Origin of the sequence: Streptomyces sp. NPDC002018 (genome assembly GCF_042890865.1) — a bacterium.
Lineage (GTDB): Bacteria > Actinomycetota > Actinomycetes > Streptomycetales > Streptomycetaceae > Streptomyces.
Window position 1 is genome coordinate 114,970 of record NZ_JBIASO010000020.1, and the last position, 47,861, is coordinate 162,830.

Consider the following 47,861-nt stretch of genomic DNA (forward strand, 5'->3'; position numbering starts at 1 on the left):
AGCTCGCTGGCCGCGAAGAAGTAGAACGACCAGCGGGTGTAGATCTCGACCTTCATCGGCTTGCTCTTGCCGTGCCACCAGCCTGTGAACCTGGACATCGCTTCCTTTCCCTCCACTTCCCCCGCCCCGGCGCCGGTCCCCGCCACCGGTCTCGGCGCCACGGCGCGTCAGCCTCTCGGCGTCAGCGTCCCGGCGCGTCAGCCTCTCGGCGTCAGCGCCTCACCGCCTCACCGCCTCAGCGTCGAGGTTCCCACCGGAACCACCGCCGGACAGCGGCTACGGCGAGCGCCGTCCAGACCAGGGCACCGATCGCGCCCCCCGCCAGGTCGTACCCCTCCGCACCGCCCAGCCACCCTGTCCTGATCAGGGTCATGACCCCGGTCCCCGGCAGCAGCGCGCACAGGGAGGCGACCCGGTCGGGCAGTGCCTCCAGCGGGATGAACAGCCCCGAGCCGAGGATCGTGACCATGAACAACGGCATCGTCGTGAGCTGGGCGCTCTCCACGGTACGGGTGAACGCGGAGGTCGCCGCGGCCAGCGCGGTGAACAGCGCCAGACCCGCCAGCAGTCCGACGACCAGCACCACCGGCTGCTGCGGTGCCCGTACCCCGAGGAAGGCGACCCCGGCCGCGATCATCAGCACGGACTGTACGAACGCCAGCGCCACCGCGGGCAGCGCGGTGCCCGCGAGGATCTCGCGGTCGGACGCCTCGATCGTACGGAGCCGCTTGAGCACCAGTTCCTCGCGCCGGGCCGTGTACGCGGAGGCGAGGTTCGAGTAGACGGCCATGAGCAGGACCATGCCGACACCACCGGACATCGCGGCCTCGACGGCGCTCATGCCGGTTGCGCCCAGATCGATCCCGCCGAGCGACGCCTTGGTGGTCCCGATCATGGCCACCGGCACGAAGAGCCCGGCGAACACCGCCGTCCTGTTCCTCCCGAGCAGCGTGAACTCGGCCCTGCCGAGCGCGCCCAGCCGCCCCGCGACCGTCGTCGTCCCCTCGTCCGCCCCCTTTGTCCCCACGTCCGTCCCCCTTTCCGTCGCCGTGCCCCTCGCCCCGGCCATCTCCCCGCCCCTCGCCCCGGCCATCTCCCCGCCCATCGCCTCGCCCGTCGCCCTGCCCGCCGCCGTCGTGTCCCCGTCCCCGTCCGCGTGCGCCGTCATCGCACCCCCACCCCCCGGTCCGCCGTCTCCGCGCTCCGCGCCGCGATGTCGAGAAACGCCTCTTCGAGAGAGGCGGACCGCGCGTCCAGCGCCTCCAGCTCCACGTCCGACTCCCGTGCCCAGCGCAGGAGTTCTTCCAGGTCCCGCTGGAGCCGCCGGGTCCGGATCTCCACCCGCCGTCCCTCCGCCGCGGCCTTCAGCGAGAGCGGCAGCCGCCCGGCGGGAACCTCGGCGGGCAGCAGGAAACGGATCCGGGCCGGCCGCGTCGAGGTCACTTCGGCCGGGGTCCCGGAGACCTGGATCCGGCCCCGGTGCATGATCGCCAGCCGGTCGGCGAGGGCCTCGGCCTCCTCCAGATAGTGCGTGGTCAGCAGCACGGTGGTGCCGCCGTCCCGGAGGCGTCGTACCAGCTCCCAGGTGTCGTGCCGCCCCTCGGCGTCCAGGCCCGTCGTCGGCTCGTCGAGGAAGAGCACCTCGGGCCGGCCGAGCAGCGCGAGCGCCAGATCGAGGCGCCTGCGCTCACCGCCGGAGAGCTGCTTGACCCGTACGCCGGACCGTTCCCCGAGCCCCACCAGCTCCAGCGCCTCACCGGTGGGCCGCGCCCCGCTCGTGCAGCCCGCGCACATCCGTACGGTCTCGGCGACCGTCAGATCGGAGGGGAAGCCGCCCTCCTGGAGCATCACCCCGACACGGGGGCGTACGGCGGAACGCCGCGTGTACGGATCGTTCCCCAGCACCCGCACCGTGCCGCCGCTGGGCCGGGCGAGCCCCTCCAGCACTTCGACGGTGGAGGTCTTGCCCGCGCCGTTCGTCCCGAGCAGCGCGAACAGCTCGCCCCGCGCCACGGAGAACGAGACGCCGTCCACCGCCGTGAAGCCGCCGGCGTAGCTACGTCGTAGCGTGTCCACCTCGATCACCGCCGGTTCTGTGCCGGGCGGTGCGGTCAGCGAAGACTCAGTCATGTCTTCAGGGTTCCGGGCTGCCGGGGCGGTCGGCAGTGCGCGCTGTCACCGCCGCCGATGACATATGTCATGGACCGTCCACCCGGAGGGCCGGGTGTCCGGACTTCCGGCGGTGGGGCGGGAGTTCAGGTGGGGCGGGAGTTCAGGTGGGGCGGGAGTTCAGTCCTTCCGCGTCCCGGGTGCGGCCGGGTCCTTGCGGGTGCCGGGTGCGGCGGGGCCGTCGACGATCTCCAGGACGGACATCATGCCCTTGTCCTCGTGATTGAGGATGTGGCAGTGCAGCACCGTCTTGCCGGTGTAGTCCTCGAAGCTGGTGCGGACGACGATGTTCCCGCGCGGCGGCACGTCCACCGTGTCCTGGTAGCCGTAGAACGTCTGGGGTCTGCCGTTCGTGCTCATCAACTGGAAGTCGTTCGTGTGCACATGGAATGTGTGCGTCTCGTCGCTGTTGTTCCGGACCGTCCACTCCTGGACGGTGTTCAACCGCCCGGTGAAGTCGATGCGGTTCGGGTCGAACTGCTTGCCGTTGATGTAGAACTGGGTGCCGGCCGCGTTCTCCGTGTAGGTGATCGTCCTCCGGGCGGCGATCTTGGCCTTGGCGAGGTCCCGGGCGGGCGCGAAGGCGCTGGGGGGCTGTGCCGGAGTCATGGCCTTCCCCCGCGAGACGACCGTGGCGAGGGTCGCCTCGGGGAACTGGTTGCCGGCGGTGCCCGTGTTGTACGGGAGCGTCTTCAGCGCGGTGGTGCCGGGCGGACCGCCCTCCACCAGTACGTCGTAGCGGGCCGCGGCCGGGATGACGATCGTGTCGACGGAGTAGGTCTTGGTGACGGGGTTCCCGTCCCGGGCGATCACCCGGAATCTGTGGCCCGGCAGCGCCACCTTGTAGAAGATGTTGGCGCCGATGTTGGCGATCCGCCAGAGCTGGGTCTCGCCCGGCCGGATGTGGATGGCGGGGTTGAGCTGTCCGTTGACCACCCGGGTGGTGGGGGCCCCGATGCTGAGATCCGCGGTCTTGATCTGGTCGTCCACCCACTGGAAGTCCTTGAGCGCGACGACCCGTTCGGTGATGTTCCGCAGCGCCTTCGGCAGATACCGCCGCAGTCCGTCCACGATGATGATCCCGGACATTCCACCCGCGGTCTGGGGAGCGGACAGGGTGTGCGGGTGCGGGTGGTACCAGTACGTTCCCGGCGCGAGATTGCGCGGGAACTGGTACGAGTAGTGGAACGTCTCCCCGGGTTCGATCATGACGAAGATGTTGTCCGAGTGTCCGCTGGGCGAGACGTGCAGACCGTGGACATGCAGGTTCGTCATCTTGTCGATCTTGTTCACCATCGCGAGCCGCAAATGGTCCCCGGGCTTGATGCGCAGGGTCGGCGGCATGTACTGCCCGTTGTAGGTCAGGGCCCACAGCTCTTTGCCCGCGAGCCGCACCTTTTTGCGCTCCACCACGATGCGCGTGCGCAGGGAGCCGTTCTTGCTGGCCACTTCAGGAGGGTTGCGGAGGGCGCCGGTCGGCCGGGCCGCGGTCAGCGGCGGTGACGGCGAAGCCATGACGGCGGGAGACACCGAGGACGACGACGCGTGGGCCGGACCTCGCTTCGGGTGTGTCCCGTCGGGGTGATCGGCGCAGCCCGAGAGCAGGGCGAGGGCGGTGAGGAGCGCCCCGACAAGGGACCGGCTCCCGCCGGGACGAGTCCGCATCATGTTCTCCGGTTCTCCGGTTCGACGCGACGCCGGAACAGGGGAATGGCCGGTGGAGTCCGGGCCGGGGCGGCATCGTCCGGTCATTCTGGCGCGGGGGATTCGCCGGGACGGCGAGCGACCCGCTGAGGGATTGGGGTGGTTTGTCCCTTGCGGGCCCTGGTGTGCCGCCGTTCATCGCACACCCTGATCATCGGCCTGACCCCGATCAGCGGCCTGGCCCCGGTCCGACTGCCCCCGGTCCGACTGTGCCTGGTCCGGCTGCCCCTGGTCCGACCCTCGGCCGCGTACCCCGTGCCCTGTCGGCCCCGCGCTCCGCAGGCTCCCGTGCCCCGCAGGCCCGCGCACACAGAAACGCCCGGCCGATGAAACCGGCCGGGCGACTGTACGTACTGATACACCGTGCTGCGAAGATCTCGGCCTCTTTTTTTCGGCCGGAACCTTCACTTCCGAGCGGACGACGAGATTCGAACTCGCGACCCTCACCTTGGCAAGGTGATGCTCTACCAACTGAGCCACGTCCGCACCGCACCGATCGCTCGGTGCGACCATCACCCTACCCGATCCACTGAGTGGACCGAAGAGCGATGCAGAGCGGGTGACAGGAATTGCACACTGCGCCTCCCCCTTGGAAAGGGGGCGTTCTGCTACTGAACTACACCCGCACGCTCGGCGAGGTTCCGGCCTTTCGGCCTTGCCCCTCGGCGTGGTCCAAACTCTAGCCGATCGGTGGGGGTGCTGTGCAACTCGGTGCGCCGTCGCGTGGCCCGGCCGGCCCCACGGGCCGTCAGTGGCTCAACTCGCCTCGCGGAACGCCTCGTAGACCCGCTTGGGGATCCTGCCTCGGGCGGGCACCTCCATCCTGTGGGACTGGGCCCAGGCGCGGACGGCCGCCGGATCGGGCGCGAGGGAGGTGTGCCGGTAGGTCGTGCGGATTTTGCCGTGCTTACTGGCGTTTGTCTGCTTTCGGCCTGCGGCCATGAACGGTGCCAGGGCCTTGCGCAGTTTCTTTGCATTGGCGGGATTGAGGTCGATCTCGTACGTCTTCCCGTCCAGGCCGAACGTGACCGTTTCCGACGCTTCTCCGCCATCGATGTCGTCGGAGAGCGTGACCACTACGCGCTGCGCCACGGATATCGGTCCTTTCTTGCGGCACCGCCCGGTCCCCGCCGTCCGGGAAAGACGGCTGACGTGCGGCGATACCGGCCTTCCGGCTGTTAACTGGGGACTTCTCGGGACTTCGGGGGCAATGCTGCTTTCCGCTGTATTCCTTTGTACAGCGGCAGGCGCCGCATTGTGAAGCCCAGCCAATTGCATCAGCGTGTCCCGTGCAATGGGGGGCCGTGGTTTTTCCCGGGATTTTCCCGGGCGTTGCCCGCGCGGGCGAAATCGCCCGGTGATCTGCCGAGCGGGTATCTACCCGCGTAGATTCTCGGGCCGGGTACGCTGAGGGAAGCTCGGGGGGTCTGGGGGATTCCCCGGGACCCGGGGATTCCCCGGGGAGAACACAGCAGCAGAACCAGCCGCACCACACCACCGGGAGTGCCAGTGGCACGCGTCGTAGTCGACGTCATGCTCAAGCCGGAGATCCTCGACCCGCAGGGACAGGCTGTGCAGCGCGCGCTGCCCCGTCTGGGCTTCGAGGGGATCGCCGATGTCCGCCAGGGAAAGCGCTTCGAGCTCGAGGTGGCGGGGCCGGTCGACGACGCCGCCCTCGCCCGTATCCATGAGATGGCCGAGACCTTTCTCGCCAACACCGTCATCGAGGACTTCGTCGTCAAGGTCGAGGAGACCGGGCGCGTCGTCGCCGGGACGGCCGGGGAGCAGAAGTGACCGCTCGTATCGGAGTCGTCACCTTCCCCGGCACCCTCGACGACCGCGACAGCCTCCGCGCCGTCCGTATCGCCGGGGCCGAGCCCGTCTCCCTCTGGCACCGTGACAAGGATCTCCACCAGGTCGACGCGGTCGTCCTGGCCGGCGGCTTCAGTTACGGCGACTATCTGCGGGCCGGGGCCATCTCCCGGTTCTCCCCGGTGATGGAGACGGTCATCGAGCAGGCGAAGGCCGGTCTGCCGGTCCTCGGAATCTGCAACGGCTTCCAGATCCTCACCGAGTCCCATCTGCTCCCCGGCGCGATGCTGCGCAACAACCATCTCCACTTCATCTGCCGCGACCAGAAACTGCGGGTGGAGAACGCGGGGACCGACTGGACCGCCGACTATTCCGCGGGCCAGGAAATCTCCGTACCCCTGAAGAACATCGACGGCCGGTACGTCGCCGACGAGCGCACGCTCGACGAGCTGGAGGCCGAGGGCCGGGTCGCCTTCCGCTATCTGGACGGCAACCCCAACGGCTCGCTCCGTGACATCGCCGGTGTCACCAACGCGGCGGGCAATGTCGTCGGCCTGATGCCGCACCCCGAGCACGCCGTGGAGCCGCTGATCGGTACGGGCCGTACCGACGGCCTGGGATTCTTCACCTCGATCCTGAAGAAGCTGGTAAGCGCCTGATGACCATCAAGACCCTCGACACGGTCAAGCACGCGACCGGAACGCCCGAGACCGAGCAGCCCTGGAAGGACCTCGGCCTCAAGGAGGACGAGTACGCCCGGATCCGCGAGATCCTCGGGCGCCGTCCCACCGGCGCCGAGCTGGCCATGTACTCCGTCATGTGGTCCGAGCACTGCTCGTACAAGAGCAGCAAGGTGCATCTCAAGCAGTTCGGCGAGAAGGCTCCCGCCAGTGACGCGATGCTCGTCGGCATCGGCGAGAACGCGGGCGTCGTCGATGTCGGCCAGGGGTACGCGGTCACCTTCAAGGTCGAGTCGCACAACCACCCGTCGTACATCGAGCCCTACCAGGGCGCGGCCACCGGTGTCGGCGGCATCGTCCGCGACATCCTCGCCATGGGCGCCCGGCCGGTCGCGGTCGTGGACCCGCTGCGCTTCGGTGCCGCCGACCACCCCGACACCAAGCGGGTACTGCCCGGTGTGGTCGCGGGCATCGGCGGTTACGGCAACTGCCTGGGTCTGCCGAACATCGGCGGCGAGGTCGTCTTCGACCCCTGCTACCAGGGAAACCCGCTGGTCAACGCCGGCTGTATCGGTGTGATGAAGCACGAGGACATCCATCTCGCGAAGGCGTCGGGCACCGGCAACAAGGTGATCCTCTACGGTGCCCGCACCGGCGGCGACGGGATCGGCGGGGTGTCGGTCCTGGCGAGCGAGACCTTCGAATCGACCGGACCGGCCAAGCGGCCCGCCGTCCAGGTCGGTGACCCGTTCCAGGAGAAGCTCCTCATCGAGTGCACCCTGGAGATCTTCCGCGAGAAGCTCGTGGCCGGGATCCAGGACCTCGGCGGCGCGGGCCTGTCCTGCGCGACGAGCGAGCTGGCGTCCGCGGGCTCCGGCGGGATGCGGGTCGAGCTGGACACCGTCCCGCTGCGTGACGCGACCCTCTCGCCCGAGGAGATCCTCATGAGCGAGTCGCAGGAGCGCATGTGCGCGGTGGTCGAGCCCGACAAGGTCGACCGCTTCATGGAGATCTGCGAGAAGTGGGACGTCATCGCCACCGTCATCGGTGAGGTCACCGAGGGCGAGCGCCTGGAGATCTTCTGGCACGGCGAGCAGATCGTGGACGTGCCCCCGCGCTCGGTGGCGCACGACGGCCCGGTCTACCACCGGCCGTACGCCCGTCCCGAGTGGCAGGACGCGCTCCAGGCGGACGACGCCAACAAGCTGCCGCGCCCGGCCACGTCGGCCGAGCTGAGGGACCAGGTCCTGAAGCTGGTCGCGTCGCCCAACCAGGCGTCGAAGGCGTGGATCACCGACCAGTACGACCGTTTCGTCCAGGGCAACACCGTGCTCGCGCAGCCCGAGGACGCCGGGATGGTCCGGATCGACGAGGAGTCGAATCTGGGCGTGGCGATGGCGACCGACGGCAACGGCCGGTACGCCAAGCTCGACCCGTACACGGGCGCGCAGCTCGCGCTGGCGGAGGCGTACCGCAATGTCGCGGCCTCCGGCGCCAAGCCGCTCGCCATCTCCGACTGCCTGAACTTCGGTTCGCCCGAGGACCCGGCCGTCATGTGGCAGTTCGCCGAGGCCACCCGTGGTCTGGCGGACGGCTGCCTCCAGCTCGGCACCCCGGTCACCGGCGGCAATGTCTCGCTCTACAACCAGACCGGTGAGACGGCGATCCACCCGACGCCGGTCGTGGCCGTGCTCGGCGTGATCGACGACGTCAACCGCCGTACGCCGATCGCGTTCGAGGAGGAGGGCCAGCTCCTCTATCTCCTCGGTGACACGCGCGAGGAGTTCGGCGGCTCGGCCTGGTCGCAGGTGGTGCACGACCATCTCGGCGGGCTGCCGCCGGCCGTGGACCTGGACCGGGAGAAGCTGCTCGGCGAGATCCTGATCTCGGCGTCCCGCGACGGAATGATCGACGCGGCGCACGATCTGAGCGACGGCGGTCTGATCCAGGCGGTCACCGAGTCCTGCCTGCGCGGCGGACACGGCGCCCGGCTGGTCGTGCCGGACGGGCTCGACGCGTTCACCTTCCTGTTCAGCGAGTCGGCGGGCCGCGCGGTCGTCGCCGTACCGCGCAGCGAGGAGCTCCGCTTCACCGACATGTGCGGCGCCCGGGGGCTGCCGGTGACCCGCATCGGTGTGGTGGACGGCGAGGAGATCGAGATCCAGGGCGAGTTCGGCATCACGCTGGGCGAACTCAGGACGGCCCACGAGGCCACGATCCCCGCTCTGCTGGCCTGACCGCCGCCCCCGCCCGGCTCAGTCTCGAGCCCCCGCTCTGCCTCAGCATCAAGCCCCCGTCCGGTGTCCGCCGGGCGGGGGCTTCGCCGTGGGCGCCGGGCGTCTGCCGGTGGCTTGTTTCCGTACTTGCCAAGCGATTACGTAATTACGTAACTTCTCCGTATGGATCTCGAAGAGCGGGTGGCCGCGCTGGAGCGGCGGCTCGCGGCGCTGGAAGGGGCGGACGGCGGGGACGGCGGGGTGCCGCCCGTGGGCGGAGGTGACTTCTGGGCGCTCCAGCGGCTGAAGGAGGACGTCGCGAAGGCCGGTTCGCCGAACGGCGGTGTGCTCTACACCGGCGCGGTGCGGCTGCCGACGGAGGAGCGGTACGAGTGGCAGTACGGCACGCTCACCGACGGGCTCCTCGACGCCGACTGGTCGGATTCGGCCGAGTCCTTCGCGGCGCTCGGTCACCCGGTACGGCTCCGGCTGCTGCGCGAGATCCTCGGCGGCCTGCGCACCGCCGCCGAACTGGCCGGGCTGGAGGACATCGGCACGACCGGCCAGATCTACCACCATCTGCGCCAGCTCACCGGGGCGGGCTGGCTGCACACGACCGGGCGCGGCCGCTACGAGGTCCCGGCGGCCCGGGTCGTACCGCTGCTGGTGATGCTGTCGGCCGCCCGGCCGTGACCCGGGCCCGGCCGTGAACCGGAGGGGCCGGGCCTGAATTGGGCCGGGCCTGAACCGGGCCGCCGGGGCCGATCCGTAACCGTCGAGGGGGAACGATGTCCGTCCGTAAGTACGTCATGATCTTCTACCGGCTGTCCTGGCTGGTCTTCGTCGCGCTCGTGCTCGTGGACGTGTTCGGCGGCCTGCGTCTTTCCTGGTGGCTGACCATGCTGCCGGCGGCTGTGGCCGTCGCCGTGGCTCTCGGGATGAGCCGGGCGGCCCGCGCCCACCTCGCGAACCGGCCCGCCGCGACGGAGGTGGCGCCACCGGTCGCGGGCCGCTGGTCCGCGCTCAACAGCCCGGCCGACAGCGTGCCCAGCCATGCCACCCACGCCTATGGCCAGACCTACGCGATCGACATCGTGGCGGAGGGCGGTCCCGGTGCCCGTCCCGCCTTCGCCCGGCTGTGGCCGGTCGTCCGCCGCAACCGCGACTTCCCGGCCTTCGGCGCACCTCTTCTCGCGGTGGCGGACGCGACCGTCGTCCATGCCTCGGACCGGCAGCGCGACCATCTCAGCCGCAACTCCCTGCCCGCCCTGGCCTATCTGATGCTGATCGAGAGCGCCGCGCGCGAGATCGGCGGGGCGGGCTGGATCACGGGCAACCGTCTCGTACTCGACCTCGGGAACGGTACGTACGCGCTCTACGCCCATCTTCAGCGCGGCTCGCTCCAGGTCCGCGCGGGCGACCGGGTACGGACCGGTCAGGTCCTGGCCCGCTGCGGAAACTCGGGCAATTCGACCGAGCCGCATGTGCACTTCCAGCTCATGGACCATCCGGATCCGGACGTGGCGCGAGGCATCCCGTTCCGCTGGGAGGGCGTCGGAGTCCCCGCGAACGGGGAGGAGTTCACGGTGGGAGAGGAGCCGACGGCCGCCTCGCCGGGCACCGCGGCACAGGTGCGCGACCACTGAACGGCGGGCCCCGGGGCAGGGTGGCCGGATGGCTGTCGGGGGGCCGGGGTGCTCGGTTAGCCTCGCTGCATGCCAACGGCCAAGAAGCGTCTGCGCAGTTATGACTCCGCCATGATCCGGACCGCCGTTCTGGCGCAGTTCGGGAACGTCCGTGAGGCGGTCGCGGGTCTCACGGAGGAACAGCTCGCCCTGCCCACCGCGCTCGGTGACTGGACCGTGCGCGAGCTGGCCGCGCATCTCACCCTGGCCGTCGAGTCCGTCTCGCGGACCGTCGAGGCGGCCACGCGGCAGCTCTCCGAACGGTCCGCGCCGGCCGCCGGCCCCGTGGTCCCGCTGCTCGAATGGCCGTTCGCCACCGCCGTCCTCGCCAAGGACATCAGCGAGGACGTCAAGGCGACAGCCGCTTCCGCGTCCCCCGACGAGTTGTTCGAGCGCACCGCCGACCGGATCGCCGCGCTGCTGCCCGGGGCTCCCGACGATCTGCTGCTCACGACTCGGCTCGGTGTGATGCGGCTCGGAGACTTCCTGGTCACCCGGACCGTCGAGCTGACCGTCCACACCGACGACCTCAACCGCGCGGTGGCCGGGCTGGCCGTCCCGTACGACCGGCAGGCCCTCGCCGCCTGCACCCGGCTGCTCGCCGACACCCTCGCCGTGAAGGCGCCCGGCGCGTCCACGGAGGTGCGGATCCCGCCGTACGCCGTGGTCCAGTGCGTGGAGGGTCCCCGCCACACCCGTGGCACGCCCCCCAATGTGGTGGAGACCGACCCCCTCACCTGGATCCGCCTCGCCACCGGCCGTACGACCTGGCGCGAGGAGCTGGACGCGGCGCACGTCAGCGCGAGCGGCGAGCGCGCGGATCTGGGTGATCTGCTTCCGCTCATGGGGTGACGGAGACGCCCGCCCCCGGCACGACGGAACCGTACGCGGGGGCTCCCCGTCCCACCGGTATGCGGAAACAGAAGATCACCCACGTCACTGCGATCACTTCGGTCACCACCGTCGCACTGTTCACGCTGGCCGCCTGCGGCACGGAGTCCGGCTCCGGGTCCTCGGCGGGCGCGGGTTCTGCGGACGGCGGTGGTTCCGTACGGACCGGACTCCCTCTCACCGATGTCCACTGGAGCGTCGACAGCCTGACCGTCGACGGCAGGAAGACCGCCGCGCCCGCGGGAGCGAGCGTGGAGATCGGCACCAAGGGCCGGGCCAGCGCGCGTACGGGCTGCAACACCATCGGCGCGGATGTCACCGTCGACGGCGACACCGTCACCGTGGGTGACAAGGAGTCGACGCTGATCGGCTGCCCCGAGGAGCTCCGGGCCTTCGAGAAGGCGCTCGACGGAGCCTTCTCCGGCAAGCTCAAGGCCACGGTCGGGGGCACGGAGAAGGACAGGCGGCTCACGCTCACCACCGCCGACGGCGACGCGATCACCCTGACCTCCGGAGCGCCGGTCCCGCTCGCCGGCACCAGGTGGACGGTCGACGCGCTGGTCGCCGGCGCCACCGCGACCTCCCTGCCCAAGGGCACCGAAGGCAAGGCGTATCTCACGTTCGGTAAGGACGGCTCCGTGGAGGGCAGCTTCGGCTGCAACACCTTCCGCGGCACCGCGAAGGTCGCCGGGGCCGACGCCGCGGCCGGGTCCCAGGCCGCCGCCACCGTCACCTTCGGCCGGCTCTCCTCCACCCGCAAGCTCTGTCCGGGGCCCGAGATGACCCTGGAACGCCAGGTGCAGAAGGTGCTGGAGGGCAAGGTCACATATGAGGTGCACCACCGTGCCCTGACGCTCAAGCGGGCCGATGGCCAGGGCCTGGACGCCATGGCGGCGGCCGCGGGCAAGTAGCGGGAGGGCGGATCGACGGGCGATCGCGGAGCCGGCCCGCATCCCCAATTCGGACCAGTGGTCGATCTCGCCTACACTCGGTGGCGTGCCTCGTGGTGATGGACGACTCAACCACGACCTGCTCCCCGGAGAGAAAGGCCCCCAGGACGCTTGTGGCGTCTTCGGAGTCTGGGCCCCGGGCGAAGAGGTCGCCAAGCTCACCTATTTCGGACTGTATGCCCTGCAGCACCGTGGACAGGAGTCCGCGGGCATCGCAGTGAGCAATGGTTCCCAAATCCTCGTTTTCAAGGACATGGGCCTGGTTTCCCAGGTCTTCGACGAAACCTCGCTCAGCTCCCTCCAGGGCCATATCGCGGTGGGCCATGCCCGCTACTCCACCACCGGAGCCTCGGTGTGGGAGAACGCGCAGCCGACGTTCCGGGCCACGGCCCACGGCTCGATCGCGCTCGGTCACAACGGCAATCTGGTCAATACCGCCCGGCTCGCCGAGATGGTCGCCGACCTGCCCAAGGAGAACGGCCGCTCGACCCGGGTCGCCGCCACCAACGACACCGATCTGGTCACGGCGCTGCTGGCCAGCCAGACGGACGACGACGGCAAGCCCCTCACGGTCGAGGAAGCCGCCGCCCGGATCCTCCCGGATGTCCGGGGCGCCTTCTCGTTCGTCTTCATGGACGAGCACACCCTCTACGCCGCCCGTGACCCGCAGGGCATCCGCCCGCTGGTCCTCGGCCGTCTCGAACGCGGCTGGGTGGTCGCCTCCGAGGGCGCCGCCCTCGACATCTGTGGTGCCTCGTACGTCCGTGAGATCGAGCCCGGCGAGCTGATCGCCATCGACGAGAACGGTCTGCGCACCCAGCGATTCGCGGAAGCGAAGCCCAAGGGCTGTGTCTTCGAGTATGTCTACCTGGCCCGTCCCGATACGGACATCGCCGGGCGCAACGTGTATCTGTCCCGAGTCGAAATGGGCCGGAAACTCGCCGAAGAATCTCCCGTCGAGGCCGATCTGGTCATAGCGACCCCCGAGTCGGGCACCCCGGCCGCCATCGGCTACGCGGAGGCCAGCGGCATTCCCTACGGCTCGGGCCTCGTCAAGAACGCCTATGTCGGCCGGACCTTCATCCAGCCGTCCCAGACCATCCGCCAGCTCGGTATCCGGCTCAAGCTGAATCCGCTCAAGGAGGTCATCCGGGGCAAGCGCCTGGTGGTCGTGGACGACTCGATCGTCCGCGGCAACACCCAGCGCGCCCTGGTCAAGATGCTCCGGGAGGCCGGTGCCGCCGAGGTCCACATCCGGATCTCGTCACCGCCGGTGAAGTGGCCGTGCTTCTTCGGCATCGACTTCGCGACCCGTGCCGAGCTGATAGCCAATGGCATGACGGTCGAGGAGATCGGGATCTCCATGGGCGCCGATTCACTGGCGTACATCTCGCTCGACGCGATGGTCGAGGCGACCACGATCGCCAAGCCGAACCTCTGCCGTGCCTGCTTCGACGGCGAGTATCCGATGGATCTGCCCGACCCCGAGCTGCTCGGCAAGCAGCTCCTGGAGACCGAGCTGGCGGCGGGCCCGGCCAACACGGCGGCCACGGACGCGCTCCGGCGCCCGTAATGCCCGTCTCGCGGTCCGTGACGCCGGCGCCGTGATCCCACCGCTCCCCGGCCCCGCCCGCACACCCACCTCCGACGACCGAATGCCGACAGGAAAGTATCCAGCCATGTCCGAGACGACCACTGGTGCCAGCTACGCCGCCGCGGGTGTCGACATCGAAGCCGGTGACCGCGCGGTCGAGCTCATGAAGGAGTGGGTGAAGAAGACCCGCCGCCCCGAGGTGCTCGGTGGCATCGGCGGCTTCGCCGGTCTCTTCGACGCCTCCGCCCTCAAGCGCTACGAGCGCCCGCTCCTCGCCTCCGCCACCGACGGGGTCGGTACGAAGGTCGACCTCGCCCGCAAGATGGGCGTGTACGACACGATCGGTCACGATCTGGTCGGCATGGTCGTGGACGACCTGGTCGTCTGCGGCGCGGAGCCGCTCTTCATGACCGACTACATCTGTGTCGGCAAGGTCCACCCCGAGCGGGTCGCCGCCATCGTCAAGGGCATCGCCGAAGGCTGTGTCCTGGCCGGCTGCGCACTGGTCGGCGGCGAGACCGCCGAGCACCCGGGGCTGCTGGGCGAGGACGACTTCGATGTCGCGGGCGCCGGTACGGGCGTGGTCGAGGCCGACCGGCTGCTCGGCGCGGATCGTATCCGTACGGGTGACGCGGTGATCGCCATGGCGTCGTCCGGTCTTCACTCCAACGGGTACTCACTGGTCCGTCATGTGGTCTTCGACCGGGCCGGCTGGTCGCTGGACCGCCGGATCGAGGAGTTCGGCCGCACGCTCGGCGAGGAGCTGCTGGAGCCCACCAAGATCTACTCGCTGGACTGTCTGGCACTCACCAGGACGACCGAGGTGCACGCGTTCAGTCACATCACCGGCGGCGGCCTGGCCGCCAATCTCGCCCGGGTGATCCCGGACGGGCTGCACGCCACGGTGGACCGCTCGACCTGGACCCCCGGCGCGGTCTTCGACCTGGTGGGAACGGCCGGCCAGGTGGAGCGCCCGGAGCTGGAGAAGACGCTGAACATGGGCGTCGGCATGATCGCCGTCGTCCCCGCGGAGTCGGCCGACGCCGCGCTCACCACGCTCGCCGACCGGGGTGTGGAGTCGTGGATCGCCGGTGAGATCACGGAGCGTGGCGATCACACCACGGGTGCGACGCTGACGGGCGACTACCGGAGCTGACCCGCCCGGACGCACGCGCGCGGACGCACGGAGCGCGACCGAGTCGGCGTGACCCGGTCGGACAGACGCACGGACGACTCAGCCGGATGCGTGCCGGATGCGTGCGTGGGCAGCACAGAACCCGGTCCAGGACTACGGCCCCGGACCGGGCCACTGAGGTACTGCTCTGGGTATACGGACGTCAAGCGCCGCGGCGCTGCGCCGAGGGTCCGGACTCGTCGTCCTCGTCCTCGTCGTCGTTGTACAGATCCGCGTACTGTGCGTACGGGTCGTCTTCCTCGTCGTCGTCCTCGAACGGCTCGCCGTTCGGCGGCTGACTCGAGGTCGACGCGCCCAGCTCGTTGGCCAGACGCGACAGGTCAGTCCCGCCGCTGTTGTACTTCAGCTGGCGGGCGACCTTCGTCTGCTTGGCCTTGGCCCGGCCGCGCCCCATGGCTCGACCCCCTCGGTGACGGGGCTCGACGGCCCCAGAGTCTTGACACGCGTTCATGAATCAGAACGAGCTCTCCGCGGAGAGACCCGTCCGTAGGGCTTCAACGGTACCTGCTCTCGCGGCCATACGGTACGCCGCCCGCATGACGCGCCCCGGCGCAGGACCAGCGAGGCGCCCCGTCCTCCCTGGTCAGCGTCGATTTTAACCTCTTCTGGAGGGGCGACCCGCCGACCGGCGTGAGTCTCGTCTCCCGGGCGCCCGGCCACCCCTCCCCCGACGGTCAGCGACGGCGCGCTTCCGCCATCCTGTGCTCGGCGATCCTGTCGGCCGCCGCGGCCGGCGGAATACCGTCTTCCTTTGCGCGTGCGAAGATTTCCAGTGTGGTGTCGAAGATCTTCGCGGCCTTCGCGCGGCACCGCTCGAAGTCGAAGCCGTGGAGTTCGTCGGCGACCTGGATCACGCCACCGGCGTTCACCACATAGTCGGGCGCGTAGAGGATCCCGCGGTCCGCGAGATCCTTCTCGACGCCCGGGTGGGCGAGCTGGTTGTTGGCGGCCCCGCACACCACGGTGGCGGTGAGCACGGGGACGGAGGCGTCGTTCAGGGCGCCGCCGAGCGCGCACGGCGCGTAGATGTCCAGGCCCTCGGTACGGATCAGCGCCTCGGTGTCGGCGACCACGGTGACCTCGGGGTGGCGGTCGGTGATCCGGCGTACCGATTCTTCCCGTACATCCGTGATCACGACCCGGGCGCCCTCCTCCAGGAGGTGCTCCACGAGATGGCGCCCGACCTTGCCGACGCCCGCGATCCCGACCGTACGGCCGCGCAGCGACGGGTCGCCCCACTGGTGCCGCGCGCTGGCCCGCATGCCCTGGAAGACCCCGAAGGCGGTCAGCACCGACGAGTCGCCCGCGCCGCCGTTCTCGGGGGAGCGGCCCGTGGTCCACGCACAGGTGCGGGCCACGACGTCCATGTCCTCGACATAGGTGCCGACATCGCACGCCGTGACATAGCGGCCGCCCAGCGACGCAACGAATCGGCCATATGCGAGCAGCAGCTCCTCGCTCTTGATCTGTTCCGGATCGCCGATGATCACAGCCTTGCCGCCGCCGTGGTCGAGCCCGGCCAGGGCGTTCTTGTACGACATGCCCCGGGAGAGGTTCAGCGCGTCGGCGACGGCCTCCTCCTCGGACCCGTACGGGTAGAAGCGGGTGCCGCCGAGGGCCGGGCCCAGAGCGGTGGAGTGGATGGCGATGACGGCCTTGAGGCCGCTGGAACGGTCCTGGCAGAGCACGACTTGCTCATGGCCCCCCTGCTCCGACCGGAACAGGGTGTGCAGGACGCCGTCGGTCAGATCGGTCACGGTGGTGACTCCCAAGTACGAAGCGGCGGTGGGATGTCCCTCCTGTGGGTGGGGAGGGACCGGCTGGGCAACCAAGAGGGTAAGTCCTACGGGGGCGTAGATCAGCCGCAGTGCCCAGGATCACCCCCTGGAGGAGTACAGGCGTGGGACGATGCCCGGCATGCCGGCGGTGTCTTCTGTTCTCGTTCCCTACGCGTCCTACCTGCGGGTCTATGAGCCGCTGGCGGCCTTTCCTGAGGCCGAGAGGGACCACTGGACGCGCTACGCCAGACGTGACCGTACGCCCACCGCGCAGGACGAACTGCGGCGCTCCCTGGCCGACTTGCTGCCCACCCCGCCGGTGGCCGTACCGGTGCACGAGAGCGGGGACGCGTTCGTCGCCGTGGTGGACGGCGTGGTGTGCGTCTGTCCGTGGCGGACCCGGCTGCGCGGCTGGCTGGCGCTGGAGGAGCTGACGGAGTCGCTGCCGGTGCCGCTGCTCGACGCGGTGCTGCCGCCGGTGGTGCGGGGCCAGGCGGCGGCGGACTACGAGCGCTGGCGGGACCGGAACCCGGACGCGCGGCCCTGGATCAGGACAGCCGTCTGGCAGGTGCCCGTGGGGTGGTTCACCCTCTTCTCCGACGACGAGAAGGAGTACGAGGCGGGCGGCCCCGGGGTGCCCTCGCTGCGGTACCGGACGCCGATGGTGCAGGCGAGACGGCGGCTGGCCCGCGCGCTGAAGACCCTGCGGGACACGGTGGACGACGCACCGCTCATCGAGGGGCTGGTGGATGTGGGACGGTGGCTGGAAGAGTTCCATCCCCGGTCGCTGGTCGAACTGGACTACGGAGGCCTGGTGCACGTCCTGCCCGGCGCGCAGCTCGCCGAGGACCGCTCGGCCGCCGATGTGGCGGCGGGGATCGCGGCGCTGCGGGTGGGGGACGGCGAGGGCGCGGGAGCGGCCTACGGCCGGCTCACGGAGCGCTGGCGGGCGGTGCGGGAGCGGCTGTTCGCCAACTGACGGGCGCGGTACGGCCCGTGACGAGCCCGGCTCGTACGCGCCGGGAGCGGACCGTACGGTGGACCCGGCGCGGCGGCGCTGCCCGGCGCGGGCACGCGACGGCGGAACGGGCGGCGAAGCGGGCATGAACGAGGACGGAAGCGGGCGTGAACCACCGGTGGATCCGGCCCCCGCGGCAGGGGTCTCGATCCGGGCCTATGCCCGCAAGGGTGACGGACCGCACTAACGGGGCTCTTGCGCCCATCGCCCCTCCTCGTGTCAAAATAGGACAAGGAGTCCGGGGAGGGTTCCTTCCGCCCAAGTACGGGCGGATTACTCAGCATTGCACGCTATACGGGGGGTCTGGTGACTCCTGATCGCTCTGTGACTGATCGTATCTGTGACGTGACTGTCCGCTATGGCATGGTCCATCGGCTTCCGCCGCTGATGAACACCTCAGAGGGCAATTCCATCGGTTTGGCCGACGTGGCTGGACGGATGGTGTAGTTGTAGTGCCGAGGACAAGCCGTTCGTCCTATAACCGACTCGGCCCGCGTCCGCCATTTCGGGCAACGCGGGTCAAGGTGCAGAATTTAGAGGAAAGAACCGAGATGGTTCGGTTCTCCCGAGGAGGCCGCTCATGACCGCTCGCACCCCTGATGCCGAGCCGCTGCTGACCCCGGCTGAGGTTGCCACGATGTTCCGCGTGGACCCGAAGACGGTCACTCGCTGGGCAAAAGCCGGCAAGCTCACGTCCATCCGCACGCTCGGTGGGCATCGCCGGTATCGCGAGGCAGAGGTCCGCGCACTGCTTGCGGGTATTCCGCAGCAGCGCAGCGAGGCCTGAACGCCTTTTTCCAGGCTCAGCAAGGCGCAACAAGGCACTACAGGGCACAACTGGGCTCACTAGACAGGGCACTGCCGGGTCCCCCATATCCGGTCGTCCCGACCCATAGCTCCATACGACGGGCACCTGCCCCAACAGGACCCACGCCCTCGCAACACGGGTAAGTCGTCGATCGCGCTGGACTCCGCCGGGTCCAGCGCGATCTTTTTTGTGTGCCGGGGAGGACGGGGCTCCGGTCCTGTTCGGACGCCGTGTGGACGGTGAGGCGGGTGTTTCCGGAGGGATTCCGAGAGGCGTGCAATTGCACATATTAAATTGGTGGATTGTAGGGAGGGTGTAAGCGCCGGCCTACCTCGAATTTGTTCCGTGATGCCCGTCACACTGTATGGCCCTTGCCATGACGTTCCTCTCACCCGCCGGAAACGGCGCCGACGGGCCGTGAAGGGCCGGGCGGAGCCGGAACCGCGGCCCGAGGGGCCGGGGCGACCGGTGGGAGGCCCGTCGGAGGCCGCTCGGTGGTCAGGAGGGGGACGGGGCCAGATCGTCGGGTAACTCGTCCTCGAAGCAGCCGTCCGCGAAGCCGTCGTCGGCCGCCGAGGGCTCCATGGCGAGCCGCTGGAGACGATGGCAGATCGGGCAGTGGCCCGTGCGGTGCGGACGGCCGGACGCGGCCGCCAGATGGGCGCGCAGCAACGCGCGCGTCTTGTGTCCGACTGTCGATGACATCCCGCACACCACCCCCGGTGCGGGCCCCGGGATGGGATGAACGTGGGGCCCTGATGCTTAGGTACCCCCGGCGGATGACGCCGTCAAGACACTCAGGACCGGGCCCCGGGGATTTGAGGACGCCATTACTGGGGCCTTACCCCGGCGTCGACGGTCCTTGCCCTGCCCGAGGGGGACGGGCCACACGGGGCCCGCGCCGGCGCGGGCCGCCGCGGCGAGGCCGGACGGGGACGCGTCCGGCCGTGCTCCCGGAGGGATTCCGTGCTCCCGGAGGAATACGGACAGCAAAAGGCCCGCATCCGATCGGATACGGGCCTTCATTACTGCGGTCCTGACGGGATTTGAACCCGCGGCCTCCACCTTGACAGGGTGGCGAGCACTCCAAACTGCTCCACAGGACCAGGTTTCGCGGCCTTGTTTCCTCGGCTGCGAAACGAGACTCTACAGCAGCTCGGAGGGTGCGGTCGAACTGACTGATGGCGATGGCGGCGTCACAGCGGCGTCAGGGCGCCACCGCGTCGATCGCCTTCATGATGCGCTTGTCCGAGACGGGCTGGGCCGTGCCCAGGGCATGGGCGAAATAGCTCACCCGCAGCTCCTCGATCATCCAGCGGATGTCCAGGACCTGCTGGGGCACCGGCCGTCCCTTCGGGAGCTGTTCGAGCAGCCAGGCGTACTCGTCCTGCATCTCGTGGACCTTCTCCATCCGCGTGGTGTCGCGCTGGACGGCCGTCGGCATCTGCTGCAACCTCCGGTCCACCGCGACGAGATAGCGCATCAGGTCCGGCAGCCGGCGCAGCCCGGTGCGGGTGACGAAGCCGGCCGGTACGAGGGCCGCGAGCTGGTCCCTGACGTCCTGGACGTTGTTCACCAGGGTCAGACTGTTCGTGGCCTTCAGCCGGCGCTCACAGGCCTGCCACGCCGCCAGGATCTGCTGCACCTGGCCGATGGTCCGTACGGTCGCGTCGACCAGATCGGCGCGGACCTTGTCGTACAGCTTCCGGAACGATTCCTCGTCCCACGCCGGGCCCCCGTGCTCCGCGATCAGCCGGTCCGCCGCGGCCGTCGCGCAGTCGTCGAACAGCGCCTGGACCGAGCCGTGCGGATTGCGGGACAGGGCCAGCTTCTGCTGGTTGGTGAGCCGGTCGGAGGCGAACTTCGCGGGGTTCACCGGGATGTTCAGCAGGATCAGCCGCCGGGTCCCCGCCCACATCGCCTGCTGCTGCTCCGCCTCCGTGTCGTAGAGGCGTACGGCGACGGACGCGCCCTGGTCGACCAGCGCCGGATACGCCTTCACCGGCTGACCGGCCCGCCGGGTCTCGAAGATCCGCGAGAGGGCGCCGATCGTCCAGTCCGTCAGCCCCGTGCGCTCGATCGACGCGCCGCCCGAGCGCTCCGCGGTGGCCGCGGCGGCCTGGGAGAGGGCCTGGCGGGCCTTGGGCCGCAGACGCTGCTTCAGCGCCTCCAGATCCTTGTCCTCGGCGATCTTGCGGCGCCGCTCGTCCACGATCCTGAAGGTGATCTTCAGATGGTCCGGGACCCGCGACAGATCGAAGTCGTCGCCCGTGACCGGAACCCCCACCATCCGCTGGAGCTCCCGGGCGAGCGTGACCGGCAGCGGCTCCTGGAGCGGCACCGCGCGCTCCAGGAACGCCTTCGCGTAGTTCGGCGCGGGCACGTAGTGGCGGCGGACCGGCTTGGGCAGCGACCGGATCAGCTCCATGACCACGTCCTCGCGCAGACCGGGGATCTGCCAGTCGAAGCCCTCGGAGGTGACCTGGTTGAGCACCTGGAGCGGTACGTGGACGGTCACCCCGTCCGCGTCCGCGCCCGGCTCGAACTGGTACGTCACCCGGAAGCTGAGCCGGCCCTGCCGCCAGGAGTCCGGATAGTCGTCCTTGGTGACCGAGCCGGCCTTCTCGTTGATGAGCATCGAGCGCTCGAAGTCGAGCAGCTCGGGCTCCTCGCGGCGCCTCTGCTTCCACCAGGAGTCGAAGTGCGCGCCGGAGACCACCTCGTCCGGCACCCGCCGGTCGTAGAAGTCGTAGAGCGTCTCGTCGTCCACGAGGATGTCGCGGCGCCGCGCCCGGTGCTCCAGCTCCTCGACCTCGCCGAGGAGTTTGCGATTGTCATGGAAGAACTGATGATGCGTACGCCAGTCGCCCTCGACCAGCGCGTGGCGGATGAACAGCTCCCGTGAGATCTCCGGATCGATACGGCCGAAATTCACCTTGCGCTGGGCGACGATCGGCACTCCGTAGAGCGTCACCTTCTCGTACGCCATCACGGCCGCCGCGTCCTTCTCCCAGTGCGGCTCGCTGTGGGTGCGCTTGAGCAAATGACCGGCGAGGGGTTCGATCCACTCCGGCTCGATCTTCGCGTTGACCCGCGCCCAGAGCCGGGAGGTCTCCACCAGCTCGGCGGACATGATGAAGCGCGGTGGCTTCCTGAAGAGCGACGAGCCCGGGAACACCGCGAACTTCGCGCCGCGCGCGCCCAGGTACTCGTTCTTCGCGGAGCCCTTGCCGGCCTCCCCGCCGGCGTCCTTCACATCCTTCATGCCGATGTGCGACAGCAGGCCCGCCAGCAGCGAGACATGGACGGACTGGTCCCCGGCGTCCTCCTCGTTGAGATGGATACCCATCTGCCGGGCGACCGTACGGAGCTGGGAGTAGATGTCCTGCCACTCCCGGATCCGCAGGAAGTTCAGATACTCCGACTTGCACATACGGCGGAAGGCGGAGGAGGACAGCGTCTTCTGCTGCTCCCTGATGTACCGCCAGAGATTGAGGAAGGCGAGGAAGTCGGACGTCTCGTCCTTGAAGCGGGCGTGCTGCTGGTCGGCCTGGGTCTGCTTCTCGGCGGGGCGCTCGCGCGGGTCCTGGATGGAGAGCGCGGCGGCGATCACCATGACTTCCCGTACACAGCCGTTGCGGTCGGCCTCGATGACCATCCGGGCGAGCCGCGGGTCGACGGGGAGCTGGGAGAGCTTGCGGCCCAGCGGGGTGAGCCGCTTCTTCGGGTCCTTCTGCGCGGCCTGCGAGGGGTCGAACGCGCCCAGCTCCTGGAGGAGCTGCACACCGTCGCGGATATTGCGGTGGTCCGGCGGATCGATGAAGGGGAACTTCTCGATGTCACCGAGTCCGGCCGCGGTCATCTGGAGGATGACGGACGCCAGGTTCGTACGGAGGATCTCGGCGTCCGTGAACTCCGGGCGGGACTCGAAGTCGTCCTCGGAGTAGAGCCGGATACAGATGCCGTCGGACGTACGGCCGCAGCGGCCCTTGCGCTGGTTGGCGCTGGCCTGGGAGATCCGCTCGATCGGCAGGCGCTGGACCTTGGTGCGATGGCTGTAGCGGGAGATACGGGCGGTGCCCGGATCGATCACGTACTTGATGCCGGGAACGGTCAGCGAGGTCTCGGCCACATTCGTCGCGAGGACGATCCGGCGTCCGCCGTGGCGCTGGAAGACCCGGTGCTGCTCGGCGTGCGAGAGCCGGGCGTAGAGGGGGAGGACCTCGGTGCCCCGGAGCTTGCGTTTCTCCAGGGCGTCCGCGGTGTCGCGGATCTCACGCTCGCCGGAGAGGAAGACGAGGATGTCGCCGGGGCCCTCCGACTGGAGTTCGTCCACGGCCTCCGAGATCGCGGTGATCTGGTCGCGGTCACCGTCCTCGCCGTCCTCCTCCAGCAGGGGGCGGTAGCGGACCTCGACCGGGTACGTACGGCCCGAGACCTCCACGATCGGAGCCTCGCCGAAGTGCCGGGAGAAGCGCTCCGGGTCGATGGTCGCCGAGGTGATGACGACCTTGAGATCCGGGCGGCGGGGGAGGAGCTGGGCCAGATAGCCGAGCAGGAAGTCGATGTTGAGGCTGCGCTCGTGGGCCTCGTCGATGATGATCGTGTCGTAGGCGCGCAGCTCGCGGTCCGTCTGGATCTCGGCGAGCAGGATGCCGTCGGTCATCAGCTTGACGAAGGTCGCGTCCTGGTCGACCTGGTCCGTGAAGCGGACCTTCCAGCCGACGGCCTCGCCCAACGGCGTGTCCAGCTCCTCCGCGACGCGCTCGGCGACGGTACGGGCGGCGATCCTGCGCGGCTGGGTGTGCCCGATCATGCCGCGGACGCCCCGGCCCAGCTCCAGACAGATCTTGGGGATCTGGGTCGTCTTGCCCGACCCGGTCTCACCCGCGACGATCACGACCTGGTGGTCGCGTATCGCCTCCAGGATCGTGTCCTTCTTCTGGCTGACGGGGAGCTGCTCCGGGTACGTGACGGCGGGCACGCGCGCGCCGCGCAGCCGCATCCGCTCGCCCGCCTTCCCGGCCTCACCGGCGATCTCGTCCAGCACGGTCTGCCGTGCCTCGGGTTTACGAATGCGCCGGGCGCCCTCGAGACGGCGGCCGAGCCGGTGCGCGTCGCGCAGCGAGACGTCGGCCAGCAGGGTCTGGAGGTCGGCGAAGGAAGTAGACATACCGAGCCAAGGATCTCACCCGCGGAACGGGGGTGGCGAACCCATTTCGATTACGTCGGGCGCGGGGCCGTTCCGTATGTCACACGGGAGCGTGGACCGCCGCCGCTCGCTGGGCTCTCACCGGTCGACCTCTCCGTGTCGCGGGTATAGGGAGGGACTTAGGTCCTGTTTATACCTTTCATCCAGTTCATCAAGTTCATCCAGTTTCGCTACGGAGGTCGCTCGCACATGTCTGCCACCCCGTCCCCGTCCTCGTCCTCACCGCCGCCGCCGAAGTCATCGTCGCCCGCGAAGTCGCCCTCCCCGGCGAAGTCGCCGCCGTCGCCGTCCGCGCCGGGCAACCCGACGCCGTCGCCGTCGCCGTCTGTGTCGGGCAGGCCGTCGCCGTCGCCCGTGTCGCCGGCCCCGGCCCCTGCCCCGTCGCCGTCCGTGTCTTCGTCCGTGTCGCCGTCCGCGCCGGCGCCCGTCTCTCCGTCCGCCGCTCTCGCGCCGTCGCACCCGGTCTCTCCGCTCTCGCCGTCCGCGTCGCCGGCTCCCGCGCCGTCCTCGCCGACGTCCCCCTCGCCCGTGTCGGCTCCGTCGGCTCCGGCTCCGGCTGCGAACCCGGCTGCGAACCCGGCTTCTGCTCCGGCGCCGTCCGCCTCTCCGCCTCCGTCGGCGGTGCCGCCCGCGCCCCCGGAGTCGCCGCCGTCCCCTCCGGTGTCTCCGCCTCCGGCGCGGTCGGCTCTGCTGGCGTCCCCGCCGTCGTCGGCCGAGGCGCCGTCCGCTCCCGCGACGCTGCCGCCGGTGGCGCCGGTGGCGCCGGTGGCTCCGTCGGTTCCGGCAGCCCCGGTGGCTCCGACCCCTCAGCCGGCGCCGTCCCCGAGCGTGCCGACTCCGCCTCCGCCGACTCCGCCTCCGTCCTCGTCCCCGCCTCCGGTGTCGCCACCCCCGACGACCACGCCGACCTCCCCGGAGACCTCCCCACCGGGGTCCCCTCCGCCCGTCACCTCTCCGCCCGCGACTTCTCCACCTCCGGCGCCGCCGCAGGAGTCGGCCCCGTCCGTGGCACCGTCCGCCCCCGCGGCGGAGCCGCCGTCGGCCCCGGCCCCCGTGTCACCGGGTTCTCCACCGGTCTCCACGCCGGCGTCGGCCCCTCCGCCCCCGCCTCCGCCGGGGGCCGCGCCGGAGCCGTCTCCCGCGCCCCCGCCCGCGTCGGCCCCTCCGTCTTCGCCCGACTCCGCCCCGCCGCCGCCCGCGTCTTCGCCGCCCATGTCCCCGCCCCCGGCCTCCCCGCCCCCGTCTCCGCTTCCGGCCGGAGCGGCCCGTCCCTCCCGTCAGGGCGCCGTCGTCGGCGGGGGCATCGTGGCCGCAGCCCTGCTGCTCGGGGTGATCTCGTACACCACCTCCGGTACGGAGTCGCCCTCCCGCGACGAACCCGGGGACCGGGTGGTCGCCGAGGTGCCCGCCCGGCCGCAGGGCAGGGTCTATCCCGAGCTGATGAAGCTCGCCCGGCGCGGTGTCGGTGATCCGCTCGCGGTCGGCCGTACGGACGCGCCCGTCGTGATGGTCGAGTACGCCGACTTCAAGTGCGGCTACTGCGGGAAGTTCGCCCGCGACAGCGAGCCAGCGCTGATCAAGAAGTACGTCGGTGACGGCACCCTCCGTATCGAGTGGCGCAACTTCCCGATCTTCGGCAACCAGTCCGAGGCCGCCGCGCGCGCCGCCTGGGCCGCCGGGCGGCAGGGCCGCTTCTGGGAGTTCCATGCCGCCGCGTACGCCAAGGGGTCGAAGGAGAAGGGCTTCGCTGTCGAACGGCTCGACCAGCTCGCCCGCGAGGCCGGGGTGAAGGACATCAGCCGTTACCGGGACGACCGGGAGAGCGACGCCGCCGAGGCGTCCGTACGGAAGGACCTGGCGGAGGCGTACGGGCTCGGCGCCACCTCCACCCCGTCCTTCGTCGTCAACGGCCGCCCCATCGCGGGCGCCCAGCCGCTGGAGACCTTCACCCGGGCCATCGAGGCGGCGAAGAACGACCCGCTCCCCAAGGACGTCCCGAAGAAGGACACCCCCCAGAAGAACCAGGCACCGAAGGGCGTTCCCACGACCGGCATCCCGACAACCGGCGGCCCCATGACCGGCGTTCCCACAGCGGGCGTCTCCCAGAAGGACACGACCAAGCAGGACAGCAAGGCCGGCGGCAGGGCCGGCGGCAAGGCCGGCAGCAGGGGCGACGGCACGGGCGACGGGAAGGTCCACGGAACAGTCCACGGGACGGTCAGCGGCAAGGGCGACGAGGGCCAGGACGAAGGCGAGGGCGAAGGCGGGAAGGTCGATCGGTGACGACCGACATCGGCTATCCGGTCGCTCTGTTCGGCGGCCTGCTGGCCCTGCTCAGCCCGTGCAGCGCGCTGCTGCTGCCGGCGTTCTTCGCGTACTCCGTCGACTCCGCGGGCAGGCTCCTCGCCCGTACCGGCATCTTCTATCTGGGCCTGGCCACCACCCTCGTCCCGCTGGGCGCCGCCGGCTCCTTCGCGGGGCGGCTCTTCTACGGTCACCGCGATCTGCTGGTCGCCCTCGGCGGCTGGCTGATCATCGCGCTCGGGCTCGCGCAGATCCTCGGCCTGGGCTTCGCCTCGCGCCGTATCGCCGGGCTGTCGGGGCGCATCCGGCCCACGACCGCGCTGTCCGTGTACGCGCTCGGCCTGGTCTACGGGCTCGCGGGCTTCTGCGCGGGCCCGATCCTCGGCAGTGTGCTGACGGTGGCCGCGCTCGGCGCCGGCCCGTTCTACGGAAGCGTGCTGCTCGCGGTGTACGCGCTCGGCATGGCCGTACCGCTGTTCCTGCTGGCCCTGTTCTGGGAGCGGTTCGGCCTCGGCCGACGGCGCTGGCTGCGCGGCCGTGCCTTCCGGGCCGGCCGTCTGGAACTGCACACGACCACGCTGCTCTCCGGGGCCTTCTTCATCGTGCTGGGCGCGGTCTTCCTGGTCTTCGACGGTGCGACCGCGCTGCCGGGGCTGCTCTCGGTCGACCAGTCCTACGAGGCCGAGCGCTGGGCGCGCGGGGTCGGCGCGGCGGTGCCGGACTGGGCGCTGCTGACCGCGGTGGCGCTGGTGGCGGTGGCGGTGACGGCCGCGCGGTGGCCGCGCGGGCGGGAGGAGCGGGAGGAGCGGGAGAAGGAGGCGGCGGCCCGTACCGAAGAGGCAGGGACGGGCGGCGCCTGAGCGATGAGCGGCGCAGAAGCGCGGACGGCACGGCACCCGAGCACGGGCGGCACCCGAGCACGGGCGGCCCCTGAGTACGGGTGGCGCGTGCGCGCAGACGGCGCAGGAGGACCGGCGGCGCGTGCGCACGGCCCACGCGATGAGAAAGCCCCCTGCCGAGAAACTCGGCGGGGGGCTCATGCCCTTGCGGGCCCTGGTGGCTGGGGCCGGGATCGAACCGGCGACCTATCGCTTTTCAGGCGATCGCTCGTACCAACTGAGCTACCCAGCCACGCAACCTGACGGTTGCAGCGGTCCTGACGGGATTTGAACCCGCGGCCTCCACCTTGACAGGGTGGCGAGCACTCCAAACTGCTCCACAGGACCTTGCGCTGTGCGCGAGCACCAGTCTCGCACACGGGATCGCGTGCCCCCAACGGAATTGGGTCCGCTCCGCCAGTTGCCCGAAGCCCCATCCGTGAGAGCGGACGCTCTCCGCGACCATCGTCGAGCGGTCCCGTTCCTCGTCGGACTGGTGATTCCCAGTGACCGGCCGGACACGTACCGCTTGGCTGATGTCGCTGAATCAGCGTAGCAGACCCACGGTCCTGCCCCGCACGCGTGACCTGCGGCCTCGTCCTCCGCCGACCCCCCGTGGCGAGGGTGGTCATGCGTCCTTCTCTCGTGAAAGCGACAGTGGAGACAAGGGGGTCGGGACGGCCAGGGGGACCCGGAAGGAGACACGGATGGCGCGACGGTGGGACACGGCCGGGGACGGCACGGGCGGCGGCACCCGGTGAACGGGCTCCTGGACGCGCTGCCGGACGCCCAGCGCGCGCTGCTGACGACGGCCCCGCGCGACAGCGAGCTGCTGGAACGCCCCATGCTCGCGGTGCTCAGCGACCGGCGGGAGTTCGACGACGGATGGATCTTCGAGCGCAAGCTCGACGGCATACGCGCGCTGGGTGCCCGCTCGGGGGAGCGCGTGCGGCTCCTGTCCCGTACCGGCCTGCCGATGCGCAACTACCCCGAGATCGGGGAAGCGCTCGGCCGCCAGCCCTGCGGGGACTTCACGGTCGACGGGGAGATCGTCGCCTTCTCGGACGGCCGCACGGATTTCGCCCGTCTTCAGCAGCGGATGCAGATCACCGACCCCGAGCGTGCCCGTGCGACCGGGATCGCCGTGGAGTACCACGTCTTCGACCTGCTGCGTCTGGACGGCGTCGATGTCTCCCGGCTGCCGCTGCGCACCCGCAAGTCCCTGCTGCGCCGGGCGCTGCGTTTCGGCGCGCCTCTCCGGTTCACCCCGCATCGCAACAGCGGGGGGCAGGCGGAGCTGGACGAGGCGTGCGCGCGGGGCTGGGAGGGGCTCATCGCGAAGCGCGCGGACGGCCGTTATCAGCGGCGCCGCTCTCCCGACTGGCTCAAGCTCAAGTGCGCCCGGGGCCAGGAGCTCGTCATCGGCGGATTCACGGAACCGGCGGGCAGCCGCGTCGGCTTCGGCGCGCTGCTCGTCGGCTACTACGAGGACGGCCGGCTGCGGTACGCGGGCAAGGTCGGCACCGGCTACGACCGCCGCACGCTGGTCCGGCTGCGCGCCGTCCTCGACGCGTGGGAGATCCCCCGCCCGGCCTTCGCCGACGCCCACCGCATACGGGAGAGGACGGCCCACTGGGTGCGCCCCGATCTGGTCGCTCAGATCGGTTTCACCGAGTGGACGCGGGACGGAATGCTGCGCCACCCGAGGTTCCTCGGACTGCGCGACGACAAGGAGCCCGCGGCGGTGGTCCGCGAGGAACCGGCGCCCGGCTGACGGCCGCTGAGGCCGGCCCCGACGGACGGCGGCGCCGGCCCCGGCGGACCGCCACCGCAACGGCCGCTGAGGCCGCTGAGGCCGTCGCGCCGACGCCGTCGCGCGCGGGTCAGCTCTCGTGGGTGTCGCGGGCGCCCGGCCGGTCCTCGCGGTGCCGGTGGCCCGGAAGCATCTCCTGGACCTTCGCCTTCAGCCCCTGCCTGACCATGCCCTTCCGGTCGCTGTCGCCCTTGACGATCGCCGCCGCGGTCGCCTCCATCTGGTCGTAGTCGGCGTGCGGCGGAATCGGCGGGACGGCGGGATCGGTGAGGAAGTCGATGACGAACGGCCGGTCCGCCGCCAGCGCCCGCTGCCAGGCCGCCTCGACCTCGCCGGGCTTCTCCACCCGTACACCGCCGAGTCCGACGGAACGGGCGAAGTCCGCGTACGGCACGTCCGGGATGGCCTGCGAGGGCAGGAACTGCGGGGCGCCGGACAGGGCGCGCATCTCCCAGGTGACCTGGTTGAGGTCCTGGTTGTTCAGTACGGCCACGATCAGCCGGGGGTCCTCCCACTCCCGCCAGTACTTGGCCACGGTGATCAGCTCGGCCATGCCGTTCATCTGCATGGCCCCGTCCCCCACGATGGCCACGGCGGGCCGGTCGGGGTGGGCGAACTTCGCCCCGATGACATACGGCACCCCGGGCCCCATGGTGGCGAGCGTGCCCGAGAGCGACCCGCGCATCGAGCCGCGCATCCGCAGATGCCGGGCGTACCAGTTGGCGGCGGAGCCGGAGTCGGCGGCGAGGATCGTATCGTCAGGCAGCAGCGCGTCCAGGGTGTGGACGACGTACTCCGGGTTGACGGGGTCGGCGTCCACGGCGGCACGCCGCTGCATGACCTCCCACCAGCGTGCGGTGTCCTTCTCGATCTTCTCGCGCCACGCGCCGTGCTTCTTCCGCTCCAGCCGCGGCAGCAGGGCCCTGAGCGTCTCCCGCGCGTCTCCGACGAGATTCACCTCGAAGGGGTAGCGCAGCCCGACCATGAAGGGATCGATGTCGATCTGCACGGCCCGCGCCTGGTCGAACTCCGGCAGGAACTGGCTGTACGGGAAGCTCGACCCCACGACGAGCAGCGTGTCGCAGTCCCGCATCAGCTCGTAGGAGGGCCGGGTGCCCAGCAGGCCGATCGCGCCGGTCACATAGGGCAGTTCGTCGGACAGCGCGTCCTTCCCCAGCAGCGCCTTGGCCACCCCGGCGCCCAGGATGTCGGCGAGCTCCTCGACCTCCGCCCGCGCGCCCCGTGCGCCCTGTCCGATCAGGACGGCGACCTTCTCGCCCGCGTTGAGCACCTCGGCCGCCCGGCTGATCTCGGAATCGCCCGGGAGAGGCGCGTACGACGAGCTGCCCAGGCTGGACGGCACCATCTTGAAGTCGTGCGTCGGCGGCGTGTAGTCGAGTTCCTGGACGTCCGCGGGGACGATGACGGCCGTCACCGTCTTCTTGGCGTACGCCGTGCGCATGGCCCGGTCGATGACGTTGGGGAGCTGCTGGGGGACGGTCACCATCTCGCAGAAGTCGGAGGCGACGTCCTTGTAGAGGCTCAGCAGATCGACTTCCTGCTGGTACGAGCCGCCCATGGCGCTGCGGTTGGTCTGGCCGACGATCGCCACCACGGGTACGTGGTCGAGCTTGGCGTCGTACAGGCCGTTCAGCAGATGGATCGCGCCGGGACCCGAGGTCGCCGCGCAGACACCGACCTTGCCGGAGAACTTCGCGTAGCCGACGGCCTGGAAGGCGGACATCTCCTCGTGCCGCGCCTGGATGAACCGCGGCCGGTCCTCGGCCCGTCCCCAGGCGGCGAGGAGTCCGTTGATGCCATCACCCGCGTAGGCGAAGACATGATCGACCTGCCACTCGCGCAGCCGCTGGAGGATGTAGTCCGACACCTTGATCGACATGGGTCTCCCTCTCGTGGCGTCTCGTCCGGGAACACGGGAACACGGGACCCGTCGGGCCGTACCGCCTCCGCCGCCGCTGAGGCGTGTTCCCGAACGGCCCGGCGACTAACGCGGGGTGACGCGGCCGAACGCGGGCCGACGGGGGACCGCGCCTCCCGGTGTGCGTCCCGGTGTGCGTCCCGGGGCGCTTCCCGATGTGCGCCCCGGTCACGCCGGGCGCTGGTTGTGCGCCTCGGCCACGCGGTCGTTGAGCGCACTGCCCCAGGCGCGCAGCCTGCGGGTCACCAGATGGGACGGGGGCCCTACGGCGGCGCCCTCGCGCAGACCGCCGGAACCGCCTGTCGCGGCGGGCAGCCGACGGGCGGCCAGTGTGGTCATACGAGTGGTGAGCGCGGGGGCGAGACCGTGGGCGAGGCTCGCCGCGCGGGCGACCGGAGTGAGCACGATCCGGGTGCGGCGGCGCTGGACGCCCGTGACGATGCGGTCGGCCGCGCGCCGGGCGCCCATCGACACCCCGGGGGTGCCCGCCAGGGCGGAGAACCAGGCGAACTCGCGCACCCGGTCCCCGCCGAACGTGGCATGCAGATGGGACCCCGTCCGCATCAGCCCGGGATGCACGGCGGTGACGCTCACGCCGTCGCGCGCCGCTTCGGCGTGCAGTCCCTCGGCCAGCGCTCCGACCGCCGCCTTCGCGCAGGAGTACGGGAGCATGTGCGGCACGGCGAGCAGACCGCCGACCGAACCGATCAGGGCGAGTCTGCCTCCCGCCGGGCTGCGGCGCAGATACGGCAGGGCCTCCAGCGAGGTGTGCAGCGCGCCCATGAAGATGCTGTCCAGCGCGCTCTCGAACTCCTCGGCGCCGATGGCGTCGACGGGTGCCACCTGGATGATGCCCGCGTTGGCGATGACGATGTCGACACCGCCGCAGGCCAGGGCGGTGTCGCGCATCAGCCGCCGTACCGCTTCCCTGTTCCGGACGTCGCACACGGCGGTACGGACGCGTACGCCGGGCGGCCGGCGCACCAGGGCCTCGGCCCGCGCCAGTTCGGCTTCGTCCCGGGCCGCGATGGTGACGGCGCAGTGCCGGGCGGCGAGCTGTTCGGCCAGGAGGAGACCCAGACCTCGGGAACCACCGGTGACGACGGCCGACAGACCCGCGATGGACGGGCGGCCGAGCGGCGGGCGTCCGAGGGAGGGGCGCGTGAGCAGGGACGGCATCGGGGTGCCTCCATCCGCGGTAGGGGCCACGCGGCGTACCCACCCCATGCTCCCGCCGATGGGCCTCCCCCGCATCCGCGCTCGGCCCGGCGGCCCGAACGTGGTCGGGAGGGGGGTCGGGAGGGGTTCGGGAAGGGCGTCCGGAACAGCACGCGGAGGTGCTGGCGCGCGGACATGCTGGCGTGCGGACGTGTCAGGCGTACAGGATGAATATCGGGGAATCCCCGTGCGCGGTCGACTCGGCGACGGAGAATCGCGGGCTTTACGGCTCCACGCGATGTCGGTCGAACCAGCTCCGTGCCGACTGCCGCGCCACGGCGACAGTCGGATACACGGAAACGGTGAAGGTGCCCCCAACGGGATTCGAACCCGTGCTACCGCCTTGAAAGGGCGGCGTCCTGGGCCACTAGACGATGAGGGCTAAGGGCCCGCCTGGGCGCTTTGCAGCGCGTCGGGGACGTGAGAAGCATATGGGATCGGTGAGCGATCGCCAAAACGGGTTACGGAGCAGGTGCGGGGGCGGGTACGGGTGCGTCCGGCGGGGTCCGCGAGGCCGGTCCTGTCCGGGCGCCCGGGAACGGTCCTGCAAGCCCCTCGCCTCCCGACGGGTTCGGGGACGGCGATGAGTCCGGTGATGTGTCCGGTGACGTGCCCGGTGACGTGCTCGGTGACGGCGACGGGCTCGCGCCCGGAGTACCCGCCTCCTTGGGAAGATGGCGGCTGACCTCCGCCGTCGTCAGTCCGAGACCGCCCAGGGTGATCTCGTCCCACGCCTGGAGCCGCTTGGTCGTCCGGTCCAGATAGAGCACGGAGGTGCGTACCTTCTCCGGCTCGTCGTTCTGCACGGCGCGCAGCCCGCCGCCGCCCGTCGACCCCTCGATCTTCAGCCGGGTGCCGTGCGCCATCACCTCGGTCTCGCGGTGGTGGACATGACCGGACAGGGCCAGCGGGACCAGGCCGTCGGTCTCCCGCGCCGCCACCGGGTTGTGGGCGACCGCGATATGGACGGGGGTGCCGGCCGCCTCCTGGTCGCGCAGGGCGGAGGCGAGCTGGATACCGGCCATGCGCTCCGCCGGATCGCCCCCCACCTCCGTCGAGCGGTCGGGGGTGAACTGCGGATCGCCCGTGCCCGCCACCCGGAGCCCGGCGACGGTCACCGCCCGGCCGTCGTCCAGGACCCGGACGTTCTTCATGCGTTGCAGATACTTCTGGGTGATCTCGGAATCGTGGTTCCCGCGTACCCAGACATAGGGGACACCGAGGTCGGCGATCGGGTCGAGGAAGGTGTTCTCGGCGGAGGCCCCGTGGTCCATGGTGTCGCCGGAGTCGATGATGACGTCGATCCCGTACTGCTCCACGAGCGAGCCGATGATGTGCCAGGACGCCGGGTTGAGATGGATGTCGGAGACATGCAGGACCCGCAGGGTCGCCGGGTCCGGCTGATAGGTGGGCAGCGTCGAGGTCGCGTCGTACAGCTTGGTCACATTGGTGACCAGCCGCGCCAACTCCTTCTGGTAGACGTCGAAATCGGTGACGATCGAGCGGGCGCTGCCGACGACCTGGGGGGCGGAGGAGAGCAGTCCGGAGAACTTGGGCTCCAGCACGGACTTGGGGTTCCAGGTGGCGTACGCGCCGACGCCGGAGGCGGCCAGCAGCGTGAGCGCGAGCCCGCCGGCGGCGAGCGCGCGGCGCGGGCGGCGGTAGACGGCGAGCCCGAGGGCGGTCGCGCCGGAGACGACGGCGACACAGGAGCGTACGGCCAGTTCCGTGGTGCCGTCCGCGACATCGTGGGTGACCTCGGCCTGGAGCCCGGAGAGCCGTTCGGGGTGCTCCACGAGCGCCGTGGAGCGCACCGGGTCGAGCTGGTCCACATCCACGTCCAGCCGGATGGGCGCGGTGTGCGTCTTCATCTCCAGCGCGCCCAGCGGCGAGACATTGATCTTGGTGCCGCCGGTGAGCGAAGGACGCAGGGTCATCCGGGTGTCCATCGGGCCGACGGGCGTTTTCACGCTGCCGACGACCAGCAGACCGAGCCACGCGCCCAGCACCACGACGGCGACCAGACCGAGGGCGCGGGAGTACGGGTGCGGGGCGTGGGTCAGCGCGCTGGTGGGCCCCTCGCGACGGGAGTGGAGATGGCCCAGGATGCGGGTACGTGTGGCACGGAACGGGAAACGCAGTACATCACGGGCCATTGGGCCCGTATGCCCGGAGCGGCGGGCGGCCATGCGTGCGCTACGCCAACGTGCGTAGTCTTTTGATCCTCCTGATCCTCCTGATGACCGGGATGTCAGGGATGTCAGGGATGCGCCTGTGACACCTGTGGCCGCCGCTCCGGCGCGGGGAGCGCGCCCGGGAGGGCGGGCGCGGACGGGCGGGTGGCTGCGGGCGGGTGGGTGGCTGCGGACGGGCCGCCGCCGGGGCGCGGGTGGCGCTCGGCGGCGTGGACACCCTCAGCCCCAGCCCAGCTCGTGCAGACGCTCGTCGTCGATGCCGAAGTGATGGGCGATCTCATGGACGACGGTCACGGAGACTTCGTGGACCACGTCCTCCGGGCTCTCGCAGTAGCGCAGGGTCGGCCCCATGTAGATCGAGATGCGGTCGGGCAGGACTCCCGCGTACCACTCGCCCCGGTCCGTGAGCGGTGTTCCCTCGTACAGCCCCAGCAGTTCGGGGTCGGACGGGTCGGGCTCGTCCTCGACGAAGACGGCCACATTGTCCATGACCCGGGTCAGCTCCGGGGGGATCTGGTCGAGGGCCTGGCCGACCAGCTCTTCGAACGTCTCGCGCGTCATCTCCAGCACAGGGCCATTGTCCGTGATGACCGGCCGATCCGGTGGGGGCGTACAGACGCGGGAAGGGACGTTTCCCTATCCGCTTCCGGGCGATATGGCGGCTGTTTCCAGTGATTTCGCGATTGGTCGGGGCGGTGCGCGCGGCGCGTGGCCGGGGACCGGTGTGAACGCGTCACACACGAGGCCTGAACACGCCCCGGGCGTGTCCCCGGCGGGGAAAAGGAAGTTGGGCAGGGAAACCCCCTCGCCGTCGGCAGGGGAGCCCATAGGGGAACCCATTCCCGTGCCCCGGAGGTGCCGCCGTGCGTCAGTTTTCCGCCTTGTCCGCCCCAGGCCGTCTCGCCGTCCGTATCGTCACCTCACTGGCGGTCGCGGCGTCCGCCGGCTGTATGAGTGTCGGTCAGGACGAGGGCAAGCCGGCGCCGTCGCGCTCCGCCGGCCGCCAGGGTTCCGCCGCGGAGTCCGACGGGGGTACGGGGGCGGGCGCCGGCGCGCCGCACGCCTGGCAGGGGTACACGGGCGAGGGTGCCGTGCAGGGCGCGGGCGGCGCGGGGGGAGTCGGCGGGGGAGCGGGCGGCGGGGACGGGCGCACCTCGCCCAGCCCCAGCTCCGCGGACACCCCCTCGCCCGAGCCCTCGAAGGGTGAGCGGCCGCGGCCCGGGAAGTCGACGCCGCCGCGGAACGAGCCCGTACCGACCAAGGAGCCCACGCGCCCGGCGCCGTCGCCCAGCCAGCCGCCGCAGCAGAGCCCCGATCCGGCGCCGGAGCCCGAGCCGGAGCCGACGAAGCCGCCGGAGCCGCCGTCCGGTTCGCCGCCGGGAGACATCCGTACGAGCCTGACCTCGGCCGGGGAGACGGCCGGGGCGGGGTCGGACACGGGTGCCGGGCCCGCGTCGGGCAAGTCGTCCGGGAATGCGTCCAAGAAGTCGCCGGGCAAGGCGCCGGGTACGGCGTCCGGGAAGGGAATGCGCAAGCAGCCGACGGCATCACCGCAGATGGGACCGGTGTGAGACCGGTCTGACGGGGGTCGCCGGGGTGGCGGTTTGCCTTGGAGGGGGGTAGGTGCGTATGGTAGTAGATCGTTTGATCATTGCCTGGCGCCGACACAGAAGAGCGCCACGTGGCGCGTACTCTCCCTTGCCGTGGCTGACCGCATTGAGGCGGTCGATTTGCGAATCACGGAGTTTGGGCGCGTGCCGAGACTCCGGAAGGTTTCGCATTTCGCATGTCCATTTCCAGTACTGACCACGCCGTCATGCCCGAGAACGTCCCCACCGAGCCGGTGGAGACCGTCGAGGGTCCGGAGGCCGCTGCGGCCACCGGAACGGCCCCCGCCGAGACGGCTGAGACCGTCCGGATCCCCGAGTCCGCCGAGTCCCCCGAGCAGTCGGCCGTGGCGCCCGTGACCGCCGAGTCCGCCGAGACCGTCGCCCCGTCCGCGACCGACGAGTCCGCCAAGACCGAGTCCTCCGAGACCGAGTCCGCCGAGACCGGGCCCTCCGAGACCGTGGCCGAGTCCGCCGAGGATTCCGCCGCCGAGTCCGCCGAGGAGTCTTCCGAGACCACGGGGCTGACGTTCACTGATCTGGGCCTGCCCGAGGGCATCGTCCGCAAGCTCGCGCAGAACGGCGTCACCGCCCCCTTCCCGATCCAGGCGGCGACCATTCCGGACGCCCTGGCCGGCAAGGACATCCTGGGCCGTGGCCGTACCGGTTCCGGCAAGACCCTCTCCTTCGGTCTGCCGCTGCTGGCGACGCTGGCCGCCGGCCACACGGAGAAGAAGAAGCCCCGGGGCATCATCCTCACCCCGACCCGTGAACTGGCGATGCAGGTCGCGGACGCGCTCCAGCCGTACGGCGATGTGCTCGGCCTGAAGATGAAGGTCGTCTGCGGCGGTACGTCGATGGGCAACCAGATCTACGCCCTGGAGCGCGGCGTCGACATCCTCGTCGCCACCCCGGGCCGGCTGCGCGACATCATCAACCGTGGTGCCTGCTCGCTGGAGAAGGTCCAGATCGCGATCCTCGACGAGGCCGACCAGATGTCGGACCTGGGCTTCCTGCCCGAGGTCACCGAGCTGCTCGACCTGGTGCCGGCGGGCGGCCAGCGGATGCTCTTCTCCGCCACCATGGAGAACGAGATCAGCACGCTGGTCAAGCGCTATCTGACGCACCCGGTCAGCCACGAGGTCGACAGCGCCCAGGGCAATGTCACGACCATGACGCACCACGTGCTCGTCGTGAAGCCGAAGGACAAGGCCCCGGTGACCGCGGCGATCGCCGCGCGCAAGGGCCGCACGATCATCTTCGTACGGACGCAGCTCGGCGCCGACCGGATCGCTGAGCAGCTCCGCGAGTCGGGGGTGAAGGCGGACGCGCTGCACGGCGGTATGACGCAGGGCGCGCGGACCCGGACGCTGGCGGACTTCAAGGACGGTTACGTCAACGCGCTGGTCGCCACCGATGTCGCCGCCCGCGGTATCCACGTGGACGGTATCGACCTCGTACTGAACGTGGACCCGGCCGGGGACCACAAGGACTATCTGCACCGCTCGGGCCGTACGGCGCGGGCCGGCAAGTCCGGAGTCGTCGTCTCGCTGGCGCTGCCGCACCAGCGCCGCCAGATCTTCCGGCTGATGGAGGACGCGGGCGTCGACGCCTCGCGCCACATGGTCGGTGGAGCGGGCGCGTTCGACCCGGAGGTCGCCGAGATCACCGGCGCGCGTTCGCTGACGGAGGTCCAGGCCGACTCGGCGAACAACGCGGCCAAGCAGGCCGAGCGCGAGGTCTCCGAACTGACCAAGCAGCTCGAACGCGTCCAGCGCCGCGCCGCCGAACTCCGCGACGAGGCCGACCGCCTGGTCGCCCGCGCGGCGCGCGAGCGGGGCGAGGACCCGGAGGCCGCGGTGGCCGAGGTGGCCGCCGAGGCCGAGCGCGCGGTGGAGGAGGCGGCTGCCGCGGCCGCCGCCGTACCGGCGCAGCGCGAGGAGCGCAGGGACAGCCGCGACGACCGGGGGAACTTCGGGCGTCGTGACGACCGTGGCGAGCGCAGCGGACGGGGCGGCGCGCGTGGCTACACGCCGCGTGACGGCGGCGGGGACCGGGGCGAGCGTGGCGGCTTCCAGCGCCGCGACGACCGCGGTGGCGACCGTGGCGGTGACCGCGGTGGCTTCCAGCGCCGGGACGACCGCGGCGGCGAGCGCCGTGACGACCGTGGCGGCTTCCGCCGGGACGACCGGGGCGGCGAGCGTGGCGGTGACCGCGGTGGCTTCCAGCGCCGGGACGACCGGGGTGGCGAGCGTGGCGGTGACCGCGGTGGTTTCCAGCGCCGTGACGACCGTGGCGCGGAGCGCGGCGGCTTCAACCGTGACCGTGGCGAGCGTCGCGACGACCGTGGCGGCGAGCGCCGTGACGACCGTGGCGGCCGTTCCTTCGAGCGCCGCGACCACCGGGCGCCGAGCGACCGCCCCTTCAACCGTGACCGCCGGGACGACCGTCCGGCCGGCGGCGGCTTCCGCGCCGGCGCCCACGACCGCCCGTCCACCCGCCGCGACGACCACCGCGGCGGCTCCACGGGCACCGGCACCGGCTCCTTCGGCCGCCGGGACGACAAGCCGCGCTGGAAGCGCAACGGCTGACCGTCACCCGATCTGACGCCTCACCAGGGCCCGTGATCCACCCCCAGGGTGGCCCACGGGCCCTCGCCGGTCCCCCGCCTCCCGCCCCCGCACCGAGGCACGACATCCCCACGACCGGATACCCGATCGGCGCACCGCCCCCGGCGGGCTATGCTCGTGGGTGTTGAGCCGAGGGCCGTTAGCTCAATTGGCAGAGCAGCGGACTTTTAATCCGTTGGTTGTGGGTTCGAGTCCCACACGGCCTACATCTCAGCCCCAGGTCAGAGCCGGTTACTGATCTGGGGCTGTCGCATGTTCGAGTTCATTTCGGACATCTGCTCCACCGATGCTCGTCGAAGTGCAAACGATCACGCGGAAGAGCCCCGGTCGCGCGTGCGACCGGGGGTCGGGCACGATATGACCTCGCTCATCGCCCACTGCCGGCATACCGGGGTTTTCCCTGCCGAGCACACCGGTTCGTCATCCCACATCACCCACATCACCCACATCGCCCACATCGGGCTCACCGGCCGGCCTCACGCCTGCGGCAGCGCGGCCACGGTCGGCCTGCGGGGAGGAGCACCGCCGGAGCACGCGCGCACGGGCTGTAAGTCGTTGACAGTGCAGACGGCTTCTCGTCCAAGTGACATTCTGGGAGCCGCATAGCGGCGAAGGGGAGTTGGCTCATGCGGTGGACGGTTCATGGCGAGCGTCAGATTTACAGCAACCCGTGGGTCAACCTCTGGCTCGTGGACGTCCAGCAGCCGGACGGCCGACGCTGGGAGCACCATGTGGTCCGGATGCGGCATCTCGCGGTCGCCGCGGTGGTGGATGAGCAGAAGCGGGTGCTGATGATGTGGCGCCATCGGTTCATCACGGACACGTGGGGCTGGGAGCTGCCGATGGGCCTGATCGAGGCCGACGAGACGCCGGAGCAGGCGGCGGCCCGTGAGGTGGAGGAGGAGACCGGCTGGCGGGTGGAGGGCCTGAAGCCTCTGGTGTACGCGCAGCCGGCGAACGGCATCACCGACTCGGAACATCACGTCTTCCGCGCTCAGGCTGCCGCTTACGCGGGCCCGCCGACCGAACTGAACGAGTCGGACCGTATCGAGTGGATCCCGATGTCCGAGATGCGCGGCATGATCGACCGTCGCGAGGTGGTCAGCAGCGGAAGCCTGGTCGGCCTGCTGTACCTGCTGCTGGACGAGGCAACCGGCGCCACGAATTAGCCGAGGGCCTCGCGCATCCGCTGCTCGAAGCGGAACACCCCCGCCTGCGCGGGGACCACCAGCGCATCGTGTGCAGGACCATGACCTCGTCCGGAACACCCCCGCCTGCGCGGGGACCACACGGCCCGACGGACGGCAGCGAGCTCGTCACGCGGAACACCCCCGCCTGCGCGGGGACCACTCACTCTCCGGCTGCACTCGCACGCCGTTTTGCGGAACACCCCCGCCTGCGCGGGGACCACACGGCGACGGCCGCCTACGTCCGCACGGAGACCGGAACACCCCCGCCTGCGCGGGGACCACGACTACTGGATCATCCACCTCAGCGTCGACTCCGGAACACCCCCGCCTGCGCGGGGACCACGAGAGTGGCTGTACCCATACGAGCGTTGGTGCCGGAACACCCCCGCCTGCGCGGGGACCACCATCAGGAGCTTGATCGTCTCGTTCAAGGTCGCGGAACACCCCCGCCTGCGCGGGGACCACAGCCGGACGTCGTCCGGCCGCCCGCCCCCCAGCGGAACACCCCCGCCTGCGCGGGGACCACCAAACCTGCCTGCGGGCCTTGGTGACGGCGCGCGGAACACCCCCGCCTGCGCGGGGACCACAGCCGGACGTCGTCCGGCCGCCCGCCCCCCCCAGCGGAACACCCCCGCCTGCGCGGGGACCACTTGACCTTGCGGGCCTCGCGGCGGACCTTCGCCGGAACACCCCCGCCTGCGCGGGGACCACCGGCCCGGCGGCGGAGGCAGCAGCGGGCGCCGCGGAACACCCCCGCCTGCGCGGGGACCACCGTGCCGACCTACGTTGGCGTCACCCTCGGAGCGGAACACCCCCGCCTGCGCGGGGACCACACCGACAGCACCTACCGCGTGCCCTGGCACGTCGGAACACCCCCGCCTGCGCGGGGACCACCATGGGACGGGGCGGCTGTTGCGGGCAGGGCTCGGAACACCCCCGCCTGCGCGGGGACCACGAGGAGGCACCGGACGTACCGGCGGGCACGAGCGGAACACCCCCGCCTGCGCGGGGACCACTCGGTCACGAACGCGCGCGCCTCGGGTGCGAGCGGAACACCCCCGCCTGCGCGGGGACCACGGTCCACGCCACCAGGGACGTGTCCGTGGGATCGGAACACCCCCGCCTGCGCGGGGACCACCGGAGCACCGGGGCCGGCGCCGCCTTCCCGTCCGGAACACCCCCGCCTGCGCGGGGACCACGAGTTCCTGGCCGTGGCCGCGTACCTGGTCATCGGAACACCCCCGCCTGCGCGGGGACCACCGGGGCCCGAACAAGGTGTATCTGAACTCCAGCGGAACACCCCCGCCTGCGCGGGGACCACGTCGCCGATGTCGGCGAAGCCGATCCGGCCCTCGGAACACCCCCGCCTGCGCGGGGACCACCGGGGCCCGAACAAGGTGTATCTGAACTCCAGCGGAACACCCCCGCCTGCGCGGGGACCACGTCGCCGATGTCGGCGAAGCCGATCCGGCCCTCGGAACACCCCCGCCTGCGCGGGGACCACATCGTCGACAACTGCGGCGTCAACACCCGCTACGGAACACCCCCGCCTGCGCGGGGACCACGAAGGGGTCGTCGATGATGCCGAGGTTGAAGCCGGAACACCCCCGCCTGCGCGGGGACCACCACCTCATCCACACCCCTGGCGAACCCACCCCCGGAACACCCCCGCCTGCACGGGGACCACTTTGCCCAGGTCGTCGCGGATCTCCTTGAATGCGGAACACCCCCGCCTGCGCGGGGACCACCCGGCGAACACCCCGGCTGGCGCCGACCCGCGCGGAACACCCCCGCCTGCGCGGGGACCACGGCCGCCCCGACCAGCCCACTGCCCCCGGCGACGGAACACCCCCGCCTGCGCGGGGACCACGTGGTGGCCCATGACCGTCATGCTGTCTTTTCCGGAACACCCCCGCCTGCGCGGGGACCACGCTTCCTGAGCTGCGGCGTTAGAGGGGCTTTGCCGTTTCTTGACCCAAGCTCGTCCGCATAGCTACATGGTGTCAGAGCCATGTGGCGACGTCCCCATCACTGGGGAAACGCGCTGGCGAGGTGGGATGGTGCTCCTCCGTAGTCGGGGTCCAACCGAGCGCCTCTGCCTGGTCGCGTTAGTCGGCCCGGCCCGGTCGGGAGGCTGTCGAGGTATCGGAAGAGTTAAGCGCGCCTGGTCAGAACGGCAGCTTGCGTGAGCGATGCGTGAGCGGATGGGGTGGCACGGGGCGTTTTGGGGTGGCTCCCGTAGCACTGTGGGGTGCTCTGACCAGGTAGTTCTGGACGGCGGACAATCACGCAGAGCTGCCCGGCACGGCTCAAACGGGTCTGTGAATCCGTTGGTTGTGGGTTCGAGTCCCACACGGCCTACATCTCAGCCCCAGGTCAGAGGACATCCGATCTGGGGCTGTCCCCGTAAACGAGGCTTTGAAGATCATTAGCTGGCCCACTGCTGGCCCGAGATCTGGCGATCATGACATGGAAGAGCCCTGGCCGCGTGTGCGGCCGGGGCTCCTGTCTCTCCCGCGTTATGCCGATTGCCGCGCGGAACTGTCACGCAGCACGTTCAGCTTCTCCTTGTACAACGGGCCGGCGTGATAGGCCGCTTCGTCGTGGGACGGGGCGGACTCCTCGATCAGGTGATGGGCCGCGGCCTTCAGGTCAGCGGCCCACAGCAGCACATGCTGCTGCGCGCTCTGGCCGCACTCCTGCGGTTCCCCGGGGAGGCACAGCGGGAGATCACGCACGCTGAGCTTGTTGTACGCGTGGCGCACGTACATCGCGGTCCGCTGCCATTGCTCGTCCGTCCGCGCCATGCCGCCTCCTATGATCCGATCTGCCCGGAAACCTCGATCGTAGCCTCCGCGTCGGGCGCGCACGGTGAGCATGGTCCACACCAAGGAAGGCACTGCGGAGGCGTGCACGAACGCGCGGGCAGCGGCCGGTGAACGGCTTCGATCTCGGCGCGCGCCCGCCTGGTCGCCGGGCCCACCCAAATGTCCTTCAGCGGGGACACCAGGACATTCCCCATGCTGATGAACCGGCCGATGACGCAGGGCCACACATCCCCGTCGGGGCCGATCGCGAGCTTCCCCTGAGCGCATTGCCCGCACAGATCCGCAACGGTGGGCCGGGCGCCCTTGCCGGCTCGCCCGATCGCCCGGGTGTGGTCCCCGCCCACGGCCGTCAGCCCAAGGTCCGTAAGGTCCCGGAAGGCGTCGTCGGCCCGTTGTCCGGGCAGCGCTGAAATGACCGCGCCGCGCAGGGTGAGGCCGAGTTCCCACGCGCGTTGGATGTTTGCCCGTGTACGCCTGTGGGACCCCGGCCGTACCGTAACGGCGTCGTGCTCCTCGGCGGTGTCCGAGTAGTACGACGTGGCGAGCCTGACGCGGTACTCGGCGAACGTGGCCCACAGCTCGTCCGAGACATGCGTCAGGTTCGAGAACACCTCCACGGCCAGGCCGGCGCGCGCCGCATGCGCGATGAGGTCGGTGAGGTGCGGGTACAGGGTGGGTTCCCCGCCGATGAACTGAACGTCACTTACGCCCATGGCGGCGAGCTGGTCGATGCAGTCCTTCCAGCGTTCCGCGGTCATGGTGCCGTGCGTGCCGCGGGGGGATGAGTCGGCGTAGCAGTGGGTGCATTCGAGGTTGCAGAACCCGGTGACCTCCAGCCAGGCGAAGGCCAGGGCGGATTGGTCGGAGTTGGTGTCGCGTCCGGGTAAGGCTGAGCGGGTAGTCATGGTGGTGCCTCCCGTTCTGGTGGATGGGTGGTAACCCGCCTCCGGCCGGAGTCCTTGCCGGGATGCGTCGGCCGGGGGCGGGGGTCAGTGGGGGTGGTGCAGGCCGGCCCGCACGTAGGGGCGGACGGGGGAGAGCAGCGCTTCGGCTCGCTGGGCCATGAGGTCCTGTTCGCATGCCCGGCACGCGTACAGCGGCACTTCGGTGTCGCTGTGGCCGGGGCCGCCGGGGCCGATGATCGAGCCGACGCGGACGGTCTGGAGGCCACGGCGCGGGCAGCGGAAGCAGTCGCCCATCATGAGGGACTTGGGGCCATCGAGGCGGAGGCGGACGTTCACGGCTGATCGCCGCCCATCTCGTCCGTGTCGCCGGGCGTGTCCGGCTGGCTGGCGTCGCTGGCGTCGCTGGCGGGCGGGGAGTGCCACACCAGCGTCACGCCGTGCTCGGGGCAGTAGGCGCCGGCCTCGTCCTCGATCGGGACGGCGTGCTGCCCCTTGGTGCAGCGCGTCATCGCGTCTCCCGGAGGTGGCGAGGATGGACGCGGGGAACCAGACCGCCGAGGACCCGTGCACCGCTACGGGCCGGGTGCCGAGGTTGGTGACGTCACCCGGCCGGAGGGGGGAGTCCGCAGAACACGCAGTCCGCGCCGCGTAACTGCCGCTCGGACAAATCCTCTACGGCGGGGAGTTCGACGTCAGGTGGTTCGGTCTCGTTGGACATGGCAGACCCCTGCGGTAACTGTGGGCGTTCCCCGAGGAACACCCCGTACATGCATGGTCCACCGGTGGACTAGTCAGATCAAGGTGTGGATGCGAAAGAGCCCCTACCAACGGCAGGGGCTCACGCAAGGATTGACGGGGAATCAGCCACCCATCGGGTACTCATCCGTCCGCGCCCAACGGCCGGCCGGCGTGATGCCCACCTCGTAGGCGAGCGCCCTCCCGTCCGCGTCGTAGGCGACATGCCGCGCCTCCGCCACAGCCGCCGGACCGTCCAGGTGAAGAAGCTCCAGCTCCTCATCGGTCGCCAGGCGAGCACTCCACCAATCCCGGCCGGTATGCGGGCGCCGGCTGGTCTGCATCTCCACATACCGCGTCGTGCCCTCACGGACCCGCTCGCGCAGGAGCAGCCGCGGTGCGGCCTCGCCCACCTCCGCCGTGAACCACGAGTACGACGTGGCAGTCGGCGTCTCACCCTCGAAGGTGACGCGGTGACGGCGCACAACGCTGTCACCCGCCTCGATGCCGAGCCCCGTCGCGACATGCTCGGGCGCGGGGACCAGCTCGGCGGACAGGATCTCCGCATACTCGCCAGCCGTGTAGATGTTCCCGGTGGCGACAGAGGTGGCGTAGCGCTCGCCCGCCGTCCGGGCCAGCGGCACGCGCTCCTTCACCAGGGAGCCGGTGCCCTGGCGGGTTTCGATGAGGCCTTCCTGACGGAGGACATCCAGAGCCTTGACGACGGTGGCGCGCGAGACCTTCCAGCGCTCGGTCAGTTCCCGTTCAGACGGCAGCACTTGGCCCGCCGCGAGTTCGCCGCGCACGATCTTGCCTCGCAAGTCGCCTGCGATCTGGTCGTACTTGGGCAGTGCCATTGCTCTTCCCCTGACTAGTGGACTGGTCCACCTGGCATGTTGAGGGGTTACGCCCGTAGAGGTCAACCCACCTCGGCATGCGAAAGCGCCCCGCCCTCCCGGAGGAGAGCGGGGCGCTGTCATCGCCGCCAGGGCGTCAGATCCAGATCAACGGGCGGGTCCGGCGGCGGCCCGGCCTGAGTGTCCGGCTCCACCCGCTGAGCCCACTTGAGCAGGTCCATCACGAACGACGTAAGCAGCTTCCGCTGCACGCGCTCCGCCGCCAGGTCCTGCCGCAGCTCACCGGCAATCGTCGTGAAATCGCTGCGCCGGTTCGTGGCCCGGGACAGGCCCCACGTCAGCAGCCTCACCAGCAGCGCCACCCCGGCCGCCGCCATCGCACCTATGTCCACTCCGCCCCTTCCGTAGACGTGCGGGCGGCGGGTCGTCCAGACCCGACAGCCACACGATGGCCAGTGCGAGCGCCACCCAGATGCACGCCGAGCCCGACGCCGTCGGATACTGCGGCACCGCGGTGGTGAACGCCGCGGCCCACAGGCCTGCCAGCGCGGCGAGCCCGGTGAAGCCGGCGGCCTGCCAGCGCGGGCAGCGCACCAGCAAGCCCGCCACGATCGCGACCGTACCGGCCGCCACCCACAGCCAGCCGAGGGCGGCCATGGGGACCCAGCGGTTGATGACGTCCAGCATCTGGGTGGTGCCGGAGCGGGGGTTGGCGAGGATGCCGAGCGCCCCGTATCCGGCCCAGCCCGCGCCGAGGGTGACGAGGATCGCGCGGCGACGGCTGAACGGCGCCCCCGTCGCCGCGTACATCAGACGCCTCGGGCGAGGGACGCGGAGTTGGTGATGTCGCGCCAGCGGGCGATCCAGCCCTTGATGAGGGCGAGTCCGGCGCCGACTCCGGCCGATCCGGCGGCGTACCACATGCTGCCGTTCAGGGGCTGGGTGACGACGATTCCGGCGATACCGGCCTGGAGGGTGGTGGACAGGATCCGCTCGGTGAGGTCGCGGCCGTAGGTCTTGACGGTCTTGATGACGGTGTCGGTGTTGGGCAGCTCGAAGTCGGACATGGTGAATCCCTTCATTGGTGCAGGTCGGAGGGCATGGCCTGCGTAACGCAGGTCATGGTCAGGCGAAGAGGAGGTGCCAGGTCAGCGGTCCGGGCAGCCCGTCCGCGTCGCCCTTGAGCTGGGCGTGGGACCGCTGGAACGCGGCGGTCGCCTGGCGGTGCGCGTCGCCCCAGCGCGGCCCGGGGCCGACCTTGTAGAACCGGCCGTACCCGCGCTTGACGAGCTGCTCGCCGAGCTTGGTGACGTAGCTGTTGTTCTGGCCCGGCCCGAAGTAGCCGCGCCCCGGGAACGCCGGCCGCGCGGGCGGCTTCGGCTTGGCCGGGGGCTTCGGCTGCGCAGGCGGCTTCGGCTTCCCCGCCGCCGGGCCGTCGAGGCGGACGTCGACGCGGCCCCGCATGGACGCCATGGAGAACCCGCGCGGATCCACCTTCCCGGGCTGCCACTCCAGATGCCCGATCACCGAGGCCGCATCCCAGCCGTGCGCGCGGCAGATCGCTGCGGCGGCCTTCTCGATCGCCTCCAACTGGGCGGCTGGCCACGGGTCCTTGCCGTCGCCCATGTTGCCGCACTCGAAGCCGTAGAAGTGCCGGTTGCCGTCGGTGTTGGCCTCGCGGTCCGGCGGCAGCGCCGATTCGCCGATCACGGCGCGCAGGACCTCGTCGTCACCGAGCCCGGCGTGGTTGGCCCGGCCGTAGCCGACGAGGTGGACCGCGCCGTCCTTGTCGATGACGCCGTGGCACAGCGGGCCGGGCAGGGCGGAGTGCCCGTCCCTGCACAGGCGGACGCTGCTGTCGGTGCCCTTCGTGACGGTGTGGTGGATCATCACGCCGTGCACGGGACCCCAGGCGCCCTTGTGGTTGCGGTTGTGTGTCTTCCAGTTGCCGACCTCGACGACCTTCAGGCCCTCGTCTCTGAGGGCCTTGAGTAGCCGGTCGGCGGTCAGGGGTGTGGCCATGGGTTTCCCCTCTCCGGGGCATGACGAGAGCCCCGGCCGGGTCGGCGCGGGGCTCGGGGGTGCGGGCGGGTCAGGTGATGGACTGTGCGCCGGTGACCGTGTCGGCGGCACCGATGTCCTCGATGTGGAGGCTGGTAGGCGTGCCTGCCGAAGCCGCGATCAGGATGTTGTCGCTGCCCCAGTCTCGAAGCAGGCTTACGACGAGGGAGGCAAGAAGACCCTCACCCTGAAACAGGTCAGCGACGCCACCACCATCAACGGCACCACCGAGATCGAGATCGAGGTCAACGACCTCGACAAGACAGCCGAGCTCCTCACCGCCCTCGGACTGCGCCAGGTCCGGTACCAGCAGAACTACCGGGAAGAGTGGCAGCTCGGCGACATCACCTACGACCTCGACACCTGGCCCGATCTCCCCACCTTCATCGAGATCGAGGGCCCCTCGGAAGAAGCGGTCCGCAAGGCGGTCGCCGCCTTCGGCTTCGACTACAACAGGCCCGCTACGGCAGCATCGACCTCATCTACAAGAGCGAACTGAACCGCGACATCCTCGCCGAGCCAACGCTGCTCTTCACGGAGTAACTGATGCGCAGCAGGTGGGCCGCGCCCAGCGAGGACGACGGCCCACCCGTATGTCCCACTTCCCAGGCCGAGCTTCGAAGAACAAAGAAAAGCAGTGCGTCCGTGGACACGGATGAGTGATCGGCCACGTCGAGGCGACGCTCGCCGCAGGCTCCAAGCAGGCCGCCCGCCCAGACCGAGGCCCGTCTGTACACATACTCGCGCAGGAGGCCGCTTCGAGCGGCGCCTGGTGCACGGGCGGTGGGCACGTTTTCGCCGATGGCGCCGTGACGGACGATGTCTGTCTCATTTGTTCCAAGGCCGGTCGTGCGGGTGCTGCGTCACGGATGGCTCGCCAACGACATGGACCTACTAGGACTTGTCCGGTCGATCATGTGACTGCTTCGTGTGCGGGTCGTTGGTGTGGGCATGGGGCGGGGTGATCTGAGCGATGCTGAGTGGGAGCG

40 protein-coding genes, 8 tRNA genes, 1 pseudogene and 1 CRISPR repeat array (1 of these 50 running past the window's edge) are annotated in these 47,861 nt (G+C 70.5%); of the genes and pseudogenes, 20 read left to right on the forward strand and 29 right to left on the reverse strand.

Going from position 1 to position 47,861, the window contains the following annotated elements; all coding sequences use genetic code 11:
* The 7 genes from ACFYYH_RS27755 to ACFYYH_RS27785 all read right to left on the reverse strand — a co-directional run.
* On the reverse strand, positions 1-98 hold the 5' end (the start) of the coding sequence (locus ACFYYH_RS27755; RefSeq protein WP_388556400.1) for a sensor histidine kinase. Its footprint begins 1,492 nt before the window's first position; 98 of the gene's 1,590 nt are visible here — the first part of the coding sequence; the start codon lies at positions 96-98; its stop codon lies off the left edge, out of view.
* 137 nt (positions 99-235) lie between these two features.
* Positions 236-1,069, reverse strand: a complete 834-nt coding sequence (locus ACFYYH_RS27760; protein ID WP_388556514.1) for an ABC transporter permease — start codon at positions 1,067-1,069, stop codon at positions 236-238.
* A 95-nt stretch (positions 1,070-1,164) separates the two neighbouring features.
* A complete protein-coding gene (locus ACFYYH_RS27765; protein ID WP_388556403.1) occupies positions 1,165-2,130 on the reverse strand; it encodes an ABC transporter ATP-binding protein in 966 nt (321 codons plus the stop codon).
* A 159-nt stretch (positions 2,131-2,289) separates the two neighbouring features.
* The gene (locus ACFYYH_RS27770; RefSeq protein WP_388556405.1) at positions 2,290-3,618 is read right to left on the reverse strand and encodes a multicopper oxidase family protein; all 1,329 of its coding nucleotides are present in this window, start codon (positions 3,616-3,618) and stop codon (positions 2,290-2,292) included.
* A 668-nt stretch (positions 3,619-4,286) separates the two neighbouring features.
* A tRNA-Gly gene (locus ACFYYH_RS27775) sits at positions 4,287-4,359 on the reverse strand.
* A 68-nt stretch (positions 4,360-4,427) separates the two neighbouring features.
* Positions 4,428-4,499 (reverse strand) — tRNA-Gly (locus ACFYYH_RS27780).
* Between the two features lie 130 nt (positions 4,500-4,629).
* Positions 4,630-4,965, reverse strand: coding sequence for an Lsr2 family protein (locus tag ACFYYH_RS27785; RefSeq protein ID WP_388556408.1), 336 nt, complete (start codon positions 4,963-4,965; stop codon positions 4,630-4,632).
* 417 nt (positions 4,966-5,382) lie between these two features.
* Between ACFYYH_RS27785 and purS the strand changes: the two genes are divergently transcribed.
* The 9 genes from purS (at position 5,383) to purM (ending at position 14,857) form a co-directional block, all read left to right on the forward strand.
* Positions 5,383-5,667 (forward strand): phosphoribosylformylglycinamidine synthase subunit PurS, encoded by a 285-nt coding sequence (purS, locus tag ACFYYH_RS27790; RefSeq protein WP_388556411.1) that lies wholly within the window; start codon positions 5,383-5,385, stop codon positions 5,665-5,667.
* Positions 5,664-6,344: a phosphoribosylformylglycinamidine synthase subunit PurQ gene (purQ, locus tag ACFYYH_RS27795; protein WP_388556414.1), complete on the forward strand. Its 681-nt coding sequence runs from the start codon at positions 5,664-5,666 to the stop codon at positions 6,342-6,344. Before purS ends, purQ begins: the two co-directional genes overlap by 4 nt.
* Complete coding sequence (gene purL, locus ACFYYH_RS27800; protein ID WP_388556417.1) at positions 6,344-8,602, forward strand: phosphoribosylformylglycinamidine synthase subunit PurL; 2,259 nt, start codon at positions 6,344-6,346, stop codon at positions 8,600-8,602. Before purQ ends, purL begins: the two co-directional genes overlap by 1 nt.
* Positions 8,603-8,764: 162 nt before the next feature.
* Positions 8,765-9,274, forward strand: a complete 510-nt coding sequence (locus tag ACFYYH_RS27805; RefSeq protein ID WP_388556419.1) for an ArsR/SmtB family transcription factor — start codon at positions 8,765-8,767, stop codon at positions 9,272-9,274.
* A gap of 95 nt (positions 9,275-9,369) precedes the next feature.
* Positions 9,370-10,227, forward strand: a complete 858-nt coding sequence (locus ACFYYH_RS27810) for a M23 family metallopeptidase (RefSeq protein ID WP_388556422.1) — start codon at positions 9,370-9,372, stop codon at positions 10,225-10,227.
* 69 nt (positions 10,228-10,296) lie between these two features.
* Positions 10,297-11,118, forward strand: coding sequence for a sterol carrier family protein (locus ACFYYH_RS27815; RefSeq protein ID WP_388556424.1), 822 nt, complete (start codon positions 10,297-10,299; stop codon positions 11,116-11,118).
* Between the two features lie 59 nt (positions 11,119-11,177).
* On the forward strand, positions 11,178-12,068 hold the full coding sequence (locus tag ACFYYH_RS27820) for an META domain-containing protein (RefSeq protein WP_388556517.1): 891 nt from the start codon (positions 11,178-11,180) through the stop codon (positions 12,066-12,068).
* 85 nt (positions 12,069-12,153) lie between these two features.
* Positions 12,154-13,680, forward strand: a complete 1,527-nt coding sequence (gene purF / locus ACFYYH_RS27825) for an amidophosphoribosyltransferase (RefSeq protein WP_388556426.1) — start codon at positions 12,154-12,156, stop codon at positions 13,678-13,680.
* Between the two features lie 106 nt (positions 13,681-13,786).
* Positions 13,787-14,857: a phosphoribosylformylglycinamidine cyclo-ligase gene (purM, locus tag ACFYYH_RS27830; RefSeq protein ID WP_388556428.1), complete on the forward strand. Its 1,071-nt coding sequence runs from the start codon at positions 13,787-13,789 to the stop codon at positions 14,855-14,857.
* A 181-nt stretch (positions 14,858-15,038) separates the two neighbouring features.
* On the opposite strand, the gene ACFYYH_RS27835 is transcribed toward purM, so the two are convergent.
* Together ACFYYH_RS27835 and ACFYYH_RS27840 are read right to left on the reverse strand one after the other, a co-directional pair.
* On the reverse strand, positions 15,039-15,290 hold the full coding sequence (locus tag ACFYYH_RS27835) for a DUF3073 domain-containing protein (protein ID WP_046508206.1): 252 nt from the start codon (positions 15,288-15,290) through the stop codon (positions 15,039-15,041).
* 280 nt (positions 15,291-15,570) lie between these two features.
* Positions 15,571-16,653 (reverse strand): Leu/Phe/Val dehydrogenase, encoded by a 1,083-nt coding sequence (locus tag ACFYYH_RS27840; protein WP_388556431.1) that lies wholly within the window; start codon positions 16,651-16,653, stop codon positions 15,571-15,573.
* Positions 16,654-16,813: 160 nt separating this feature from the next.
* Here ACFYYH_RS27840 and ACFYYH_RS27845 point away from each other — a divergent pair, with 160 nt between their 5' ends.
* Positions 16,814-17,653, forward strand: a complete 840-nt coding sequence (locus ACFYYH_RS27845) for a hypothetical protein (RefSeq protein WP_388556434.1) — start codon at positions 16,814-16,816, stop codon at positions 17,651-17,653.
* Positions 17,654-18,272: 619 nt separating this feature from the next.
* Complete coding sequence (bldC, locus tag ACFYYH_RS27850) at positions 18,273-18,479, forward strand: developmental transcriptional regulator BldC (protein ID WP_003949541.1); 207 nt, start codon at positions 18,273-18,275, stop codon at positions 18,477-18,479.
* 519 nt (positions 18,480-18,998) lie between these two features.
* Here bldC and ACFYYH_RS27855 read toward each other — a convergent pair.
* The 5 genes from ACFYYH_RS27855 to ACFYYH_RS27875 all read right to left on the reverse strand — a co-directional run bounded on the left by ACFYYH_RS27855 (position 18,999) and on the right by ACFYYH_RS27875 (position 24,926).
* Positions 18,999-19,205 (reverse strand): DUF6274 family protein, encoded by a 207-nt coding sequence (locus ACFYYH_RS27855; RefSeq protein WP_388556437.1) that lies wholly within the window; start codon positions 19,203-19,205, stop codon positions 18,999-19,001.
* 326 nt (positions 19,206-19,531) lie between these two features.
* A tRNA-Asp gene (locus tag ACFYYH_RS27860) sits at positions 19,532-19,606 on the reverse strand.
* Between the two features lie 101 nt (positions 19,607-19,707).
* Complete coding sequence (hrpA, locus tag ACFYYH_RS27865; protein WP_388556440.1) at positions 19,708-23,673, reverse strand: ATP-dependent RNA helicase HrpA; 3,966 nt, start codon at positions 23,671-23,673, stop codon at positions 19,708-19,710.
* Between the two features lie 209 nt (positions 23,674-23,882).
* A complete protein-coding gene (locus tag ACFYYH_RS27870; protein WP_388556442.1) occupies positions 23,883-24,014 on the reverse strand; it encodes a hypothetical protein in 132 nt (43 codons plus the stop codon).
* Between the two features lie 504 nt (positions 24,015-24,518).
* Positions 24,519-24,926, reverse strand: a complete 408-nt coding sequence (locus tag ACFYYH_RS27875) for a hypothetical protein (protein ID WP_388556445.1) — start codon at positions 24,924-24,926, stop codon at positions 24,519-24,521.
* Positions 24,927-25,017: 91 nt separating this feature from the next.
* Here ACFYYH_RS27875 and ACFYYH_RS27880 point away from each other — a divergent pair, with 91 nt between their 5' ends.
* Together ACFYYH_RS27880 and ACFYYH_RS27885 are read left to right on the forward strand one after the other, a co-directional pair.
* Complete coding sequence (locus ACFYYH_RS27880; RefSeq protein ID WP_388556447.1) at positions 25,018-25,995, forward strand: DsbA family protein; 978 nt, start codon at positions 25,018-25,020, stop codon at positions 25,993-25,995.
* The gene (locus ACFYYH_RS27885) at positions 25,992-26,876 is read left to right on the forward strand and encodes a cytochrome c biogenesis CcdA family protein (RefSeq protein WP_388556450.1); all 885 of its coding nucleotides are present in this window, start codon (positions 25,992-25,994) and stop codon (positions 26,874-26,876) included. The genes ACFYYH_RS27880 and ACFYYH_RS27885 overlap by 4 nt, the downstream gene beginning before the upstream one ends.
* A 194-nt stretch (positions 26,877-27,070) precedes the next feature.
* Here ACFYYH_RS27885 and ACFYYH_RS27890 read toward each other — a convergent pair.
* Together ACFYYH_RS27890 and ACFYYH_RS27895 are read right to left on the reverse strand one after the other, a co-directional pair.
* Positions 27,071-27,147: transfer RNA gene (locus ACFYYH_RS27890), tRNA-Phe, on the reverse strand.
* 20 nt (positions 27,148-27,167) lie between these two features.
* Positions 27,168-27,242: transfer RNA gene (locus ACFYYH_RS27895), tRNA-Asp, on the reverse strand.
* Between the two features lie 409 nt (positions 27,243-27,651).
* On the opposite strand from ACFYYH_RS27895, the gene ligD reads away from it, so the two are divergent.
* The gene (gene ligD / locus ACFYYH_RS27900; RefSeq protein WP_388556453.1) at positions 27,652-28,668 is read left to right on the forward strand and encodes a non-homologous end-joining DNA ligase; all 1,017 of its coding nucleotides are present in this window, start codon (positions 27,652-27,654) and stop codon (positions 28,666-28,668) included.
* A gap of 109 nt (positions 28,669-28,777) precedes the next feature.
* Here ligD and ACFYYH_RS27905 read toward each other — a convergent pair whose 3' ends face one another.
* The 5 genes from ACFYYH_RS27905 to ACFYYH_RS27925 all read right to left on the reverse strand — a co-directional run bounded on the left by ACFYYH_RS27905 (position 28,778) and on the right by ACFYYH_RS27925 (position 34,629).
* Entirely contained in the window at positions 28,778-30,607 is a 1,830-nt protein-coding gene (locus ACFYYH_RS27905) for a thiamine pyrophosphate-requiring protein (protein ID WP_388556456.1), read from the reverse strand.
* A gap of 207 nt (positions 30,608-30,814) precedes the next feature.
* Positions 30,815-31,825: an SDR family NAD(P)-dependent oxidoreductase gene (locus ACFYYH_RS27910; protein WP_388556459.1), complete on the reverse strand. Its 1,011-nt coding sequence runs from the start codon at positions 31,823-31,825 to the stop codon at positions 30,815-30,817.
* Positions 31,826-32,173: 348 nt separating this feature from the next.
* Positions 32,174-32,246: transfer RNA gene (locus tag ACFYYH_RS27915), tRNA-Glu, on the reverse strand.
* A gap of 79 nt (positions 32,247-32,325) precedes the next feature.
* A complete protein-coding gene (locus ACFYYH_RS27920) occupies positions 32,326-34,020 on the reverse strand; it encodes a metallophosphoesterase (protein ID WP_388556462.1) in 1,695 nt (564 codons plus the stop codon).
* Positions 34,021-34,278: 258 nt separating this feature from the next.
* Positions 34,279-34,629 (reverse strand): metallopeptidase family protein, encoded by a 351-nt coding sequence (locus tag ACFYYH_RS27925; RefSeq protein ID WP_093594234.1) that lies wholly within the window; start codon positions 34,627-34,629, stop codon positions 34,279-34,281.
* A 293-nt stretch (positions 34,630-34,922) separates the two neighbouring features.
* Here ACFYYH_RS27925 and ACFYYH_RS27930 point away from each other — a divergent pair, with 293 nt between their 5' ends.
* The 5 genes from ACFYYH_RS27930 (at position 34,923) to ACFYYH_RS27950 (ending at position 41,844) form a co-directional block, all read left to right on the forward strand.
* A complete protein-coding gene (locus tag ACFYYH_RS27930) occupies positions 34,923-35,630 on the forward strand; it encodes a hypothetical protein (RefSeq protein WP_388556466.1) in 708 nt (235 codons plus the stop codon).
* A 215-nt stretch (positions 35,631-35,845) separates the two neighbouring features.
* Positions 35,846-38,257, forward strand: a complete 2,412-nt coding sequence (locus ACFYYH_RS27935) for a DEAD/DEAH box helicase (RefSeq protein ID WP_388556469.1) — start codon at positions 35,846-35,848, stop codon at positions 38,255-38,257.
* A gap of 172 nt (positions 38,258-38,429) precedes the next feature.
* A tRNA-Lys gene (locus ACFYYH_RS27940) sits at positions 38,430-38,502 on the forward strand.
* Between the two features lie 420 nt (positions 38,503-38,922).
* Entirely contained in the window at positions 38,923-39,465 is a 543-nt protein-coding gene (locus tag ACFYYH_RS27945) for an NUDIX hydrolase (RefSeq protein WP_388556471.1), read from the forward strand.
* 30 nt (positions 39,466-39,495) lie between these two features.
* Positions 39,496-41,417: a CRISPR direct-repeat array (repeat unit 29 nt; unit sequence CGGAACACCCCCGCCTGCGCGGGGACCAC).
* Positions 41,418-41,777: 360 nt separating this feature from the next.
* A tRNA-OTHER gene (locus tag ACFYYH_RS27950) sits at positions 41,778-41,844 on the forward strand.
* 161 nt (positions 41,845-42,005) lie between these two features.
* Here the strand turns inward: ACFYYH_RS27950 and ACFYYH_RS27955 are convergent.
* The 8 genes from ACFYYH_RS27955 to ACFYYH_RS27990 form a co-directional block, all read right to left on the reverse strand.
* Positions 42,006-42,293, reverse strand: coding sequence for a hypothetical protein (locus tag ACFYYH_RS27955; protein WP_388556473.1), 288 nt, complete (start codon positions 42,291-42,293; stop codon positions 42,006-42,008).
* An 8-nt stretch (positions 42,294-42,301) separates the two neighbouring features.
* On the reverse strand, positions 42,302-43,219 hold the full coding sequence (locus ACFYYH_RS27960) for a radical SAM protein (protein WP_388556476.1): 918 nt from the start codon (positions 43,217-43,219) through the stop codon (positions 42,302-42,304).
* 84 nt (positions 43,220-43,303) lie between these two features.
* Complete coding sequence (locus ACFYYH_RS27965; protein WP_388556478.1) at positions 43,304-43,555, reverse strand: hypothetical protein; 252 nt, start codon at positions 43,553-43,555, stop codon at positions 43,304-43,306.
* Complete coding sequence (locus ACFYYH_RS27970; RefSeq protein WP_388556481.1) at positions 43,552-43,728, reverse strand: hypothetical protein; 177 nt, start codon at positions 43,726-43,728, stop codon at positions 43,552-43,554. The genes ACFYYH_RS27965 and ACFYYH_RS27970 overlap by 4 nt, the downstream gene beginning before the upstream one ends.
* 351 nt (positions 43,729-44,079) lie before the next feature.
* Positions 44,080-44,811, reverse strand: coding sequence for a GntR family transcriptional regulator (locus tag ACFYYH_RS27975; RefSeq protein WP_388556484.1), 732 nt, complete (start codon positions 44,809-44,811; stop codon positions 44,080-44,082).
* A 279-nt stretch (positions 44,812-45,090) separates the two neighbouring features.
* Positions 45,091-45,621 carry a hypothetical protein gene (locus tag ACFYYH_RS27980; RefSeq protein ID WP_388556487.1) on the reverse strand — a complete coding sequence of 177 codons (531 nt, stop codon included), beginning with the start codon at positions 45,619-45,621 and terminating at the stop codon, positions 45,091-45,093.
* Entirely contained in the window at positions 45,621-45,878 is a 258-nt protein-coding gene (locus tag ACFYYH_RS27985; RefSeq protein ID WP_388556489.1) for a hypothetical protein, read from the reverse strand. Before ACFYYH_RS27985 ends, ACFYYH_RS27980 begins: the two co-directional genes overlap by 1 nt.
* Before the next feature lie 58 nt (positions 45,879-45,936).
* Entirely contained in the window at positions 45,937-46,833 is an 897-nt protein-coding gene (locus tag ACFYYH_RS27990; protein ID WP_388556492.1) for a peptidoglycan-binding protein, read from the reverse strand.
* A gap of 199 nt (positions 46,834-47,032) precedes the next feature.
* Between ACFYYH_RS27990 and ACFYYH_RS27995 the strand changes: the two are divergent.
* Positions 47,033-47,415: pseudogene (locus ACFYYH_RS27995) on the forward strand (CYTH domain-containing protein); the annotation flags it as partial.
* Between the last annotated feature and the right edge of the window lie 446 nt (positions 47,416-47,861).

Coding starts and splice junctions, on each gene's coding strand:
- ACFYYH_RS27760 (WP_388556514.1), bottom strand. CDS start 1,069: ATGGCCGGGGCGAGGGGCACGGCGACGGAAAGGGGGACGGACGTGGGG.
- ACFYYH_RS27835 (WP_046508206.1), bottom strand. CDS start 15,290: ATGGGGCGCGGCCGGGCCAAGGCCAAGCAGACGAAGGTCGCCCGCCAG.
- ACFYYH_RS27905 (WP_388556456.1), bottom strand. CDS start 30,607: ATGTCGATCAAGGTGTCGGACTACATCCTCCAGCGGCTGCGCGAGTGG.
- ACFYYH_RS27985 (WP_388556489.1), bottom strand. CDS start 45,878: ATGTCCGACTTCGAGCTGCCCAACACCGACACCGTCATCAAGACCGTC.
- ACFYYH_RS27910 (WP_388556459.1), bottom strand. CDS start 31,825: ATGCCGTCCCTGCTCACGCGCCCCTCCCTCGGACGCCCGCCGCTCGGC.
- purL (WP_388556417.1), top strand. CDS start 6,344: ATGACCATCAAGACCCTCGACACGGTCAAGCACGCGACCGGAACGCCC.
- ACFYYH_RS27990 (WP_388556492.1), bottom strand. CDS start 46,833: ATGGCCACACCCCTGACCGCCGACCGGCTACTCAAGGCCCTCAGAGAC.
- ACFYYH_RS27845 (WP_388556434.1), top strand. CDS start 16,814: ATGCCGGCGGTGTCTTCTGTTCTCGTTCCCTACGCGTCCTACCTGCGG.
- ACFYYH_RS27945 (WP_388556471.1), top strand. CDS start 38,923: ATGCGGTGGACGGTTCATGGCGAGCGTCAGATTTACAGCAACCCGTGG.
- ACFYYH_RS27815 (WP_388556424.1), top strand. CDS start 10,297: ATGCCAACGGCCAAGAAGCGTCTGCGCAGTTATGACTCCGCCATGATC.
- ACFYYH_RS27765 (WP_388556403.1), bottom strand. CDS start 2,130: ATGACTGAGTCTTCGCTGACCGCACCGCCCGGCACAGAACCGGCGGTG.
- ACFYYH_RS27960 (WP_388556476.1), bottom strand. CDS start 43,219: ATGACTACCCGCTCAGCCTTACCCGGACGCGACACCAACTCCGACCAA.
- hrpA (WP_388556440.1), bottom strand. CDS start 23,673: ATGTCTACTTCCTTCGCCGACCTCCAGACCCTGCTGGCCGACGTCTCG.
- ACFYYH_RS27980 (WP_388556487.1), bottom strand. CDS start 45,621: ATGTACGCGGCGACGGGGGCGCCGTTCAGCCGTCGCCGCGCGATCCTC.
- ACFYYH_RS27970 (WP_388556481.1), bottom strand. CDS start 43,728: ATGACGCGCTGCACCAAGGGGCAGCACGCCGTCCCGATCGAGGACGAG.
- ACFYYH_RS27920 (WP_388556462.1), bottom strand. CDS start 34,020: ATGGCCCGTGATGTACTGCGTTTCCCGTTCCGTGCCACACGTACCCGC.
- ACFYYH_RS27810 (WP_388556422.1), top strand. CDS start 9,370: ATGTCCGTCCGTAAGTACGTCATGATCTTCTACCGGCTGTCCTGGCTG.
- ACFYYH_RS27875 (WP_388556445.1), bottom strand. CDS start 24,926: ATGGGCGGCGAAGACGCGGGCGGCGGCGGGGCGGAGTCGGGCGAAGAC.
- ACFYYH_RS27855 (WP_388556437.1), bottom strand. CDS start 19,205: ATGTCATCGACAGTCGGACACAAGACGCGCGCGTTGCTGCGCGCCCAT.
- ACFYYH_RS27820 (WP_388556517.1), top strand. CDS start 11,178: ATGCGGAAACAGAAGATCACCCACGTCACTGCGATCACTTCGGTCACC.
- ACFYYH_RS27975 (WP_388556484.1), bottom strand. CDS start 44,811: ATGGCACTGCCCAAGTACGACCAGATCGCAGGCGACTTGCGAGGCAAG.
- purM (WP_388556428.1), top strand. CDS start 13,787: ATGTCCGAGACGACCACTGGTGCCAGCTACGCCGCCGCGGGTGTCGAC.
- ACFYYH_RS27805 (WP_388556419.1), top strand. CDS start 8,765: ATGGATCTCGAAGAGCGGGTGGCCGCGCTGGAGCGGCGGCTCGCGGCG.
- ACFYYH_RS27955 (WP_388556473.1), bottom strand. CDS start 42,293: ATGGCGCGGACGGACGAGCAATGGCAGCGGACCGCGATGTACGTGCGC.
- ACFYYH_RS27935 (WP_388556469.1), top strand. CDS start 35,846: ATGTCCATTTCCAGTACTGACCACGCCGTCATGCCCGAGAACGTCCCC.
- bldC (WP_003949541.1), top strand. CDS start 18,273: ATGACCGCTCGCACCCCTGATGCCGAGCCGCTGCTGACCCCGGCTGAG.